Annotated in this window: 45 protein-coding genes, 1 rRNA gene, 1 pseudogene and 1 riboswitch (1 of these 48 running past the window's edge); of the genes and pseudogenes, 13 read left to right on the top strand and 34 right to left on the bottom strand. The window is 50.4% G+C overall.

Annotated features, from left to right (window positions below; translation table 11 throughout):
* Window positions 1-2,780: the 3' portion of an excinuclease ABC subunit UvrA gene (gene uvrA, locus BGE37_RS16845; RefSeq protein WP_032185682.1), read on the top strand. 43 nt of this gene lie to the left of the window's left edge; the window shows 2,780 of its 2,823 coding nt (coding positions 44-2,823); the start codon falls outside the window, past its left edge; its stop codon occupies window positions 2,778-2,780.
* 34 nt (window positions 2,781-2,814) lie between these two features.
* Here the strand turns inward: uvrA and BGE37_RS16840 are convergent, their stop codons facing one another.
* From BGE37_RS16840 to dnaB, 6 genes are all read right to left on the bottom strand, one after another.
* Window positions 2,815-3,171, bottom strand: a complete 357-nt coding sequence (locus tag BGE37_RS16840) for an MmcQ/YjbR family DNA-binding protein (RefSeq protein WP_000155657.1) — start codon at window positions 3,169-3,171, stop codon at window positions 2,815-2,817.
* A 3-nt stretch (window positions 3,172-3,174) separates the two neighbouring features.
* A complete protein-coding gene (locus tag BGE37_RS16835; protein WP_000270364.1) occupies window positions 3,175-3,591 on the bottom strand; it encodes a secondary thiamine-phosphate synthase enzyme YjbQ in 417 nt (138 codons plus the stop codon).
* A gap of 110 nt (window positions 3,592-3,701) precedes the next feature.
* A complete protein-coding gene (gene aphA / locus BGE37_RS16830) occupies window positions 3,702-4,415 on the bottom strand; it encodes an acid phosphatase AphA (protein ID WP_105288237.1) in 714 nt (237 codons plus the stop codon).
* A 336-nt stretch (window positions 4,416-4,751) separates the two neighbouring features.
* Complete coding sequence (gene tyrB, locus BGE37_RS16820) at window positions 4,752-5,945, bottom strand: aromatic amino acid transaminase (RefSeq protein ID WP_105288236.1); 1,194 nt, start codon at window positions 5,943-5,945, stop codon at window positions 4,752-4,754.
* A 251-nt stretch (window positions 5,946-6,196) separates the two neighbouring features.
* Window positions 6,197-7,276 carry an alanine racemase gene (gene alr, locus BGE37_RS16815; protein WP_001147343.1) on the bottom strand — a complete coding sequence of 360 codons (1,080 nt, stop codon included), beginning with the start codon at window positions 7,274-7,276 and terminating at the stop codon, window positions 6,197-6,199.
* Window positions 7,277-7,328: 52 nt separating this feature from the next.
* Window positions 7,329-8,744, bottom strand: a complete 1,416-nt coding sequence (dnaB, locus tag BGE37_RS16810) for a replicative DNA helicase (RefSeq protein WP_000918363.1) — start codon at window positions 8,742-8,744, stop codon at window positions 7,329-7,331.
* An 82-nt stretch (window positions 8,745-8,826) separates the two neighbouring features.
* Here dnaB and BGE37_RS16805 point away from each other — a divergent pair, with 82 nt between their 5' ends.
* Entirely contained in the window at window positions 8,827-9,810 is a 984-nt protein-coding gene (locus tag BGE37_RS16805; protein ID WP_001601108.1) for a quinone oxidoreductase, read from the top strand.
* 165 nt (window positions 9,811-9,975) lie between these two features.
* Here BGE37_RS16805 and pspG read toward each other — a convergent pair whose 3' ends face one another.
* The 3 genes from pspG to BGE37_RS16790 form a co-directional block, all read right to left on the bottom strand.
* A complete protein-coding gene (gene pspG / locus BGE37_RS16800; protein WP_000891404.1) occupies window positions 9,976-10,218 on the bottom strand; it encodes an envelope stress response protein PspG in 243 nt (80 codons plus the stop codon).
* Window positions 10,219-10,351: 133 nt separating this feature from the next.
* Window positions 10,352-11,389, bottom strand: coding sequence for a tRNA dihydrouridine(20/20a) synthase DusA (gene dusA, locus BGE37_RS16795; RefSeq protein WP_001355080.1), 1,038 nt, complete (start codon window positions 11,387-11,389; stop codon window positions 10,352-10,354).
* A 361-nt stretch (window positions 11,390-11,750) separates the two neighbouring features.
* A complete protein-coding gene (locus BGE37_RS16790) occupies window positions 11,751-12,755 on the bottom strand; it encodes a DUF2713 family protein (RefSeq protein WP_088541555.1) in 1,005 nt (334 codons plus the stop codon).
* 316 nt (window positions 12,756-13,071) lie between these two features.
* Here BGE37_RS16790 and zur point away from each other — a divergent pair, with 316 nt between their 5' ends.
* Window positions 13,072-13,587 (top strand): zinc uptake transcriptional repressor Zur, encoded by a 516-nt coding sequence (gene zur / locus BGE37_RS16785; protein WP_001353540.1) that lies wholly within the window; start codon window positions 13,072-13,074, stop codon window positions 13,585-13,587.
* 41 nt (window positions 13,588-13,628) lie between these two features.
* On the opposite strand, the gene BGE37_RS16780 is transcribed toward zur, so the two are convergent.
* The 4 genes from BGE37_RS16780 to dgkA form a co-directional block, all read right to left on the bottom strand.
* Window positions 13,629-13,838: a CsbD family protein gene (locus BGE37_RS16780; RefSeq protein ID WP_001030595.1), complete on the bottom strand. Its 210-nt coding sequence runs from the start codon at window positions 13,836-13,838 to the stop codon at window positions 13,629-13,631.
* Window positions 13,839-13,953: 115 nt separating this feature from the next.
* Window positions 13,954-15,279 carry an MATE family efflux transporter DinF gene (dinF, locus tag BGE37_RS16775; RefSeq protein ID WP_001353541.1) on the bottom strand — a complete coding sequence of 442 codons (1,326 nt, stop codon included), beginning with the start codon at window positions 15,277-15,279 and terminating at the stop codon, window positions 13,954-13,956.
* A gap of 72 nt (window positions 15,280-15,351) precedes the next feature.
* Window positions 15,352-15,960 (bottom strand): transcriptional repressor LexA, encoded by a 609-nt coding sequence (gene lexA, locus BGE37_RS16770; protein ID WP_000646078.1) that lies wholly within the window; start codon window positions 15,958-15,960, stop codon window positions 15,352-15,354.
* Window positions 15,961-16,069: 109 nt separating this feature from the next.
* On the bottom strand, window positions 16,070-16,438 hold the full coding sequence (gene dgkA / locus BGE37_RS16765) for a diacylglycerol kinase (protein ID WP_000002907.1): 369 nt from the start codon (window positions 16,436-16,438) through the stop codon (window positions 16,070-16,072).
* A gap of 170 nt (window positions 16,439-16,608) precedes the next feature.
* On the opposite strand from dgkA, the gene plsB reads away from it, so the two are divergent.
* On the top strand, window positions 16,609-19,032 hold the full coding sequence (gene plsB, locus BGE37_RS16760; protein WP_000017354.1) for a glycerol-3-phosphate 1-O-acyltransferase PlsB: 2,424 nt from the start codon (window positions 16,609-16,611) through the stop codon (window positions 19,030-19,032).
* 154 nt (window positions 19,033-19,186) lie between these two features.
* Here the strand turns inward: plsB and ubiA are convergent, their stop codons facing one another.
* The 6 genes from ubiA to malK all read right to left on the bottom strand — a co-directional run bounded on the left by ubiA (window position 19,187) and on the right by malK (window position 26,290).
* Entirely contained in the window at window positions 19,187-20,059 is an 873-nt protein-coding gene (ubiA, locus tag BGE37_RS16755; RefSeq protein WP_000455227.1) for a 4-hydroxybenzoate octaprenyltransferase, read from the bottom strand.
* A gap of 12 nt (window positions 20,060-20,071) precedes the next feature.
* A complete protein-coding gene (gene ubiC / locus BGE37_RS16750; RefSeq protein ID WP_001353542.1) occupies window positions 20,072-20,569 on the bottom strand; it encodes a chorismate lyase in 498 nt (165 codons plus the stop codon).
* Window positions 20,570-20,790: 221 nt separating this feature from the next.
* Complete coding sequence (locus BGE37_RS16745; RefSeq protein WP_105288235.1) at window positions 20,791-22,371, bottom strand: SopA family protein; 1,581 nt, start codon at window positions 22,369-22,371, stop codon at window positions 20,791-20,793.
* Between the two features lie 228 nt (window positions 22,372-22,599).
* Window positions 22,600-23,520: a maltose operon protein MalM gene (gene malM / locus BGE37_RS16740; RefSeq protein ID WP_032185672.1), complete on the bottom strand. Its 921-nt coding sequence runs from the start codon at window positions 23,518-23,520 to the stop codon at window positions 22,600-22,602.
* A gap of 242 nt (window positions 23,521-23,762) precedes the next feature.
* Window positions 23,763-25,103 (bottom strand): maltoporin LamB, encoded by a 1,341-nt coding sequence (gene lamB, locus BGE37_RS16735; protein WP_000973662.1) that lies wholly within the window; start codon window positions 25,101-25,103, stop codon window positions 23,763-23,765.
* Between the two features lie 71 nt (window positions 25,104-25,174).
* Window positions 25,175-26,290 carry a maltose/maltodextrin ABC transporter ATP-binding protein MalK gene (gene malK / locus BGE37_RS16730; RefSeq protein ID WP_000179165.1) on the bottom strand — a complete coding sequence of 372 codons (1,116 nt, stop codon included), beginning with the start codon at window positions 26,288-26,290 and terminating at the stop codon, window positions 25,175-25,177.
* Window positions 26,291-26,654: 364 nt separating this feature from the next.
* On the opposite strand from malK, the gene malE reads away from it, so the two are divergent.
* The 3 genes from malE (at window position 26,655) to malG (ending at window position 30,448) form a co-directional block, all read left to right on the top strand.
* Window positions 26,655-27,845, top strand: coding sequence for a maltose/maltodextrin ABC transporter substrate-binding protein MalE (malE, locus tag BGE37_RS16715; protein ID WP_000695398.1), 1,191 nt, complete (start codon window positions 26,655-26,657; stop codon window positions 27,843-27,845).
* A gap of 153 nt (window positions 27,846-27,998) precedes the next feature.
* Window positions 27,999-29,543, top strand: coding sequence for a maltose ABC transporter permease MalF (malF, locus tag BGE37_RS16710; RefSeq protein ID WP_001353545.1), 1,545 nt, complete (start codon window positions 27,999-28,001; stop codon window positions 29,541-29,543).
* Window positions 29,544-29,557: 14 nt separating this feature from the next.
* Window positions 29,558-30,448, top strand: coding sequence for a maltose ABC transporter permease MalG (gene malG / locus BGE37_RS16705; RefSeq protein WP_001252058.1), 891 nt, complete (start codon window positions 29,558-29,560; stop codon window positions 30,446-30,448).
* Window positions 30,449-30,541: 93 nt separating this feature from the next.
* Here the strand turns inward: malG and psiE are convergent, their stop codons facing one another.
* From psiE to pgi, 6 genes are all read right to left on the bottom strand, one after another.
* Window positions 30,542-30,952 carry a phosphate-starvation-inducible protein PsiE gene (psiE, locus tag BGE37_RS16700; protein WP_000202899.1) on the bottom strand — a complete coding sequence of 137 codons (411 nt, stop codon included), beginning with the start codon at window positions 30,950-30,952 and terminating at the stop codon, window positions 30,542-30,544.
* Window positions 30,953-31,072: 120 nt separating this feature from the next.
* Window positions 31,073-33,169, bottom strand: coding sequence for a YjbH domain-containing protein (locus BGE37_RS16695; RefSeq protein WP_105288234.1), 2,097 nt, complete (start codon window positions 33,167-33,169; stop codon window positions 31,073-31,075).
* Complete coding sequence (locus tag BGE37_RS16690) at window positions 33,169-33,906, bottom strand: capsule biosynthesis GfcC family protein (protein WP_105288233.1); 738 nt, start codon at window positions 33,904-33,906, stop codon at window positions 33,169-33,171. Before BGE37_RS16690 ends, BGE37_RS16695 begins: the two co-directional genes overlap by 1 nt.
* Window positions 33,903-34,541 carry a YjbF family lipoprotein gene (locus tag BGE37_RS16685; RefSeq protein ID WP_001296632.1) on the bottom strand — a complete coding sequence of 213 codons (639 nt, stop codon included), beginning with the start codon at window positions 34,539-34,541 and terminating at the stop codon, window positions 33,903-33,905. Before BGE37_RS16685 ends, BGE37_RS16690 begins: the two co-directional genes overlap by 4 nt.
* A gap of 114 nt (window positions 34,542-34,655) precedes the next feature.
* Entirely contained in the window at window positions 34,656-34,898 is a 243-nt protein-coding gene (yjbE, locus tag BGE37_RS16680) for an exopolysaccharide production protein YjbE (RefSeq protein ID WP_000757329.1), read from the bottom strand.
* Window positions 34,899-35,413: 515 nt separating this feature from the next.
* The gene (pgi, locus tag BGE37_RS16675; protein ID WP_105288232.1) at window positions 35,414-37,063 is read right to left on the bottom strand and encodes a glucose-6-phosphate isomerase; all 1,650 of its coding nucleotides are present in this window, start codon (window positions 37,061-37,063) and stop codon (window positions 35,414-35,416) included.
* A gap of 236 nt (window positions 37,064-37,299) precedes the next feature.
* Window positions 37,300-37,496: riboswitch (Lysine riboswitch) on the top strand.
* A 91-nt stretch (window positions 37,497-37,587) separates the two neighbouring features.
* Between pgi and lysC the strand changes: the two genes are divergently transcribed.
* Window positions 37,588-38,937, top strand: a complete 1,350-nt coding sequence (gene lysC, locus BGE37_RS16660; protein ID WP_105288231.1) for a lysine-sensitive aspartokinase 3 — start codon at window positions 37,588-37,590, stop codon at window positions 38,935-38,937.
* Between the two features lie 251 nt (window positions 38,938-39,188).
* Window positions 39,189-39,461 carry a DUF3811 domain-containing protein gene (locus tag BGE37_RS16655; RefSeq protein WP_001207638.1) on the top strand — a complete coding sequence of 91 codons (273 nt, stop codon included), beginning with the start codon at window positions 39,189-39,191 and terminating at the stop codon, window positions 39,459-39,461.
* Here the strand turns inward: BGE37_RS16655 and rluF are convergent, their stop codons facing one another.
* A complete protein-coding gene (gene rluF, locus BGE37_RS16650) occupies window positions 39,462-40,334 on the bottom strand; it encodes a 23S rRNA pseudouridine(2604) synthase RluF (protein ID WP_105288230.1) in 873 nt (290 codons plus the stop codon). It lies immediately after the preceding gene.
* Window positions 40,335-40,545: 211 nt separating this feature from the next.
* Between rluF and pepE the strand changes: the two genes are divergently transcribed.
* Window positions 40,546-41,235 (top strand): dipeptidase PepE, encoded by a 690-nt coding sequence (gene pepE, locus BGE37_RS16645; protein ID WP_000421763.1) that lies wholly within the window; start codon window positions 40,546-40,548, stop codon window positions 41,233-41,235.
* Between the two features lie 89 nt (window positions 41,236-41,324).
* On the opposite strand, the gene BGE37_RS16640 is transcribed toward pepE, so the two are convergent.
* Both BGE37_RS16640 and metH read right to left on the bottom strand, forming a co-directional pair.
* On the bottom strand, window positions 41,325-42,956 hold the full coding sequence (locus BGE37_RS16640) for a Na/Pi cotransporter family protein (RefSeq protein WP_088541561.1): 1,632 nt from the start codon (window positions 42,954-42,956) through the stop codon (window positions 41,325-41,327).
* Window positions 42,957-43,175: 219 nt separating this feature from the next.
* Window positions 43,176-46,859: a methionine synthase gene (metH, locus tag BGE37_RS16635; protein WP_105288229.1), complete on the bottom strand. Its 3,684-nt coding sequence runs from the start codon at window positions 46,857-46,859 to the stop codon at window positions 43,176-43,178.
* A gap of 199 nt (window positions 46,860-47,058) precedes the next feature.
* Between metH and iclR the strand changes: the two genes are divergently transcribed.
* Window positions 47,059-47,883 carry a glyoxylate bypass operon transcriptional repressor IclR gene (iclR, locus tag BGE37_RS16630; protein ID WP_000226403.1) on the top strand — a complete coding sequence of 275 codons (825 nt, stop codon included), beginning with the start codon at window positions 47,059-47,061 and terminating at the stop codon, window positions 47,881-47,883.
* Window positions 47,884-48,198: 315 nt separating this feature from the next.
* A pseudogene (locus tag BGE37_RS16625) lies at window positions 48,199-50,384 on the top strand (ShET2/EspL2 family type III secretion system effector toxin).
* Here BGE37_RS16625 and aceK read toward each other — a convergent pair.
* The 4 genes from aceK to metA form a co-directional block, all read right to left on the bottom strand.
* The gene (aceK, locus tag BGE37_RS16620; RefSeq protein WP_105288228.1) at window positions 50,353-52,089 is read right to left on the bottom strand and encodes a bifunctional isocitrate dehydrogenase kinase/phosphatase; all 1,737 of its coding nucleotides are present in this window, start codon (window positions 52,087-52,089) and stop codon (window positions 50,353-50,355) included. The pseudogene BGE37_RS16625 and the gene aceK overlap by 32 nt on opposite strands.
* A 48-nt stretch (window positions 52,090-52,137) precedes the next feature.
* Window positions 52,138-53,442 (bottom strand): isocitrate lyase, encoded by a 1,305-nt coding sequence (gene aceA / locus BGE37_RS16615; protein ID WP_000857853.1) that lies wholly within the window; start codon window positions 53,440-53,442, stop codon window positions 52,138-52,140.
* A gap of 29 nt (window positions 53,443-53,471) precedes the next feature.
* Window positions 53,472-55,073, bottom strand: coding sequence for a malate synthase A (gene aceB, locus BGE37_RS16610; RefSeq protein WP_105288227.1), 1,602 nt, complete (start codon window positions 55,071-55,073; stop codon window positions 53,472-53,474).
* A 268-nt stretch (window positions 55,074-55,341) separates the two neighbouring features.
* Complete coding sequence (metA, locus tag BGE37_RS16605; RefSeq protein ID WP_001122781.1) at window positions 55,342-56,271, bottom strand: homoserine O-acetyltransferase MetA; 930 nt, start codon at window positions 56,269-56,271, stop codon at window positions 55,342-55,344.
* Window positions 56,272-56,427: 156 nt separating this feature from the next.
* Between metA and BGE37_RS16600 the strand changes: the two genes are divergently transcribed.
* Complete coding sequence (locus BGE37_RS16600; RefSeq protein ID WP_088541567.1) at window positions 56,428-56,871, top strand: acetyltransferase; 444 nt, start codon at window positions 56,428-56,430, stop codon at window positions 56,869-56,871.
* A 63-nt stretch (window positions 56,872-56,934) separates the two neighbouring features.
* On the opposite strand, the gene BGE37_RS16595 is transcribed toward BGE37_RS16600, so the two are convergent.
* Both BGE37_RS16595 and rrf read right to left on the bottom strand, forming a co-directional pair.
* Window positions 56,935-57,318: a YjaA family stress response protein gene (locus BGE37_RS16595; protein WP_001353546.1), complete on the bottom strand. Its 384-nt coding sequence runs from the start codon at window positions 57,316-57,318 to the stop codon at window positions 56,935-56,937.
* Window positions 57,319-57,395: 77 nt separating this feature from the next.
* A 5S ribosomal RNA gene (gene rrf / locus BGE37_RS16590) occupies window positions 57,396-57,511 on the bottom strand.
* Window positions 57,512-57,671 lie beyond the last annotated feature (160 nt).

Here is a 57,671-nt window from a genome sequence, read left to right as displayed (position 1 = left end):
AAAACATCAACCTCGTTATCCCCCGCGACAAGCTCATTGTCGTGACCGGGCTTTCGGGTTCTGGCAAATCCTCGCTCGCTTTCGACACCTTATATGCCGAAGGGCAGCGCCGTTACGTTGAATCCCTTTCCGCCTACGCGCGGCAGTTTCTGTCACTGATGGAAAAGCCGGACGTCGATCATATTGAAGGGCTTTCTCCTGCCATCTCGATTGAGCAGAAATCGACGTCTCATAACCCGCGTTCTACGGTGGGGACAATCACCGAAATCCACGACTATTTGCGTTTGTTGTTCGCCCGCGTCGGTGAGCCGCGCTGCCCGGACCACGATGTACCGCTGGCGGCGCAAACCGTCAGCCAGATGGTGGATAACGTGCTGTCGCAGCCGGAAGGCAAGCGTCTGATGCTGCTCGCGCCAATCATTAAAGAGCGCAAAGGCGAACACACCAAAACGCTGGAGAACCTGGCAAGCCAGGGTTACATCCGTGCTCGTATTGATGGCGAAGTCTGCGATCTTTCCGATCCGCCGAAACTGGAACTGCAAAAGAAACATACCATTGAAGTGGTGGTTGATCGCTTCAAGGTGCGTGACGATCTCACCCAACGTCTGGCAGAGTCGTTTGAAACCGCGCTGGAGCTTTCCGGTGGTACCGCGGTAGTTGCCGATATGGACGATCCAAAAGCGGAAGAGCTGCTATTTTCCGCCAACTTCGCCTGCCCAATTTGCGGCTACAGTATGCGTGAACTGGAACCACGCCTGTTTTCGTTTAACAACCCGGCGGGTGCCTGCCCGACCTGTGACGGCCTTGGCGTACAGCAATATTTCGATCCTGATCGCGTGATCCAAAACCCGGAACTGTCGCTGGCTGGCGGTGCGATCCGAGGCTGGGATCGCCGCAACTTCTATTATTTCCAGATGCTGAAATCGCTGGCAGATCACTATAAGTTCGACGTCGAAGCGCCGTGGGGCAGCCTTAGCGCGAACGTGCATAAAGTGGTGCTGTACGGTTCAGGCAAAGAAAACATTGAATTCAAATACATGAACGATCGCGGCGATACCTCCATTCGTCGTCATCCGTTTGAAGGCGTGCTGCACAATATGGAGCGCCGTTATAAAGAGACGGAATCCAGTGCGGTACGCGAAGAATTAGCCAAGTTTATCAGCAATCGCCCGTGCGCCAGCTGCGAAGGAACGCGTCTGCGTCGGGAAGCGCGCCATGTGTATGTCGAGAATACGCCGCTGCCTGCTATCTCCGACATGAGCATCGGTCATGCGATGGAATTCTTCAACAATCTCAAACTCGCAGGTCAACGAGCGAAGATTGCGGAAAAAATTCTTAAGGAGATTGGCGATCGCCTGAAATTCCTCGTTAACGTCGGCCTGAATTACCTGACACTTTCCCGCTCGGCAGAAACGCTTTCTGGCGGTGAAGCCCAGCGTATCCGTCTGGCGAGCCAGATTGGTGCGGGCCTGGTTGGCGTGATGTACGTGCTGGATGAGCCGTCTATCGGCCTGCACCAGCGCGATAACGAGCGCCTGCTGGGTACGCTTATCCATCTGCGCGATCTCGGTAATACCGTGATTGTGGTGGAGCACGACGAAGACGCGATTCGCGCCGCTGACCATGTGATCGACATTGGCCCGGGCGCAGGTGTACACGGCGGTGAAGTAGTCGCGGAAGGTCCCCTGGAAGCGATTATGGCGGTGCCTGAGTCGTTAACCGGGCAGTACATGAGCGGCAAACGCAAGATTGAAGTGCCGAAGAAACGCGTTCCGGCGAATCCGGAAAAAGTGCTGAAGCTGACAGGCGCACGTGGTAATAACCTGAAAGACGTGACGCTGACGCTGCCAGTCGGTCTGTTTACCTGCATCACAGGGGTTTCAGGTTCCGGTAAATCGACGCTGATTAACGACACACTGTTCCCGATTGCCCAACGCCAGTTGAATGGTGCGACCATCGCCGAACCGGCACCTTATCGCGATATTCAGGGGCTGGAGCATTTCGATAAAGTGATCGATATCGACCAAAGCCCAATTGGTCGTACTCCGCGTTCTAACCCGGCGACTTATACTGGCGTGTTTACGCCTGTACGTGAACTGTTTGCGGGCGTACCGGAATCCCGTGCGCGTGGTTATACGCCAGGACGTTTCAGCTTTAACGTCCGTGGCGGACGCTGCGAAGCCTGTCAGGGCGACGGCGTGATCAAAGTGGAGATGCACTTCCTGCCGGACATTTACGTACCGTGCGACCAGTGCAAAGGTAAACGCTATAACCGTGAAACGCTGGAGATTAAGTACAAAGGCAAAACCATCCACGAAGTGCTGGATATGACCATCGAAGAGGCGCGTGAGTTCTTTGATGCGGTGCCAGCTCTGGCGCGTAAGCTGCAAACGTTGATGGACGTTGGCCTGACGTACATTCGCCTCGGGCAGTCCGCAACCACGCTTTCTGGTGGTGAAGCCCAGCGCGTGAAGCTGGCGCGTGAGCTGTCAAAACGCGGCACCGGGCAGACACTGTATATTCTCGACGAGCCGACCACCGGTCTGCACTTCGCCGATATTCAGCAACTGCTCGACGTACTGCATAAACTGCGCGATCAGGGCAATACCATCGTGGTGATTGAGCACAATCTCGACGTGATCAAAACCGCTGACTGGATTGTCGACCTGGGACCGGAAGGCGGCAGTGGCGGCGGCGAGATCCTCGTCTCCGGTACACCAGAAACCGTCGCGGAGTGCGCAGCATCACACACGGCACGCTTCCTTAAGCCGATGCTGTAATCGCAAAGGCCGCTTTCTGAGCGGCCTTTTCCTTTCAGAGTTGCACCAGCAATTTACGTTTTTCTTCCGGCAGTAAATTCACCGCCTGCTGATAAGACGCATCCACCAGATAATAGATTTGCGAATCTGGCAGCGAACCGTCGAGATACACGGTGCTCCAGTGCGCTTTATTCAGATGGCGGCTTGGACGCACATCGCTGTGCTGCTGACGTAGCAGCTCCGCCAGCTCCGGGCTGGTTTTCAGCGAAACAGCTGGGCGATTTTCTACTTCTTTCACCATCGCAAACAGTACATCTTCCACTTTGATCTGCGTCGCTTTCCAGTCGTTATGCACGCTCTGTTCTGCGCCTGGTTTTGCCATGCAATATTGTAGCAACTCCGAAATGGTCATTTTTTACTCCCCTTGTAGTGTCGCGATGATGCGACGCGATCCGCCGTGGATGCGATGTTCCCCCAGCCAGATGCCTTGCCAGGTGCCGGTCTGAATACGCCCTTTATGCACCGGCAATACAAGCGATGTTCCCAGCATTGAGGATTTGATATGAGAAGGCATATCGTCTGCTCCCTCATAGTCATGCTCATAATTTCCGTTATCGGGAACGGTGCGGAGGAAAAAACGCTCCATGTCGTGGCGTACGGTGGGATCGCAGTTCTCATTAAGTGTCAGAGAGGCGGAGGTATGTTGCAGCAACAGATGCAGTAAACCGATGTTAACGCGCGGCATATCAGCCAGCTGATGCAGTATTTCATCCGTTACCAGATGAAATCCACGAGATTTGGCGCTAAGCGTGAGCGTCTTTTGATACCACATGTGCTGCTCCTTGATAAAACTCTCTTAATCAGTTTGCAGCAAGACAGCGAAAGGATAAAGGTGTGATTAAAAAAACAGCATTCGGGAGAGTGTCACGCTCTCCCGCTCTGTCAGTATTCTGAATTGACGATCACCTCTTCACCAAACGCACCCGCTTGTGGCAAGGGTTTGTAGGTAGAGTTGGAGGCGCGCAGAATGCGGATACCACGAGCACCGACTTCGCGTGCGGCGGTAATATCGTTATCGGAATCGCCATAAAAAATTCGGATATTTTTATCCTGTAGCCATTGCGATTTTGTATTTTGACCTGGTTTATCGCCTGCAAAAATTACCGGATTCATGTTGGTGGCAGGAATATGAAAATTATCCGCCAGCGTTTTTGAAACCGTTTCTGTTTTCGTCGGGCTACGACCAGTCACAAAGAAGATCGCGTCACCGCGGCGTACATGCATATCAATCAGCTGGCGAGCGACCTCTTTTGGAATGCTGAATTCATCCCAGCCATTGTTCATTTTTTCCCAGAACACAGGATTTTTCAGATAATCTTCGCTTTCTGGCGAGAAGGTTTTTTTGCCGCGCCAGAAGCCCGGACTGGAAAAAAGTACCGTGTCATCGATATCAAACCCCACCGCCATTGGCGGACGCCCTGCGAGGCTATTTTCAATTTGTGCGACCGAAACCCAATGAATTGGTGCCTGTTCAGCAAGCCTGGCAACGTTAGTACCAGGGTTAAGCGGTGAAGGAGATGAGGCCAGGGCAACAGCGGAACTGTTTAGAGCGAACAATAAGCAAACGGCACTCAAAGCCTGTGTGATCTTGCGCATATTTTTCCCTAAATAGTCAGTCTATTGAAACGTTTTATTATGAGATTTGTTGCAAAAACCATCTGACCATAACGCCAGCTGCCAGGGAATAAAAGGGTTATCTACGGCTTTTGTTAAGAAAGGGAGCAGGATCACATGCGATCAGACTATGTTTGTTGTATTTAATAACTTAATGGCTCTCTATCGTGTAAAAATATTCGGATATAAAAACTTCTATTTTCTCAGTAGGAAATATCGATTATCAGAACCCATTCCTTTGTACGATTAGCCGAAAAAATACGTATACCCACTTATTGATGATTGAGCAGGCGGCTGTTCATCCGCCTGCCAACGACATTACATCACCGCAGCAAACGCCTTTGCCACACGTTGTACATTTGCCGTATTTAACCCGGCGACACACATGCGACCGCTGGCGATGAGATAGACACCAAATTCTTCACGTAGTCGGTCAACCTGAGCGGCACTTAAACCGGTATAACTGAACATACCGCGCTGATTAAGCAGATAATCGAAATTGCGTTCTGGCATTTCTGTGCTCAATACCTTCACCAGTTCCTGACGCATCGCCAGAATGCGAGTACGCATCTCTTCTACTTCCGCCAGCCAGCTGGCTTTCAATGCCTCGTCATTCAGCACCGCAGCCACCACCTGCGCACCAAAATTCGGCGGGCTGGAGTAGTTGCGGCGAACTGTTGCTTTCAATTGCCCCAGTACGCGGCCTGCGGCTTCGGCATCTTCACACAGCACAGAAAGTCCGCCGACGCGCTCGCCGTAAAGGGAGAAAATTTTCGAGAACGAATTGCTCACCAGAGCGGGTAATCCAGCGCTGGCAATGGCGCGAATGGCGTAGGCATCCTCTTCCATACCGGCACCAAATCCTTGATAGGCAATATCAAGAAATGGGATAAGCTCGCGGGCTTTGAGAATTTCAATCACCGCATCCCACTGGTCATTGGTGAGATCGGCACCGGTTGGGTTGTGGCAGCATGGATGCAGCAACACAATACTGCGGGCAGGTAATGTTTCCAGCGTCGCTAACAGGTCATTAAAACGCACGCCGTTGGTTGCTTTGTCGTACCAGGGGTAAGTACTCACTTCGAAACCAGCCCCGGCGAATATTGCTACGTGGTTTTCCCAGGTGGGATCGCTGACCCATACACCTGATTCCGGGAAGTAGCGTTTCAGGAAATCTGCGCCCACTTTCAATGCCCCTGAGCCGCCAAGGGTTTGAATGGTTGCTACGCGCTGTTGTTGCAGTACCGGATGGTCCGCACCAAACAGCAGCGGCGCAATGGCATGGCGATAGCTATTAAGCCCTTCCATCGGTAAATAAAGCGAAGCGCCATGAGGCTGCGCATTCAGGCGCGCTTCCGCATCCGCCACGGCTTTCAGTTGGGGAATAATTCCGTCTTCGTTGTAGTACAGACCGATACTTAAATTCACTTTGTCGCTGCGAGGGTCTTCTTTGAAACGCTCCATAAGCGTAAGAATCGGGTCGCCAGCGTAGGCGTCAACTTTTTGAAACACGCGATGGTTCTCCAGGTTTACGGGCAGGTGGTTAAACCACAATAAACCGGAAGGTGGGGAAGATCGAGAGGATGTTCAGGGGTGAACGACAATTAGCAACAAAAAGTGACCAATGACAAACGCACATTCGCCAGAGGCACGACCTTTATAACAGCATGAAATAATATCAATTTATTGAATTAGTAAGATTTTATTAGCCGGATAGGCATTCATACCACATCCGGCACAGATAATCAGATATTACAGAACGATTAATCCACGTATTTCATCGCGACCCTTGAAGTCAGGCGCGTGATAAGTTCGTAAGCGCTCACTTTCGTCATTTCAGCGATACGTTCTACGGGCAAACCTTCGCCCCATAAAATGACCGGGTCCCCGGCTTTATCCTGCGCCTGTGGACCTAAGTCGACGCAGATCATATCCATCGCGACTCGCCCGACAATCGGCACTTCGCGACCGTTCACCAGCACTGGCGTACCGGACGGCGCGGCGCGCGGATAACCATCGCCATAACCCATAGCGACTACGCCAAGACGGGTATTACGTTCGCTTACCCAGGTTCCACCATAACCGACAGGCTCTCCGGCTTTATGCTCACGCACAGCAATCAGGCTGGAGGTCAATGACATTACCGGCTGACAGCCAAAATCGGCACCGGTGGAGCGATCTTCCAGCGGCGAGACACCGTAAAGAATGATGCCCGGGCGCACCCAGTCAAAATGTGACTGTGGCCACAGCAGAATGCCCCCCGACGCGGCAATGGAACGTTGACCAGGTTTGCCTTCACAAAAGGTATTAAAGATATCGAGTTGTTTCTCGGTTGCACCGCATTTTGGCTCATCCGCGCGCGCAAAATGGCTGACAATATTCACCGGCTGACGAACGTTTTTGCACTGGGTCAGGCGATGATAAAACGTCTCAGCCTGTTCCGGCCTTACACCCAGACGGTGCATACCAGTATCGAGTTTCATCCAGACGGTAACCGGCTCGTCCAGGCTAGCCTCTTCCAGCGCAGCAAGCTGTTCTTCGTTATGCACGGCGGTATGAAAATGCTGCGCAGAAATCGTCGGTAAATCTCTGGCATCAAAAAAGCCTTCGAGTAACAGTACAGGTTTGGTGATTCCCCCCGCACGCAGTCGCAGAGCTTCTTCGAGACGGGCTACGCCAAAGGCGTCAGCATCGGGGAGCGTTCGCGCGGTCTCAAGAAGACCGTGACCATAAGCGTTCGCTTTCACCACCGCAACCATTTTACTGGCAGGAGCCAGTTCACGAAGACGTTGCAGGTTGTGTCGCAGAGCGCGGCGGTTAATCACAACAGTTGCCGCTTGCATTTGTGTTCCTTGATAAGTGTTTGCTTTAATTACCTAATTCATAAAATAATTATTATTCGTCGTCGTACTGCGGCCCCGCATAGTTGTCGAAGCGCGACCATTGACCGTTAAAGGTCAGGCGTACCGTCCCGATTGGGCCGTTACGTTGTTTACCGATAATAATTTCCGCGATGCCTTTTAAATCACTGTTTTCGTGATACACCTCATCACGATAGATAAACATGATCAAGTCCGCATCCTGCTCGATAGAGCCAGATTCACGCAGGTCGGAGTTGACCGGGCGTTTGTCGGCACGTTGTTCCAGAGAACGGTTCAACTGGGACAGCGCCACCACCGGCACGTTCAGTTCTTTCGCCAGTGCTTTCAGCGAGCGGGAGATTTCTGCAATTTCCAGGGTACGGTTATCGGAAAGTGCCGGTACACGCATCAATTGCAAGTAGTCGATCATGATAAGCCCGATGCCGCCGTGTTCACGGGCAATGCGGCGGGCGCGAGAGCGCACTTCTGTGGGCGTCAGACCGGAGGAATCATCAATATAGATATTACGTTTTTCCAGCAAAATGCCCATCGTGCCGGAAATGCGCGCCCAGTCTTCATCATCCAGTTGCCCGGTACGAATTTTAGTCTGGTCAACGCGCGACAGCGACGCCAGAGAACGCATCATAATCTGTTCTGATGGCATCTCAAGAGAGAAGATAAGTACCGGTTTATCTTGCAACATCGCCGCGTTTTCGACGAGGTTCATCGCAAATGTCGTTTTACCCATCGACGGACGCGCTGCGACGATGATCAAATCCGACGGCTGCAAACCAGCGGTTTTTTTGTTGAGATCGTCATAACCGGTGTTTACCCCGGTAACGCCATCGTGTGGCTGCTGAAACAGCTGCTCAATACGCGCCACGGTTGCGTCGAGCACATCGGCGATGTTCTTCGGCCCTTCGTCTTTGTTTGCACGACTTTCGGCAATTTTAAAGACGCGGGATTCAGCCAGGTCCAACAGGTCTTCGCTGGTTCGCCCCTGCGGATCAAAACCGGCTTCGGCAATCTCATTCGCGACAGAGATCATTTCACGGACAACGGCACGTTCACGCACGATGTCCGCATAGGCACTGATGTTCGCCGCACTTGGCGTATTTTTTGACAACTCTGCCAGGTAAGCAAAACCACCAACGCTGTCGAGTTGTCCCTGACGTTCCAGCGATTCCGCAAGGGTAATCAGATCGATAGGACTACCGCTTTCCTGCAAACGCGCCATTTCGGTAAAGATATGACGGTGTGGTCGGGTGTAAAAATCGTCTGCCACCACACGCTCGGCTACATCGTCCCAGCGTTCGTTATCCAGCATTAAACCGCCCAACACCGACTGCTCCGCTTCGATCGAGTGCGGAGGCACTTTCAGCCCGGCAACTTGTGGATCGCGTTCGCGGGGTTCAGCCTGCTGTTTGTTGAAGGGTTTATTTCCTGCCATAGTGAATGGAGTTACCGAGATAAAGAATGGGTCGAAACTTTACCATATGAAGCAGACCCTGACGATACGTTCTGGAGGACACATGGCAACACGAATTGAATTTCACAAGCACGGTGGCCCGGAAGTACTTCAAGCCGTAGAGTTCACTCCTGCCGATCCGGCGGAGAATGAAATCCAGGTCGAAAATAAAGCCATCGGCATCAATTTTATCGACACGTATATCCGCAGCGGCCTTTATCCGCCGCCATCGCTACCCAGCGGATTAGGTACCGAAGCGGCAGGCATCGTGAGTAAAGTCGGCAGTGGTGTAAAGCATATTAAGGCAGGCGATCGCGTAGTCTATGCACAGTCGGCATTAGGCGCTTACAGCTCTGTGCATAACGTCAATGCCGATAAAGCGGCGATTCTGCCCGCGGCAATTTCTTTTGAGCAAGCGGCGGCATCATTCCTGAAAGGCTTAACGGTTTATTATCTGCTGCGCAAAACCTATGAAATTAAACCTGATGAGCAGTTCCTGTTCCACGCAGCGGCTGGCGGCGTTGGCTTAATTGCCTGCCAGTGGGCAAAAGCCCTTGGGGCGAAACTTATCGGCACCGTGGGAACCGCGCAAAAAGCGCAGAGTGCGCTAAAAGCGGGCGCATGGCAGGTTATTAACTATCGCGAAGAGAATCTGGTCGAGCGGTTAAAAGAGATCACCGGTGGCAAGAAAGTGCGCGTGGTGTACGATTCCGTGGGCAGAGACACCTGGGAACGGTCGCTGGATTGCCTGCAACGCCGCGGCTTAATGGTCAGTTTTGGCAACTCATCAGGTGCGGTTACCGGTGTGAACTTAGGCATTCTCAATCAGAAAGGCTCGTTGTATGTGACACGCCCTTCCCTGCAAGGCTATATCACCACGCGGGAGGAATTAACCGAGGCCAGTAATGAACTATTCTCTTTGATTGCCAGCGGTGTGATTAAGGTCGATGTCGCCGAACAACAGAAATATCCGCTGAAGGATGCGCAGCGTGCGCATGAGATTCTGGAAAGCCGGGCGACGCAAGGCTCCAGCCTGTTGATTCCATAAAAGAAATAGGGCTTCCACCTGGGAAGCCCTTTCTTTTTATAGTTCGGCTGTATGTAGGGTACAGCACGATGAATCTGTTAGAGGCGCAATAGTGACAGATTTGATTATCAATTCCTATTTTGTTCTAAGGATAAAACCTTAGGTTGTGATCGTCCGCACAATCCCTTAGTAACGCCAACGGTCATAGCGCTGATATTTCGGCACTTTTGGTGCTTTAATCGCCTTAATAACCCACACTACCGCAATCGCCAATAACAGCCACGGCAGCAACTTAATCATCAATGCCAGCATACCGCCGAGGAACATAATGGCCGTCGCCACAACCAGCGCAGCGATAATACCCAGCAACGAAACGCCGGTGACCATCAGCATGACAAAAAAGCCAATCACAAAAAGTAGTTCCAGCATGATGCTCTCCCAAATATGAAATCTCTTGCTGGCATTACAAGAATCATGCCAAAACTAATTTATTGATTTAACAGCAAAACGCCCCGCGACGGTGCGCAGGGCGCGGTGAATTTGACTACTTTTTGGTGAAAAGTTAACGCTTATCTGCCACCAGTTTGAGCGCGTGTTCCAGCACGTTAATGTCAGCACCCGCTTTATGGGCATTTTCACTTAAATAACGCCGCCACTGCCGCGCGCCAGGAATACCCTGGAACAGCCCCAGCATATGCCGGGTAATATGGCCCAGATAAGTTCCCTGGCTGAGTTCACGCTCAATATACGGATACATGGCACGCACCACCGCCACCGGATCGGCATCGGTATCCGAGGAACCAAAAATCTCTCGGTCTACCGCCGCCAGAATACCCGGATTCTGATACGCCTCGCGCCCTACCATCACGCCATCCATATGTTGCAAATGCGCTTTAGCCTCTTCCAGCGACTTGATACCACCGTTAATCGACATCGTCAGATGCGGAAAGTCGCGCTTCAGTTGATAAACGCGCGGGTAATCAAGCGGCGGGATTTCACGGTTTTCTTTCGGGCTTAACCCAGAAAGCCAGGCTTTACGTGCGTGGATGATGAACATCTCACACTCGCCTTTGCCGGAAACGGTGTTGATGAAATCGCAGAGAAATTCATAGCTGTCCTGGTCATCGATGCCAATACGCGTTTTCACCGTCACCGGAATCGATACGACATCGCGCATCGCTTTCACGCAGTCGGCAACCAGCTGCGCATTGCCCATCAGGCACGCACCAAACATGCCGTTCTGTACCCGGTCAGACGGGCAGCCGACATTCAGGTTGATCTCATCATATCCGCGCGTTTCTGCCAGCTTCGCACACTGCGCCAGCGCCGCCGGATCGCTACCGCCCAGTTGCAACGCTACCGGATGTTCTTCTTCACTGTACGCCAGGTAATCACCTTTACCGTGAATAATCGCCCCTGTGGTCACCATTTCTGTATACAGCAACGTATTGCGGGAAAGCAGACGCAGGAAATAACGGCAGTGTCTGTCCGTCCAGTCGAGCATTGGTGCAACGCTAAACCGACCACTCCAGTGAACGTCAGTTTTTTCAGGCATTGCGCTGGTTTGGTTGATTTTTTGCATTTCAGAATTACCGTGCATTTTCAAATGTAGAGATTATTTTAACGATATATCATGGAGTTATGTTATTCAGCATCACTGTTCAGGAGGCTCAATAGCGGGGTACTATACCATAACAACAGGAAGCGCCTGGCTCTTTGAAAAAGAAAAATGAGATCCCTTCAAAGCGTGACGCTCTCGCGAATTGAAGAAATAATCTTATTAGATGTTAGCGTTGTGAAAAGCAATGATAAACAATTCAGTTTCGACGATAAATAAAAAATCATACATAAAAGCGTGTTGAACTATCTCGCGGCGAATGGCAATGATAGATAAAAAAGAACCCAAGCAATGTTGGGTTCTTTTATGTAAAAAATTCCATACTACAGAGAAAATTCATATTTTATTTTTTTAACACAATACCGAATAGGTCATAAATGAACTTAATAATATCTTCGTTAATGAGATCGTTGTCATTTATATCTTTGTCATTCATATCTTTGCCAATTACAATGGGTCCCGTTGAGTCTGGGTCAAATGATTGAACGAATTTAATTAACGTCTCACCTGCAGCCTGCATTTTTGTAATGTCTGTGATGTCTTTATTGTCTTCTTCAGCCTTCTTTTTCCTCTCATTCAGAATTAAATTAAAATCCAGTTCATTTTTATCTACTAATTCTTTCATATCCATCAGGCTTTTTTTCATCACTTGACGAGATAATATTTTTATCTTACTTGTTATGTAGTTTTCACAATAATCATTAACTCTTCGTGCTGTTGCTATGATATCAGCTGATGCACTACCATATGAGAATGAAAGTAAAAGGGAAGCCAAGGGTTTTAAGCGAGCATCGTTCTTTGCTTTATATGCATTTTCCAAATTTAAAAAACCTTCGCTTACAGTTTTTAGATGTAATGACGCTACAGGTACTTTACCATAGGGTTTATCATAAAATAGCTGAATTGCGGAGGGAAGGTCATTCTGATTTATTACATCGAAAGTACACCTGTCTATTAGAGTTGCATCGCTATTTTCCATTGGATTACAAACAAAATCCATCGCATAATGAAAAATCGCCCGTTCTACAAATGCAGAAATATAGTCACGATCACCTAATTGCTCATTAGTGCACTGTACAATACACTCGTCAACCCAATCTTTGAGAGCATTTATTCGTCCAATTAAGGAAACATTCTTTTCACTTGCAGTCCATAAATTATGGGTAATACTCTGAATAAACAAATCTATTTTTGCAATAATCGCAGCGCGATTACTCATCGTTGCATAATCAACCGATTTATTATACATATCCTTAAGTTTTTCCGAGCTTACATTTTTATTATCGTATTGATTTGAGTTGAGGCTTTTATTAAAGTAATCTCTTGAACTTCCTATTATACTTGACATAATTTATCCACCTTTTTACCGAGCTGTATCATTCTTATAATTCATTTGACAAAAAGTCACTATCAAAAACCGCTCATAATTTCTGATCTGTAGGCATACTTTCAAACGCATTTAAATAAATAGCGAGTTAACTTCAAGCAATGTATTTAAAAATGGAGTAATAATTATTGTCATGTTGATAATGGTGTCACCTGGCTATACAACACCTTACCTATGAAACAGAAAATCAACATTACAACAACAATAAGGGTTCTCGGTGTTTTTCCTGGAACATGGTAAAGTAAGGACATTCTTAACCCACACCTTGAGGTGCCCGATGGAAAAGACCACAACGCAGGAATTATTAGCGCAGGCTGAAAAACTCTGTGCGCAGCGTAATGTGCGCCTGACCCCGCAGCGCCTGGAAGTGTTACGCCTGATGAGTCTGCAGGATGGCGCTATCAGCGCTTATGATCTGCTTGATTTGTTGCGCGAAGCTGAACCGCAAGCCAAGCCGCCAACGGTTTACCGCGCGCTAGACTTTCTCCTTGAGCAAGGGTTTGTGCATAAAGTTGAGTCCACCAACAGCTATGTGCTCTGTCATCTGTTCGACCAGCCAACGCATACTTCAGCTATGTTTATTTGCGATCGCTGCGGTGCGGTGAAAGAAGAGTGTGCGGAAGGTGTGGAGGACATCATGCATACGCTGGCGGCAAAAATGGGTTTTGCCCTGCGGCATAATGTGATTGAAGCACATGGATTATGTTCAGCATGTGTAGAAATAGAAGCGTGTCGTCATCCTGAACAGTGCCACCATGACCACTCTATTCAGGTGAAAAAGAAATCTCGCTAACAGGGCGTACATCCTTGTACACGTCGGGCAGAAGGGATTAATTACCAGCGATATTCATTGCGGGTTTCCCAATCCACGACCTCTTTTTCTGCCTGATCTTTCTGATAACCATAACGTTCCTGGATTTTACCGACCAGTTGATCACGTTTACCTTCAATGACCGTCATATCATCATCGGTCAGTTTGCCCCATTGCTCTTTCACTTTACCTTTAAACTGTTTCCAGTTACCGCCGGCTTCATCTTTATTCATAATCAAGACCTCATCGTTAGGTTGTGAATGAGAGTACGCTCACTTTTCTTCTGAACGTGAGATTAAGTGTAGTCAGGAATTTTACCCAGGATTATTTATTCAGAATTTTTAACCGTCACGTTGCTGCAAACCAGGTACCGTTGCGCCAGTGACGCTGCCAGATAGCTGCCAGAGAAAGCCCGCGCAGCGCCAGAAAGACAGTTAACGCCAACCACAAACCATGATTGCCCAGCCACGGCAGCGTAAGGAGCGTCAGGGCAAAACCTGCTGCTGCTACCGCCATACTGTTACGCATTTCAGCCGCACGCGTTGCGCCTATAAACATGCCGTCCAGTAGATAACACCAGACACCGACCAATGGCAAAATCACCTGCCAGATAAGATAGCGGTCGGCCAGCTGTTGAATCTGGGTTAACGACGTCAACAACGCAATGATGTGTTCCCCTGCCAGTAAATAAATCACCGAAAACAGCAGTGCAACGATCCCCGACTGGCGGCACGCTGCGCGCCAGACCTCCAATAGCTGGCTCCCGTCGCGCGCACCGTACGCCTGACCTGAATGCGCTTCAACCGCGTAGGCAAAACCATCAAGCGCATAGGCGGTAAAGGTGAGTAGCGTCATCAGAACCGCGTTTACCGCGATGATGTCACTTCCAAGTCGTGCGCCAAGTACGGTGATCGCACCAAAACAGAGTTGCAGCAACAGCGAGCGCAGCATGATATCGCGGTTAAGCGCCAGCAAACGGCGGAAATTACCTCGCCAGGCTTTTTTCAGCATTTCGCCGGAGATACCGCGTGTTTTGATGATTTTACGCACTAGTAGCAGACCAATCAGCAATGTTGCATATTCCGCAATAACCGTCGCCAGCGCAGCGCCCTGCACGTTCATATGCAGCCCCATCACCAGCCAGACATCCAGCACTATGTTGAGAATATTGCCGACTACTAACAAAATTACTGGCGCACGGGCATATTGCACGCCGAGTAGCCAGCCAAGTAACACCAGATTCGCCAGCGACGCCGGTGCGCTTAACCAGCGGATTTCAAGAAAGCGCCGCGCCTGTTCCAGCACTGCTTCGCTACCGCCAACAATATGCAGCGCCAGATCGATAATCGGCGTACGCAGTAGCGCAATTAACGCCCCAGCCCCCAGAGCCAACAGCAACGGCTGTACCAGCGCACGGGCTAATGCCTGGGGATTTTGGGCACCATAAGCCTGCGCAGTAAGCCCGGTGGTGCTCATGCGCAAAAACAGCAACAGCATAAAGAGAAAGCTGGTCGCCGTTGCACCAACCGCCACACCGCCCAGATAAACCGGACTATCAAGATGACCAATAACCGCCGTATCGACCAGCCCAAGCAACGGGACGGTGATATTGGAGAAAATCATGGGTAAGGCGAGATGCCAGAGTGCTTTATCAGATGAAGTGAGGAATGCCATGCAGACAAGCCTGATGAAGAGAGATGAAAAACAAACCGCGACGCCAGGCGGCATCGCGGTCTCAGAGATATGTCACAGCCAGTCGCCGTTGCGAATAACCCCAACCGCCAGCCCTTCAATCGTGAAGCTTTGCTGACGAAGGTCAACGACAATCGGTTTAAACTCACTGTTTTCTGGCAACAGTTCGACTTTATTGCCCTGTTTTTTCAGACGCTTAACGGTAACTTCGTCATCAATACGAGCGACGACGACCTGACCATTACGTACGTCCTGAGTTTTATGCACAGCCAGCAAGTCGCCATCCATAATGCCGATATCTTTCATCGACATCCCGCTGACGCGCAGCAGGAAATCCGCATTCGGCTTGAACAAGGAAGGATCAACCTGATAATGACCTTCAATGTGCTGCTGCGCCAGAAGCGGTTCACCGGCAGCCACACGACCTACCAGTGGCAACCCCTCTTCCTCTTCCTGTAACAGACGAATCCCGCGTGATGCGCCGGAAACAATTTCAATAACGCCTTTGCGTGCCAGCGCTTTCAGATGTTCTTCAGCCGCGTTTGGGGAACGGAACCCCAAACGCTGCGCGATTTCCGCACGCGTCGGCGGCATACCTGTCTGGCTGATGTGATCACGGATGAGATCAAACACCTCTTGCTGCCTGGCCGTTAACGCTTTCATTCCGCCCCCTGGGTGTATATACAGTTATGCTGTGAGTATATACAGCAAAAGGCGATTTTGGAACCATAAACTGCACAATAAACCAGAGATTTATCGAATTCTGGAAGGGTTATCCAAAATGCGACCATAACAGGATGCACCAGGTAATCACGGCGACGATAATCGCGATCAGTACCGCAGCGGACCCCATATCTTTAGCGCGTCCGGAAAGCTCATGGTATTCAGAGCCAATTCGGTCAACCACGGCTTCAATGGCACTATTGAGAATTTCCACAATCATCACCAGCATGACGGAGCTGATAAGCAGCACGCGAGTAATCGCGTCCACATCCAGCCAACAGGCGATGACCACCGCCAACAATACCGCTACGCCTTCCTGACGGAATGCCGCTTCGTTGATCCATGCCGCGCGTAACCCCTTCCAGGAATAGCCAGCAGCTTTGATAATTCGAGTGAATCCAGTGGTATTATTGGCCATTGAAAGAACCTTTTTACATTATGAGCGTCAATATCAGTGTACCGTTAAATCCGATGATTCGGGTTTGCGTAACGCCGCGCGAAACATGAGCGGATACCACAGAATTTCCCATGAGTTTCTGCTATCCTTGCCGCGCATTTGCATTATTAACCAGAGGCTTTACATCGTTTATGTCCGGCTGGCCACGAATTTACTACAAATTACTGAATTTACCATTAAGCATCCTGGTAAAAAGCAAGTCTATTCCGGCAGATCCTGCCCCGGAACTGGGACTGGATACCTCTCGTCCAATTATGTACGTTTTACCGTACAACTCGAAAGCAGATTTGCTGACGTTGCGCGCCCAGTGTCTGGCACATGACCTGCCTGACCCCTTAGAGCCGCTGGAGATTGACGGCACGCTACTGCCGCGCTATGTGTTCATTCACGGCGGGCCGCGTGTGTTCACCTATTACACGCCGAAAGAAGAGTCCATTAAGCTGTTCCACGACTATCTTGATTTGCATCGTAGCAATCCAAATCTGGATGTGCAGATGGTGCCAGTATCGGTGATGTTCGGTCGCGCGCCTGGGCGGGAAAAAGGTGAAGTGAACCCACCGCTGCGTATGCTAAATGGCGTGCAGAAATTTTTCGCCGTACTGTGGCTCGGTCGCGACAGTTTTGTGCGTTTCTCACCGTCAGTTTCTCTGCGCCGCATGGCCGATGAACACGGCACGGATAAAACTATCGCCCAGAAACTAGCGCGCGTGGCACGTATGCACTTTGCTCGTCAGCGTCTGGCTGCCGTAGGTCCACGTCTTCCTGCCCGTCAGGATCTGTTTAATAAGCTGCTCGCCTCCCGCGCCATTGCCAAAGCGGTAGAAGATGAAGCGCGCAGCAAAAAAATCTCCCATGAAAAAGCGCAGCAGAACGCCATTGCACTGATGGAAGAGATTGCGGCGAATTTCTCTTACGAGATGATTCGCCTGACTGACCGTATTCTGGGCTTCACCTGGAACCGACTTTATCAGGGCATTAACGTCCATAACGCTGAGCGCGTTCGCCAGCTGGCTCATGACGGTCATGAGCTGGTATATGTGCCTTGCCACCGCAGTCACATGGACTACCTGCTGCTTTCTTACGTGCTCTATCACCAGGGGCTGGTGCCACCGCATATCGCCGCCGGGATCAACCTGAACTTCTGGCCTGCCGGGCCGATTTTCCGCCGTCTGGGTGCGTTCTTCATTCGCCGTACTTTTAAAGGCAATAAACTCTACTCCACCGTTTTCCGTGAGTATCTCGGCGAACTGTTCAGCCGTGGTTATTCCGTCGAGTACTTTGTAGAAGGCGGTCGTTCCCGTACGGGGCGTTTGCTTGACCCGAAAACCGGTACACTGTCGATGACCATTCAGGCGATGCTGCGTGGCGGTACGCGTCCGATTACGCTGATTCCGATCTATATCGGGTATGAGCATGTCATGGAAGTGGGTACTTACGCCAAAGAACTGCGCGGTGCGACGAAAGAGAAAGAGAGTTTGCCGCAGATGCTGCGCGGGTTAAGCAAGCTACGTAATCTCGGTCAGGGTTACGTCAACTTCGGTGAACCAATGCCGTTGATGACCTACCTTAACCAGCATGTACCTGACTGGCGTGAATCTATCGATCCCATCGAAGCGGTGCGTCCGGCCTGGTTAACGCCGACGGTCAATAATATTGCTGCCGATCTGATGGTACGCATTAACAACGCAGGCGCGGCAAACGCCATGAACCTGTGCTGTACTGCGCTTCTGGCGTCACGTCAGCGCTCACTCACCCGCGAGCAGTTAACCGAGCAACTCAACTGCTACCTGGATCTGATGCGCAATGTACCTTACTCCACGGACTCTACCGTTCCTTCAGCCAGCGCCAGCGAGCTTATCGATCACGCGCTGCAAATGAACAAGTTTGAAGTCGAGAAAGACACTATCGGCGACATCATCATTCTGCCGCGCGAGCAAGCGGTGTTGATGACCTACTATCGCAACAACATTGCGCATATGTTGGTGCTGCCTTCGCTGATGGCGGCAATTGTCACTCAGCATCGCCACATCTCCCGCGACGTATTGATGGAGCACGTCAATGTGCTTTACCCAATGCTGAAAGCGGAGCTGTTCCTGCGCTGGGATCGCGACGAATTGCCAGACGTTATTGATGCGCTGGCAAATGAGATGCAACGTCAGGGTCTGATTACCCTGCAAGATGATGAGTTGCATATCAACCCGGCGCATTCTCGCACGCTACAGCTGCTGGCCGCAGGCGCGCGCGAAACGCTGCAACGTTATGCCATCACCTTCTGGCTGTTGAGCGCCAACCCGTCGATCAACCGCGGTACGCTGGAAAAAGAGAGCCGCACCGTCGCGCAACGTCTCTCCGTGCTGCACGGTATCAACGCGCCAGAGTTCTTCGACAAGGCGGTGTTCAGTTCTCTGGTGCTAACACTGCGTGATGAAGGGTATATCAGCGATAGCGGCGACGCCGAACCGGCAGAAACGATGAAAGTCTATCAGTTGCTGGCGGAGTTGATTACATCAGACGTGCGTTTGACGATTGAGAGTGCGACGCAGGGCGAAGGGTAATCAGTGAGAATTGCCGGATGCGGCGCAAACGCCTTATTCGGCCTACCATGATCTGCAAATTCAATAAATTGCGATATGTTGTGTAGGCCTGAGAAGCGCAGCGCATCAGGCAGCCCAGAAGAAAGCCGGATGATCATCCGGCTTTTTTACATCATCAGAAATGCCAGTAACTCATTGCCAGCCCTAAAAACAGTACCAGACCAACATAGTTATTATTCATAAATGCCTTAAAGCAGGCTTCTCGCTCGCGGTTGGCAATCAGTTTTTGTTGATAAACAAACAGCGCGCCAGCCACCAAAATTGACCAGTAATATCCCCAGCCTAAGCCATTTAACTCACCGATGATCGCCATCAGCGCCAGTACGCCAATCTGCAAAATACCAATAATCAATTTATCGTATTGGCCGAACAGGATTGCGGTGGATTTAATGCCAATCTTCACATCATCATCACGATCAACCATCGCATACTGCGTGTCGTAAGCCACTGCCCACAGAATATTGGCAAGAAACATTAACCAACAACTCAACGGCACCGACTCACTCACAGCGGCAAAAGCCATTGGAATCGACCAGCCAAACGCCGCCCCCAGCACCACTTGCGGTAGATGGGTATACCGCTTCATAAACGGGTACACCCACGCCAGCGCCAGCGCGGCAATCGACAACAGAATGGTCATCGTATTCAGCGTCAGCACCAGTAAAAACGAAATCAGTACCAGCACGACAAACAGCGCACGCGCCTCTTTCTCCGTTACCGCGCCGCTGGGAAGTGGTCGGTTCGCCGTACGCTTAACATGACCATCAAACTTGCGGTCAGCATAATCATTCACCACACAACCAGCAGCGCGCATCAGCCAGACACCCGCGACAAACACCGCCAGGATCCAGAGCTGGGGAACGCCCGGTGTCGCTACCCACAGTGCCCATAATGTTGGCCAGAGCAGCAGTAACGCGCCAATTGGCTTATCCGTACGCATTAAGCGATGAAACGCCAGCAGCTTATTCTGCGTCAGACTCCACTCCATATTTTTTTCCTCTTAGTACAACGGTGACGCCGGTAAAAACAGTTCGGTTAGCAACAGCGGTTTACCGCTTAATCGCAGGCGGGAACGTCGCCCCCACAGTCCGGCATCACGGCCTATCTCAATAAAGTCCCGGGTTAATGTCGATGATGTGAACAGATAGCGTCCTAACGGCGTTTTACCCAATTTTTGTAACGCCAGCTCTGGCCCGCTTAACGTTGACTCAGGAACGACGGTACGACCGGCAAGCCACGGTTCACCATCGGCACATAACAAAATTTCACGTAACCAGTAACGGGACTCTTTCGGCAACAATGGCAGTTCTTCGTGGATTTCATTCTGCCCGACAAACCCTTCGCGGATCATCGTCACGCTCACTGTTTTTCCCTGCTGCTCAAAACGTTTCGTCATGGAATCTTCCAGCAACAACCAGTCGAGCAGTTGCGGATCCAGGGAAGGGATCTCTGTAAAATAGCGCAGCGCACGCAGTTGCGTTAACGCGGGGTGTGACATGCCGAACTCTCCGTTACATAACGTAAAGGCATTGTATCGCAGAAAAGTGTTTACGGGAGATGTATAGCAAATTAAGTGATCTAATGCGCAACAAAAACGCAACAATCGCATGAAGTGATAAAACGCTGTTGAACCTTACGCTTGCCGATGCCCGTGCTGGCAAGAGCAACCATAGGGGCATCACCGCCCGGGATGCCAGGAATGGTGATGTTTTCCTTTACTTACACACCTTTATTCTTTTTATGGATAGCTCGCCAACTTGCAGTAAAAATTGGGAAAAGCGCATGTTCATCATGAGATGTGGAGCCAAAAAGTGTTTCCGGAGTAATATTAACAGGCAGCATTTCATGTCTGGATTTAAAGATATAGGGGGAATTCCAATGGGTATCTTTTGTAGGATTCAACATATCATGTAAGCGCTGGGAGCTTACCACCATAACTGGCCCATCATCGACAGAGGAAAACAAGATAAAGATATTGTCGTTTTGTGTTAATTGCTTGGCGTTAAATGTTCTTAAATAATCGTCAACTTCTTTAAATATAGGTGATATATTATCACTGCGTATCCACTCTTTATAAAGATACCAGGCATTTTCTCTGATAAACTCATCCGATGATCGTAGAGCCTGATCGATAAGTTGGATAAAAAAATTATTATTTTGATCAATCAACCATTTATTCACACGAAATCTATTAATGAAAGTATTCATCTGTGTGACATCAAATTTCACCTTACTAAAACGATGTTGACGCATAAAAATATCGAACTTATCATCTTCATCATGATATAAATAGCTACGTATAATTGGATTGCTCACATAAGGATAATGACTAAATGTGTTTTTCATATTCTCAATAAAGTTTTTATTAACAATATTAAGAATTTTTAATTGTATCACCAGTTTGACTGCCAGAACGGATTTTAATTTCACTGCATTATCAGGCAACGTATTAATCATTTGGATAATGCCATTGATATAACCATCAAGATCTTCATTACCAAATATATCTGAGTAATCAATCGTTAATGCCAATTGCTCTGTAATGCAGTCTTTAAAATTCCCTGTCGACATTCGCACATGATCAAACATAACAGCTGTCAGATTCGATTTAATAAATGATATTTCTTTGGTAGAAAGAAATTCTGCTCTGGTGAAGTGCGAAGCATAAAGATAACAATTATCGAAGTTTGAATTTTTAATCTGACATTCGCGAAAATTACTATGACCAAGTTGACTCTGCGAGAAGTCAACTGTATCAAGAATATTTTGGCTAAAATCAACACATTCGCCACTCGTTTTGAGAAAAATCACATTGTGTAAACGTCGACATTTAAATATGACATTATTAACTGTTGCCTTAGTAAAATTGCAATTCTCAATTTCTTTACATTCGAAAGTTGCATGTTGTAGATTTGACGATAAAAAAGATACCTCCGAAATAACGTCACCTTTAAAATGGCAACTTGTTAAATCCAAATCAGACAGGTCGATATACCCCTGCGCATCTTTATCCATCAGAAAATCACAAGCACACTCTATTTTTTCATTTCTATAAAATTTTACGCTTATAATATCATTACTGATTGAGACTTCACGAAACATATTTATTGAATGATTTTTTTCGTTCCGTTGTTTTATATTTAAAAATATATTGCTGATATAAATAAAATTTTCTCGATTTAACCTTGGTACCCCATTGAAATTACGTAGTAAATCAAGATCTAATTTATTATTTCCTTGCACCACATCATGTTTCATCAAAGAGTTATTGCCGCCAGAATTTGTGATATGACCTATCATAAAACCTCTGTATTACAGAAATAAAATAACCTGGAAAAGTAGCCTGAGCGTCCAGACACTACCGGGGATAGGAAAAGAATCTCTGATATGGCATTGAGATAATGCACATTCTTAGTGAAGAAGAAGCGAAGTACTATAAAAAATCGCTCATATCCCAGGAAATAAGCATAAAAAAAGGTGCGTCAGGAGACGCACCAGTTGTTGCAAAATCAGCACTGTGGGGCGTAATTACCCCTTGCCTTTTACACTGCTGATAAAGGTGGAACGGGCAGATGTCGACCCCAGGCGTTCAGCTTCATCAAGCAGTTTTAACGCCTTATCAACATCACCTTTCGCGACAGCGTTTTTGATCGCGGTATTAAAATAACTTTCCGTGTCGTTGAGCATCGGCTCGCTTTTCTTCACCGGTGCCGGAGCGGGTGCAGCCACAGCTGGTGCCGCCGTGTTGCCTACCGTAACCGGAGCTGGAGCGGAAGAACCAAATAGAGGCCCCACCAACACGCTGGAACTGGAGTTCGTTTTCACTTTCAGTTTCAGTAAGCCATCGGTGGTATGACGAGCAACCGGGTCAGGAATATCCGGGATCGAGTTACCGACGCCTTTGGCATAGGCTTTTGCCGGGTCGAGCAGTTGGGTCGTCTGCTGGAGATCTTTTTCCGTGGTAAAGACCAGTACATAAAGTTTCTGCTGCCCCAACGCCGGTGTCAGGCGCATAACGCCTTCCAGACGGTCTGCGCTCATCACGCCAGGTTCCTGGTAGGTGAAATAACTGCTGGGGAAGAAGGCTGATGGGGTCATATTCTGATCAAGAATCAGCACGTTCGGCGCAAATACGCTAGTTTGTTTGTTCACTTCGCTGGTCAGCGTTAGGGTCAGTTCGCCAATGTTTGCCGGGACGCTGTACGCAGCAACCGGACCACTGATGCCGGGAACGTTCAGTTGTTGGCCACCGGTCGCCAGTTGGGTGGTCTGGGTTTTCGATTGATCGACCGGTGTCCAGGTGAGTTGTTGCAGCGCGGCAGATGGAATGGCTGGCGCGTCACTGGTGTTTTGCGGTACGTAGTTAACTTCGGCAAGGCTGACTCCAGGCACGCTTGCCAGCAACCCTGCTGATAAACAGAGGGCGATGAGACTTTTATTCATTTTCATTGTTTTCACCTCAAAATCTGGAGTTCAGCGGTAGCCAGGCAATAGCGCGCCAAACCCGATAATCAGAGGGGCTTTCGCCCCTTTCAGATAATGACAACCTGTTTTTATGCCGGATGCGGCGTAAACGCCTTATCCGGCCTACATTTGACAGCCGTTGTAGGCCTGATAAGACGCGCAAGCGTCGCATCAGGCGCTGATTGCCGGAAGCGGCGCGAACGCCTTATCCGGCCCAGGTTTTGCTATTACCACCAGATTTCCATCTGAGCACCGAAGGTCCACTCGTCGCTGTCGCCACGTCCGAAGCTGCCGCCGTTGAAATCAGCTGGAACAGCTTTGCCGTAGTATGGGTTGGTTGAAGAGCTACCGTTGTAGTCATAACCCCATTTCTCATCCCACTTGGCGTAGGTTGCGAAGACACGAATAGCCGGGCGTGACCAGATGCTGTCGCCAGCTTGCCATTGTTGTGCGAGGGTAATTTTGTACTGATTGTTCTTGTCACCAGTGCGCTGGGATTCGACGTTGTCGTAGCCGATTTCCATCACGGTGCTCATGATTGGCGTCCACTTATACATCGGGCGAATACCGACGGTCCACCATTTGGTGCCGTTGTCGTTATCCCAGTTGATATCCTGGTACATACCCACGTACATCATGTCCCAGTTGTCGCCCATGGAGATCGCACCATGGTCGAGGATACGAAGCATGTGACCGTTGTTATTGATATTGTAGGCAAATTTTTCGTTATCAAACGCAACGCCAGAACCCTGCGACAGACCTTTACCCTGTGAGGTCATCGAGTCAGTAGCGTACTGAACAACAAACTTGTTAAAGCCCTTCAGGACACTCTGAGTATGTTCTGCAGTGAATAACCAGCCATCTTTCGATGCACCATCAACCAGACGATAGTTATCACGCAGATTGGCACGACCGTAGTCGACACCCAGCTCTAACGTGCCGCCCGGGTTGATTTCCATCTGCGCTAAACGTACGTCGAATACGTCGTTCGCGGTTTCGTTGGTATAGTCATAAATATTATTGCTGGCGAAAGAGGAAGAACCACCAGCTTCAGAGGAACGGGTTGCTGCCAGAGAGAGTTTACCAAAGCCAACATCGATGTTTTCCAGACCGGCACCAGGACCAGAAATATCCCAGTAGTAGAAGTCGATCATATGAACGTCATGACGTTGGTAGAAACGCTTACCTGCCCAGATGGTGGAGCCTGGCAGCCATTCAATCAGGTTTTTACCCTGCACGTTTGCTTCACGGAAGGCTGGATCGGTAGCTTCCCAGTCATTTTGTTGCGCGACGGAATAGGCCACGTTAGTGTCGAAATAGAAGCTCTTATCGCCTTCTTTCCACACTTCCTGACCCAATTTTAATTCAGCATAAGTTTCACATTCGTTGCCAAGACGGTATTTACTTTGAGCACCGGTAGTCTGGAAACACTGTTGTTCGCCGCCGCTACCTGTCCAGCCAATACCGGAACGTGCATAGCCGTGGAAATCAACAGCCATTGCCTGAGCAGACATTACGCCCGCTGCGACGGCAACCGCCAGAGGAAGTTTGCGCAGAGTAATCATCATTCTATCTCCTGAGTCATTGCTTTTCTTTTTTCACATCACCTGTGACAGGCTTTGTGTGTTTTGTGGGGTGCTTAAACGCCCGGCTCCTTATGCAGTCGACGACATGCAGTGCCATCCTCACGGAACAGATGGCAACGCTCTGGCGGCAGGCCGATAGCGAATGTGGCACCTTCTTCTACCAACACCACGTCGTTCTGGCGGTACACCAGGTTTTGACGAATGGAAGGGATCTGGATATGGATTTGAGTTTCGTTGCCGAGCTGCTCGACGACCTGAACTTCACCCTCAAGGATGACGTCAGCGATATCACTCGGCAGTAGATGTTCCGGGCGAATACCCAGCGACATATTGGCTCCAACCTGGACATCACGGCTTTCAACCGGCAGCCAGACTTGCTGACGATTCGGCATCGGCAGTTCCACCTGCACTTGATCGATTGCGGTGGCGGTCACTTTTACCGGCAGGAAGTTCATCTTTGGCGAACCGATGAATCCGGCGACAAAGCGGTCTGCCGGATAGTGGTACAGCTCCAGCGGTTTCCCAACCTGCGCCACGCGACCGGCGTCCAGCACCACGATTTTGTCGGCCAGCGTCATCGCTTCGACCTGATCGTGGGTGACGTAAATCATCGTGCGGCCCAGGCGTTTATGCAGGCGGGAGATTTCGATACGCATTTGCACACGCAGTGCGGCATCAAGGTTGGAGAGCGGTTCATCGAGCAAAAATACGCTTGGCTCGGCCACCAGCGTACGGCCAATCGCCACACGCTGACGCTGACCACCGGAGAGCGCTTTCGGTTTGCGATCCAGCAAATGCGCCAGTTGCAGCACTTCCGCCACCTGGTTAACGCGTTGGTTAATCACCTCTTTTTTCGCGCCTGCCAGTTTCAGGCCAAATGACATGTTTTCTGCTACTGACAGGTGGGGATAGAGCGCGTAAGACTGGAACACCATACCAACGCCGCGTTCTGCTGGCGGAGTGTCATTCATCCGTTTCTCACCGATGAACAGGTCGCCGCTGGTGATCGTCTCAAGCCCGGCAATCATGCGCAGTAAAGTCGATTTTCCGCAGCCAGACGGCCCGACAAACACCACGAATTCACCTTCATGGATGTCGAGATTGATATCTTTCGATACCACGACCTCGCCCCAGGCTTTCGTTACATTTTGCAGCTGTACGCTCGCCATGCCCTTCTCCCTTTGTTACAACCTGTCATCGACAGCAACATTCATGATGGGCTGACTATGCGTCATCAGAAGATGGCTTAAATCCTCCACCCCCTGGCTTTTTTATGGGGGAGGAGGCGGGAGGATGAGAACGCGGCTTCTGTGAACTAAACCGAGACCATGTAAGGAATTTCGTGAAGTTGCTTGCAAAAATCGTGGCGATTTTATGTGCGCATCTCCACATTACCGCCAATTCTGTAACAGAGATCACACAAAGCAACGGAGGGGCGTAGGGGCAAGGAGGATGGAAAGAGGTTGCCGTATAAAGAAACTAGAGTCCGTTTAGGTGTTTTCACGAGCACTTCACCAACAAGGACCATAGATTATGAAAATAAAAACAGGTGCACGCATCCTCGCATTATCCGCATTAACGACGATGATGTTTTCCGCCTCGGCTCTCGCCAAAATCGAAGAAGGTAAACTGGTAATCTGGATTAACGGCGACAAAGGCTACAACGGCCTCGCTGAAGTCGGTAAGAAATTCGAGAAAGATACCGGAATTAAAGTCACCGTTGAGCATCCGGATAAACTGGAAGAGAAATTCCCTCAGGTTGCGGCAACTGGCGATGGCCCTGACATTATCTTCTGGGCGCACGACCGCTTTGGTGGCTATGCTCAATCTGGCCTGTTGGCTGAAATCACCCCAGACAAAGCGTTCCAGGACAAGCTGTATCCGTTTACCTGGGATGCCGTACGTTACAACGGCAAGCTGATTGCTTACCCAATTTCTGTCGAAGCGTTATCGCTGATTTATAACAAAGATCTGCTGCCGAACCCGCCAAAAACATGGGAAGAGATCCCAGCGCTGGATAAAGAACTGAAAGCGAAAGGTAAGAGCGCGCTAATGTTCAACCTGCAAGAACCGTACTTCACCTGGCCGCTGATTGCTGCTGACGGGGGTTATGCGTTCAAGTACGAAAACGGCAAGTACGACATTAAAGACGTGGGCGTGGATAACGCTGGCGCGAAAGCGGGTCTGACCTTCCTGGTTGACCTGATTAAAAACAAACACATGAATGCGGACACCGATTACTCCATCGCAGAAGCCGCCTTTAATAAAGGCGAAACAGCGATGACCATCAACGGCCCGTGGGCATGGTCCAACATCGACACCAGCAAAGTGAATTATGGTGTAACGGTACTGCCGACCTTTAAGGGCCAGCCATCCAAACCGTTCGTGGGCGTACTGAGCGCGGGTATTAACGCCGCCAGTCCGAACAAAGAGCTGGCGAAAGAGTTCCTCGAAAACTATCTGCTGACTGACGAAGGCCTGGAAGCGGTTAATAAAGATAAACCGCTGGGTGCAGTAGCGCTGAAGTCCTATCAGGATGAACTTGCGAAAGATCCTCGTATTGCCGCCACCATGGATAACGCTCAGAAAGGTGAAATTATGCCGAATATCCCGCAGATGTCCGCTTTCTGGTATGCCGTGCGTACTGCCGTGATCAACGCCGCCAGCGGTCGTCAGACTGTGGATGCAGCGCTGAAAGATGCACAGACTCGTATCACCAAGTAATGCAGTGAAATGCCGGATGCGGCGTAAACGCCTTATCCGGCCTACAAAACCGAAACGTATGTAGGCCTGATAAGACGCGTCAGCGTCGCATCAGGCAGTTGTTGTCGGATAAGGCGTAAATGCTTTATCTGTCCTGGAATGAGGAAGAACCCCATGGATGTCATTAAAAAGAAACATTGGTGGCAAAGCGACGCGCTGAAATGGTCAGTGTTAGGTCTGCTCGGCCTGCTGGTGGGTTACCTTGTTGTTTTAATGTACGCACAAGGGGAATACCTGTTCGCCATTACCACGCTGATATTGAGTTCAGCGGGGCTCTATATTTTCGCCAATCGTAAAGCCTACGCCTGGCGCTATGTCTATCCGGGAATGGCTGGGATGGGGCTATTCGTCCTTTTCCCTCTGGTCTGCACCATCGCCATTGCCTTCACCAACTACAGCAGCACTAACCAGCTGACTTTTGAACGTGCGCAGGAAGTGTTGTTAGATCGCTCCTGGCAAGCAGGCAAAACCTATAACTTTGGTCTTTACCCGGCGGGCGATGAGTGGCAACTGGCGCTCAGCGACGGCGAAACTGGCAAAAATTACCTCTCCGACGCGTTTAAATTTGGCGGCGAGCAAAAACTGCAACTAAAAGAAACAGCCGCCCAGCCTGAAGGCGAGCGCGCGAATCTGCGTGTGATTACCCAGAATCGTCAGGCGCTGAGTGACATTACTGCCATTCTGCCGGATGGTAACAAAGTGATGATGAGCTCCTTGCGCCAGTTTTCTGGCACGCAGCCGCTCTACACACTCGACGGTGACGGCACGCTGACGAATAACCAGAGCGGTGTGAAATATCGGCCGAATAACCAAATTGGTTTTTACCAGTCCATTACCGCCGACGGCAACTGGGGCGATGAAAAGTTAAGCCCCGGTTACACCGTGACCACCGGCTGGAAAAACTTTACCCGCGTCTTCACCGACGAAGGCATTCAGAAACCGTTCCTCGCCATTTTCGTCTGGACCGTGGTGTTCTCGCTAATCACCGTCTTTTTAACAGTGGCGGTCGGCATGGTTCTGGCGTGTCTGGTGCAGTGGGAAGCGTTGCGCGGCAAAGCGGTCTATCGTGTCCTGCTGATTCTGCCCTACGCGGTGCCATCGTTTATTTCAATCTTGATTTTCAAAGGGTTGTTTAACCAGAGCTTCGGTGAAATCAACATGATGTTGAGCGCGCTATTTGGCGTGAAGCCTGCCTGGTTTAGCGATCCGACCACTGCCCGCACGATGCTGATTATCGTCAACACCTGGCTGGGTTATCCGTACATGATGATCCTCTGCATGGGCTTGTTGAAAGCGATTCCGGACGATCTGTATGAAGCCTCAGCAATGGATGGCGCAGGTCCATTCCAGAACTTCTTTAAAATTACGCTGCCGCTGCTGATTAAGCCGCTCACACCGCTAATGATCGCCAGCTTCGCCTTTAACTTTAACAACTTCGTGCTGATTCAACTGTTAACTAACGGCGGCCCGGATCGTCTTGGCACTACCACGCCAGCCGGTTATACCGACCTGCTCGTTAACTACACCTACCGCATCGCCTTTGAAGGCGGCGGTGGTCAGGACTTCGGTCTGGCGGCGGCAATTGCCACGCTGATCTTCCTGCTGGTGGGTGCGCTGGCGATCGTCAACCTGAAAGCCACGCGAATGAAGTTTGATTAAGGGAGATAACAAAAATGGCAATGGTCCAACCGAAATCGCAAAAAGCACGTTTGTTTATTACTCATCTGCTACTGCTACTTTTTATCGCGGCGATTATGTTCCCGCTGCTGATGGTCGTCGCTATCTCTCTGCGTCAGGGGAACTTCGCGACTGGTAGCCTGATCCCGGAACAAATCTCCTGGGATCACTGGAAACTGGCGTTAGGTTTTAGCGTTGAACAGGCTGATGGGCGCATTACGCCACCGCCGTTCCCGGTACTGCTGTGGCTGTGGAACTCAGTAAAGGTCGCCGGAATTTCCGCGATTGGCATTGTTGCGCTCTCCACCACCTGCGCCTACGCTTTCGCCCGTATGCGCTTTCCTGGTAAAGCGACACTGCTGAAAGGCATGCTGATTTTCCAGATGTTCCCGGCGGTGCTTTCACTGGTAGCGTTGTATGCGTTATTTGATCGTTTGGGTGAGTACATTCCATTCATCGGCCTGAATACTCACGGCGGCGTAATCTTCGCGTACCTGGGGGGGATTGCGCTGCATGTCTGGACCATCAAAGGCTATTTCGAAACCATCGACAGTTCGCTGGAAGAAGCGGCGGCGCTGGATGGTGCAACACCGTGGCAGGCCTTCCGCCTTGTCCTGTTGCCGCTGTCAGTGCCGATTCTGGCGGTGGTGTTCATCCTGTCGTTTATCGCTGCCATTACTGAAGTTCCGGTCGCGTCGTTGTTACTGCGTGACGTAAACAGCTACACCCTGGCCGTGGGAATGCAGCAATACCTCAACCCGCAAAACTACCTGTGGGGTGACTTTGCCGCCGCTGCCGTGATGTCTGCATTACCGATCACCATCGTCTTCTTGCTGGCTCAACGCTGGCTGGTCAACGGACTGACGGCAGGTGGTGTGAAAGGTTAAAGATGTTGTTCTGCCAATGTTATGCCGCTACACCCTCAACTTACGTTATCCCAACTTGTGACTGTTATTCGGCGCTCTATGGAGCGCCTTTTTTTACTCCCGCTTCAGCCGTTTCGAATTACACAGCCATAAGGTGATCACCAGTAGCAGGATCGCTGCCGAGTAGATCAACACATCCAGTGGTGATTTATGATCGACGATGATCAAGCGCACAATGGCGGTGATCCCGATATAGACAAAGTAACGCAAGGGAAAGTGAAAACCGGACTGAAAGTACTTCACAATCAGCGCGATAAATTCGAAATAGAGAAAGTAAACCACCAGCCCTTCCACCAGCTCATATTTGCTGGCTTGTTCTGGCGCGAACAGCACATCAGCCAGATGCACCGTTTCTTTGCCGAGGAAGACAACCAAAATCAGGCCGAGACACAACAGGCCAAGATTGAGAACGGTCTGCAAAATGGTGGAGATAAACTCCACGCGCGGACGAGAGAGTGACGTCATAGCAGTACCTCCTTCACAATGGCGAGCTTCCTGTATAACGCAAAAATGTGACGGAGATCTATATTTTTTGTGTATGTTTTGTTCAACGCCGAATACGATTCCTGTATTCGGCGCTGCTTGTTAGCGGAAATTGACGCTTCGGTCGCTGGTCATGTCGTACAACTGGAACTTACGCCCAAGTTGCTGACCACCGTCACGCGTCAGCGGCGTCCAGCCAATCGCCGCACGGCTGCGTGTCGGGCCAGACGAGAAGAGATCCAACGGTACAGAGACATACACGCCTTTGGTGAAGTCCCCTTCGCCGTACTCCTCTTTCGAAACATTCGTGATCGTGGCATACCCACCCACTACCACGCCGCTGTCAAAGCGTTTGGCGATTTCCAGCGTGCCGCCTTTATCCCCTGCCAGATACTGCCCGACGCTGGCTTTCACTAACACATCCTGAGCGAAAGATGGCGTCCAGTAGGCGGTCAAATGACCAGTTTTCACGCTGTAATCGGTGAATTTCATCATATCTTTCGCACTACGCCAGTCGCGCTGTTTAACGTAGTTAGCATCCAGACCAAACGCCCAGTTGCTATCCAGCGGGCGATACAATACTTCTGCCCCCGCGCCGCCAAACATGGTTTCGAGATAACCACCGTAGACCTGACCGTAGAAGCCGTTGCCCAGATGCTGGAAATAGTTGGCTTGCAGGTTATTCACATAGACATCATTCTGCACATACTCACGCACATGGGTACGCACGCGCGGTAAGTGCGAGTCCTGCGGCGGATTGGTGTAGTTAAACTTGTCGTAGTTGTTGGCAAGGTTAGCAAACAGGCTGCCGGTGGTCAGCAGATGGTCCGTCAGCCACAAATCTGCCGTTCCCATCACGCCCAGCTGATACATGTAAAAGTTTTCCGGGCCACCGACCGACTGGTTTAGCACCGGATCGATATGAAAATCAAAGCGTGATTTGTCGATATACCAGCCCTGCTCGGTGGACTTCGGAACCACTGGCTCGACGCGTTTTTGCGCCAGCTTCGTTTCGTGGCCCAACGGCTCTCCGGCAAGATGATTTTTCAGGCTGGCGACATCGGTTTCCGTCGTCACCTGCGGCATGTTAAGGCGATTTTCTGTAACGCGGATCGTCTTGATCCCATCCGGCAGATCGTTCATCACGATCCGATTAGCACGGATGATCCCTTCGCGCGAATCACGATATTTCACCTGCTCACCGGTGACGTACAGCGTATCGCCTTTCGTCTGGATCTGCGGATCGGCCAGTCCGGCGTTGTATTTCAACAGCGTTAACTGATTCGCCACCACCGAATGCTGCAAAATGGCATCCTGCGGCTGCGGTTGATATTGCGGACGGGCGTTATCGTTGTAGGACGGGCGTAGATCGTTAAAGTTGGTACGCAGCGTGACGCCAAACATAAAGGTGTTACCGCGTTCATAGCTAAGGTTAACGTCGGCCCAATCGGTAACGCGATAAATCGCCCCGACGTTAAACTTACTTTTTTGCTCCAGCTTCCCGGCAAAATCCTGCTGATAATTATTACCTTCATACTCCAGTTTCAGACGCAGCGGCTGCCAGGGCGTCTGGTATTCCACGCCGCCAAACAGTGAGGCCGGACCGTGGAACATCTGGCTGCCGTCGATAGATCCCGCTTGTTTGTAGCTGTTATCGCGATAGCAATATTTGTCACTGGCCGAACAGAGCGGATTTTTCACGTTACCGCTGGTGCCCAGATATCCCCAGCCCAGGCCGAGCGTAAAATCGAATGGCCCCCAGGCTTTGCTGGCGACAAGATATTCCGCATCGAACAGCCCCGTACCGCCGATATCCCGCGCACCAACCGCCACCTGTGGCAGCCAGTAACTCTCTTCCCATAAACGCAGTTTGAGATCGAAGGCTTTATCTTTATACGTTTGATCACCAGAGAACGCTTCGACGCTGCTGTACTGCCGAGTGCGCACGTCGGTGTAGCGTAGCGTTGTTTCCAACCACGGGAAGAGTTGCACTGAAGCTGAGTAATAACGGTACTGATCGTTATCGCGATAGTTCAGACTCAACTCCCCTTCCCGCGCCATGCGCGCAGTAGGTGTTTGTAATAATCCTACGCCACCGAAATCCGATTGCGACGGACCAATGGGCGCAGGATATGTTTCGCCGTAGCAAGCCGTGCTAATGCCCAGCGCCAGTAAACTAAGCAGATGTCTTTTTTTCATTATTGCGGTATCCGCTGCGTCAGAGTCTGAAGAATGTCAGCGTTAAGGGCATCAGGCGTCTCACTCCAGACGGAGTCCGCGAGGCCAACATAAATAATGCTGCCGGGCATCGGCTCTACGTGACGCTTGTTCCAGTAAGCCACCGGAGTTTTTTGCGTGCGTCCATCCGGATAAACGACCCACGCGTAGCTGCGATCCGCACCGCTGAGCAGGCTCTGGTCAGAGAGATAGCTCGCCACGTCGCGACCGGGAGTGAATGGCTGATTGCCAGGACGGCTGATAAGCCCGAACAACGTGACCGTGGACGGTGGTGGTCCGACCCACAGCGTGTAGTTGCCCTGCAACGGCGGGTTACCGCGTTCGGCAACGCGCACGATATCAGGATCAAGATTGATTTTTTGTCTGCCCGTCACCTTCAACGCCTGAATTTGCTGGCGTAAGGCGTTAATGGCGGCGGCATCGTCGGTGCTGGATTCTGAGGCCAGTTCTGCCAGCCTTGTCAGCAACGCCTGCTGCTGCCGTAATGCCGCCGCCGTTGCCAGCTCTTCGCTAATCACCGCTCCGGGCCACCAACTGTTTGCCAGCCGCGGTTGGCCTACCAGATCGATTAAATGCTCTGCGCCCGTTAGCGTTTTGGCCTCATTGCTGCCATTACTGAACACTTTGACGGTGCCTGCCGCAAAGACCGATGACGCTCCCACGCTCATAATCAACGCAGCAATAGTTTGTTTAATCATTGTTTTGCCGCCTTGATGAGAGTGGTTTTCACCGGGAAATAATCCGCGCCGAGATACTGTTCCGACTGGCGAATTTGCCCTTCGCTGTCGATCCAATAGCGGTTATGCCAGCGAGCCTGGTCGGTGGAGACTTCTTCGTCCAGCACACGAACCGGAGTTTCATCGCTACCGACTTTGACAGTATCGGTGCCATCCCATTTGAAAACCGAGCGTGCGGTGGCGTAGCGCACCTGCTGGTACTCGGTCCAGCCCATCGTGCGCGTCCAGGTTGCGCCATCAACAATTTGTGCGGGTTTTATCAGCGGGTCGGCGGCAAGGTTATTCACTTCAATCAGGTTGTCGCCGCCAAGCAAAGTCTTCACCAGACGACCATGTTGTGTGACGAGAGTGGCTTGATCCTGAGTAACCCATTTTTGTTGTCCGTCTTCAGCGAAGGCCAGCACCACAAACAACTGCGGCCCGCCATTAAGCTGCATGTACTGGCTGGCGTAGGGCATATTTTGAATATCATCGTCCGTCAGCTGTACGCCTGGCGTACCGAACAGACTGTCCCACAGTGAATTGCCCAGCTCTTTAGTCGTGGCTGAACAAGCCTGTAATAGCAGGCAGATAAGAATGAGTGCAGGTCGCTTCACGACTCTTCTCCAGAGGGGCAGAATAACCACACCGGAGTGTGGTTATGGTTAATCCCCGTCATACTTCAAGCCACAGATGCGATGACTCGAATTATTTTAGGGATACATACTTTATTACTGAGTACTGGTGGTCGTGGTTGTGGTGGTCCCGGTATTAGAACCATCACCGCCACCGGTTGCCGCGAGCGCGACACCCACCGCCGAGCTTACGGTGCTAACGCTGGTTGCGGAGGAGCTACCCGCCGAAACCGACGTTGCTGCCGCCCCTGCCGCTTCGCCCACCTGTACAGGTGCAGCCCACGCAGAAGTCGCCGCAAGCGCAGATATGGCAAAAATGCCATACAGAACTTTTTTCATAACAATTTCCCTTCATTGAATGAATGGAGATTTACCCAAAAACATTTCGGGCGGGATCGAGTATACACAACTAAAGCATGCGAATTACGGCGTGGGGAATTAGTGATGGGGTTTTAAGATAATTGGAATGAATATCAAATATAAGTTTCAACTTATATATAAATAATATTTAAAATCAAAAATTTAAAACAAAATCAAAAATAATTAACCTACGTATTTTCCGAAATCAATCATGATTAAAAATCTATTTTAGGATTAACCTCACGGTATGATTTTCGTTAAATCACAGACAAGGGGATTTATCTGATAAAACAATGCCGACTTATAGTCGGCATTGTTATTAAGGTTATTTAATCAATCCTGCTATGTATTAATTGCCGAATATGATGTACATATCGGCATCGACCTGTAGGCCTGATAAGACGCGTAACGCGTCGCATCAGGCACCAGTTGCCGGATGCGGCGTAAACGCCTTATCCGGCCTACATATCATCGGCATCAGGCTCGCTCGATGATTAACCGCGCCACGCTTTATAGCGGTTAATCAGACCATTGGTCGAGCTATCGTGGCTGCTGATTTCTTTATCATCTTTCAGCTCTGGCAGAATACGGTTCGCCAGCTGTTTACCCAGCTCCACGCCCCACTGGTCGAAGGTGAAGATGTTCAGGATCACGCCCTGAGTAAAGATTTTGTGCTCATACAGCGCAATCAACGCCCCCAGGCTGAACGGAGTGATTTCACGCAGCAGGATGGAGTTGGTTGGGCGATTACCTTCGAACACTTTGAACGGTACCACGTAGTCAAGCGTTGCCGGATCTTTACCCTGATCGCGATATTCCTGCTCAACCACTTCGCGGGATTTACCAAACGCCAGCGCTTCGGTCTGAGCGAAGAAGTTAGACAGCAGTTTCTGGTGATGATCAGAGAGCGGGTTATGGGTGATAGCCGGGGCGATGAAATCGCATGGCACCATCTTCGTACCCTGGTGGATCAGCTGGTAGAACGCGTGCTGACCGTTAGTGCCTGGTTCACCCCAGATAATCGGGCCAGTCTGGTAATCCACAACGTTACCGTTACGGTCTACATACTTACCATTGGACTCCATATTGCCCTGCTGGAAGTACGCTGCGAAACGGTGCATATACTGGTCGTACGGCAGAATCGCTTCAGTTTCCGCGCCAAAGAAATTGTTGTACCAGATGCCGATCAGCGCCAGCAGTACAGGCAGGTTTTTCTCTGCAGGTGTGGTGGAGAAATGCTTGTCCATCGCGTGTGCGCCGGAAAGCAGTTCAACGAAGTTATCAAAGCCGATGGAGAGAACAATCGACAGGCCAATCGCTGACCACAAAGAGTAACGACCGCCGACCCAGTCCCAAAACTCGAACATGTTAGCGGTATCAATACCAAACTCACCAACGGCTTTGGCATTGGTTGAGAGCGCAGCAAAGTGTTTCGCAACGTGTTGTTCATCACCTGCCGCTTTCAGGAACCAGTCACGCGCGCTATGGGCGTTGGTCATGGTTTCCTGAGTGGTGAAGGTTTTAGATGCTACCAGGAACAGCGTGGTTTCCGGGTTCACTTTTTTCAGCACTTCCGCGATGTGAGTTCCATCGACGTTAGAAACAAAGTGCATGTTCAGGTGATTTTTGTACGGACGCAGTGCTTCGGTCACCATGTACGGGCCGAGGTCAGAACCGCCGATACCGATGTTCACCACGTCGGTGATTGCTTTGCCGGTATAACCCTTCCACTCACCGGAAATAATCGCTTCCGAGAAGGTTTTCATCTTCTCCAGCACGGCGTTAACATCCGGCATGACATCTTTGCCATCAACCAGAATCGGGGTATTGCTACGGTTACGCAACGCTACGTGCAGTACGGCGCGGTTTTCAGTGCGGTTGATCTTCTCGCCAGAGAACATCGACTTAATCGCGCCCGCCAGATCGCACTCTTTCGCCAGATCTTGTAATTTCGCCAGCGTCTCTTCAGTGATGCGGTTTTTGGAGTAATCCACCAGCATCTGATCGTCGAAGGTTGCGGAGAACTTAGAAAAACGATCGCCGTCTTTAGCAAAAAGATCGGCGATCGTAACGTCTTTCATTTCATCGAAGTGTTTCTGTAGTGCCTGCCAGGCCGCGGTCTGCGTTGGATTGATGTTTTTCATTAGCAATACTCTTCTGATTTTGAGAATTGTGACTTTGGAAGATTGTAGCGCCAGTCACAGAAAAATGTGATGGTTTTAGTGCCGTTAGCGTAATGTTGAGTGTAAACCCTTAGCGCAGTGAAGCATTTATTAGCTGAACTACTGACCGCCAGGAGTGGATGAAAAATCCGCATGACCCCATCGTTGACAACCGCCCCGCTCACCCTTTATTTATAAATGTACTACCTGCGCTAGCGCAGGCCAGAAGAGGCGCGTTGCCCAAGTAACGGTGTTGGAGGAGCCAGTCCTGTGATAACACCTGAGGGGGTGCATCGCCGAGGTGATTGAACGGCTGGCCACGTTCATCATCGGCTACAGGGGCTGAATCCCCTGGGTTGTCACCAGAAGCGTTCGCAGTCGGGCGTTTCGCAAGTGGTGGAGCACTTCTGGGTGAAAATAGTAGCGAAGTATCGCTCTGCGCCCACCCGTCTTCCGCTCTTCCCTTGTGCCAAGGCTGAAAATGGATCCCCTGACACGAGGTAGTTATGTCTGAAATTGTTGTCTCCAAATTTGGCGGTACCAGCGTAGCTGATTTTGACGCGATGAACCGCAGTGCTGATATTGTGCTTTCTGATGCCAACGTACGTTTAGTTGTCCTCTCGGCTTCTGCTGGTATCACTAATCTGCTGGTCGCTTTAGCTGAAGGACTGGAACCTGGCGAGCGATTCGAAAAACTCGACGCAATCCGCAATATCCAGTTTGCCATTCTGGAACGTCTGCGTTACCCGAACGTTATCCGTGAAGAGATTGAACGTCTGCTGGAGAACATTACTGTTCTGGCAGAAGCGGCGGCGCTGGCAACGTCTCCGGCGCTGACAGATGAACTGGTCAGCCACGGCGAGCTGATGTCGACCCTGCTGTTTGTTGAGATCCTGCGCGAACGCGATATTCAGGCACAGTGGTTTGATGTACGTAAAGTGATGCGTACTAATGACCGATTTGGTCGTGCAGAGCCAGACGTAGCCGCGCTGGCGGAACTGGCTGCGCTGCAGCTGCTCCCGCGCCTCAATGAAGGCTTAGTGATCACCCAAGGATTTATCGGCAGCGAAAGTAAAGGTCGTACAACGACGCTTGGCCGTGGAGGCAGCGATTATACGGCAGCCTTGCTGGCGGAGGCCTTACACGCATCTCGTGTTGATATCTGGACCGACGTCCCGGGCATCTACACCACCGATCCACGCGTGGTTTCCGCAGCAAAACGCATTGATGAAATCGCGTTTGCCGAAGCGGCAGAGATGGCAACTTTTGGTGCAAAAGTACTGCATCCGGCAACATTGCTACCCGCAGTACGCAGCGATATTCCGGTGTTTGTCGGCTCCAGCAAAGCCCCACGCGCAGGTGGTACGCTGGTGTGCAATAAAACTGAAAATCCGCCGCTGTTCCGTGCCCTGGCGCTTCGTCGTAATCAGACTCTGCTCACTTTGCACAGCCTGAATATGCTGCATTCTCGCGGTTTCCTCGCGGAAGTTTTCGGCATTCTCGCGCGGCATAATATCTCGGTGGATTTAATCACCACATCAGAAGTGAGCGTGGCATTAACCCTTGATACCACCGGTTCCACCTCCACTGGCGATACATTGCTGACGCAATCTCTGCTGATGGAGCTTTCCGCACTGTGCCGGGTAGAAGTGGAAGAAGGCCTGGCGCTGGTCGCGTTGATTGGCAATGACCTGTCAAAAGCCTGCGGCGTAGGCAAAGAGGTATTCGGCGTACTGGAACCGTTCAACATTCGCATGATTTGTTACGGCGCATCCAGCCATAACCTGTGCTTCCTGGTGCCCGGCGAAGATGCCGAGCAGGTGGTGCAGAAGCTGCATTTTAATTTGTTTGAGTAAACACAGTATGGTCCGAAAGACATTATTTCGGGCCGTATGTTTTTCTTGTCATTATGCCCATCAATAAACGAGTCTATTCCCTGTTAACCAGCATCTTTATCTAAGAATAATTACCTTTAATTTTTTATCTGCATCTCTAGCTAATTATCGAGAGAGATAAATATTTAAGAGAAGGCAAAATGAATATTATCAGTTCTGCTCGCAAAGGAATTCCCGTACACTGAACTCTCCGGCTCACTGAGGGCACCATCATGGCACTCCCCCGTATTACCCAAAAAGAGATGACTGAACGCGAGCAGCGTGAACTTAAAACACTGCTGGATCGGGCGCGTATTGCGCATGGTCGCGTGCTGACCAACTCCGAAACCAACAGCATCAAGAAAGAGTACATCGATAAATTAATGGTTGAGCGTGAGGCTGAAGCAAAAAAAGCCCGCCAGTTGAAGAAAAAGCAGGCTTATAAACCAGATCCTGAAGCGTCGTTTAGCTGGTCGGCAAATACGTCGACGCGTGGTAGGCGCTGATTAGCGCCCCTTCTTTTTGCGCCCCGGCGAGGTGAAACGTTTACCGTTGGACGCCGGGCGACCACCTTTTTCCGCCGTTTTTTCCATCTTAACGACCGGGCGTTTGATGCCCGCCATTTTCGGTTTGGCCTTCGCTTTAGGTTTTACCTCAGAAGTGGAATTCTCAATTAATTTAAAGAGATCAATTAGCTCATCGTCGGTTAAATCGCGCCACTCACCCAGCGGAATGCCGCTTAAACTGACGTTCATAATGCGCGTACGCTCCAGCTTTTTCACTTCGTAACCAAAGTGCTCGCACATGCGACGGATCTGACGGTTCAGTCCCTGCACCAGGGTAATGCGAAAAACAAACGGCGCTTCTTTTTTGACTTTGCACTTTTTCGTCACCGTCCCGAGGATCGGCACCCCCGCCCCCATACCACGAATAAATTCATCGGTAATCGGTTTATCGACCGTAACCAGATACTCTTTCTCATGATCGTTACCCGCACGGAGGATCTTATTCACCAGGTCGCCGTGATTGGTGAGGAAAATCAGCCCCTGGGAATCTTTATCCAGGCGGCCAATCGGGAACACGCGTTTGCTGTGGTTAACAAAATCGACAATGTTATCGCGCTCGCCATCTTCGGTGGTGCTGACAATACCGACGGGCTTGTTCAGGGCGATAAGTACCAAATCTTCGGCTTCCCGAGGCTCAATCAACTGACCATTTACTTTCACAACGTCGCCGGGTTTCACCTGATCGCCAATGGTGGCTCGCTTGCCATTAAGGAACACATTGCCTTGCTCGATATAGCGATCCGCTTCGCGGCGTGAGCAAATTCCGCTTTCGCTGATGTATTTATTTAAACGGACTGATGAGTCGGGCAGCATAAATTCTCCTGTAAAAAACGGAATATACCGTACCTTTGGGTTGATAAAAAATAGTCATGAGCGAACTATTTGTTATTTCCATTGGCTTGAATTCGTTACCTGCTCAAATCACTTTCCAGAAGCAATGTGCGACATCGTGAGCCATGTCAGTAAGCGATTAAAATCACAGTGATAGCATGCCTCCCGTGATTTCTTACTAACCGGAGAAGTAATGGAACTGCTTTTATTGAGTAACTCGACGCTGCCGGGTAAAGCCTGGCTGGAACACGCGCTGCCGCTGATTGCTGAACAGTTGCAGGGTCGCCGTTCTGCGGTATTTATTCCTTTCGCTGGCGTAACGCAGACCTGGGATGATTACACAGCGAAAACGGCTGCGGTTCTCGCTCCGCTGGGTGTTTCTGTCACCGGTATTCATAGCGTTGTCGATCCCGTTGCCGCGATTGAAAATGCTGAGATCGTGATTGTCGGCGGCGGTAATACTTTCCAGTTGCTGAAACAGTGCCGCGAGCGCGGGCTGCTGGCACCAATTACTGACGTGGTGAAACGTGGCGCGCTGTATATTGGCTGGAGCGCAGGCGCTAACCTTGCTTGCCCAACCATTCGTACCACCAACGATATGCCGATTGTCGATCCGCAAGGTTTCGATGCGCTAAATCTGTTCCCGCTGCAAATCAACCCGCACTTCACCAACGCGCTGCCGGAAGGCCATAAAGGTGAAACCCGTGAGCAGCGTATTCGCGAACTGCTGGTCGTCGCGCCAGAACTGACGATTATTGGTCTGCCGGAAGGTAACTGGATCACAGTAAGTAAAGGTCACGCTACGCTGGGTGGCCCGAACACCACTTATGTGTTTAAGGCTGGTGAAGAAGCGGTGCCGCTGGAAGCGGGTCACCGTTTTTAAGTGAATTGCCGGATGCATGATCCGGCATCTTGTACATAGTGCCTGATGCGACGCTTTACGCGTCTTATCAGGCCTATAGGGTCACGGTATTAATACTCGTCCCGCCCCTCATCTTCATCCGGCTGTTCCAGCACACTGTAAGCAACTGAACAAAACAGCGAGTTCAAACGCTGCATATCGCCCAGTAAGCCTAAATGTAGCGAACTGGTTTCAATGCTCTGCACGTTTTGCTGATGCAGGCGATCAACGTGGGCGTGAGAATAGCGGCGATTAAGAATGCGAAAACGATGCTTGCTGCGGCGTAAACGACGGGCGCTGGCAACATCGCCAGAGAAGAAAACCGACATTGCCAGTTTTAAATTACTGAGCAATTGCTCATAGAGCGCATCCAGTTCCTTCAAGCCATCAAGCGAAAATGCTCGCCTTGCAGCCAGCGATTTGTCGGCAATTTCACTACCCATGCGCTCGACGATATCGGAGGCCTGTTCAAGGTTAAGCGACATTTCGATGATCTCCGCCCAGCGACGCGACTCTTCCTCCGCCAGCTCTTCTTTTGGCATTCGCGCCAGATACAGCTTAATGGCGGTGTAGAGAACGTTGATGTCATCAGCCAGCTTACGCAGCTCTTTCTCCTGCCGTGGCTCGCCGTGCATCACTTTATTCAACCCTTCCATCATCTGTTCCATGGCGTCGCCAATGCGCAGGGTTTCGCGGGCAGCGTTCGCCAGAGCAAGCGTGGGCGTATCCAGCGCGCTGACATCCAGATGTTTAGGCCGTAGCTGGGTATCCAGTTCCGGTTCATCGCGAATAATCGTTTTGCAAAACCGTGCCATCGGGTCAACGAATGGCAACATGACCAGGCAGCGTACAAGGTTGTAGAAGACGTGGAAATAGATCACCAATTCCGCTTTTGGCAATGGCAACTTCCCCATTGTCTCTGCCAGCAAATGAACAAACGGCAGGATAATCAGGCTACCCACCAGCTTAAACAGCAGACTACCCAGCGCGACACGGCGGGCTGCGGCATTGGCGGCACTGTTGTTGAGCATCGCCAGCAAGCCGGAGCCGAGGTTAGCACCAATCACCAGACAAAGTGCCACGGGGAAGGAGATGATGCCTGCGGCGGTCAGAGTCGCGGTCAGCAGTACAGCAGCAAGGCTGGAGTAGCTGATAATGGCGAACATCGCGCCAATCAGCGCATCCAGCAGAATATCGCCGGTTAGCGAGGCAAAAATCACCTGAACGCCGTTTGCTTGGGTGATCGGCGTTACGGCCTGCACAATCAATTCCAGCGCCAGCAAAATCAGCCCAAGACCAATACCGACGCGGCCCAGTTGCCCGGCGCGTGATTGTTTGCGTCCGAGGAAAAAAATCACGCCGATAAAAATAAGTAGCGGTGACAACCAGGATAAATCGAAGGTGAGAATACGCGCCATTAGCGCGGTCCCGACATCTGCACCCAGCACAATGACCAAAGCCGGTGCGAGGGCAACCAGATCCTGAGCGACGAACGAAGTCACCAGCATGGTGGTAGCATTACTGCTCTGCACCAGTGCGGTAACGCCGATCCCCGCACAAAAGGCGAGCGGCTTTTTTTCGACGCTCCGGCTCAGAACAGTACGCAGACGTGCGCCGAAGACGCGCATTACGCCTGTTCGAACAATATGTGTCCCCCAGACCAGCAGGGCGACGGCAGAAAGCAGGTGAAGCAGCGTTAACACGAGTTCAGGTTCTCCTTATCGTTATATGTTCCTGAAGCAATTGAATGACCAAAGGACCGGAAACACGCTGACTGACATCTTTATTGTGACTTTTGACATTCGTTTTTCCGGCTAAGATTATTCCAGCCTGATTCCAGTATAAGAGTTTCATATTAATAAAGAGACAGGGCACTCATTGAGCGCCCTGTTTGTTGTAAGGAAAAGTGACAGATTTGTGAATCAGTCTGCGTCATACCCCAGATTCGGTGCCAGCCAGCGTTCAACATCTGAGACGCTCATACCTTTACGGCGGGCATAGTCTTCAACCTGATCGCGCTGAATTTGCGCTACCGCGTAATACTTGCTGTCCGGGTGGCTGAAGTACCAACCCGAAACCGATGCACCGGGCCACATGGCGAAAGATTCTGTGAGTTTCATGCCGGTATGTTTTTCCACTTCCAGCAGCTCCCAGATGGTGGCTTTTTCCGTATGTTCCGGGCAGGCCGGGTAGCCCGGTGCCGGACGGATGCCCTGGTAGTTTTCGCGGATCAGTTCTTCGTTGCTGAGGTTCTCGTTCGGCGCATAGCCCCAGTAGACTTTACGCACACGCTCATGGAGATACTCCGCAAACGCTTCGGCTAAACGGTCGGCAAGCGCTTTCACCATGATTTTGTTGTAATCATCGTGCTGCGCTTCGAAAGCATCAGCCAGTGCGTCCTCTTCCAGCCCGCCGGTCACAGCAAATGCGCCAATGTAATCTGCTTTACCAGAAAGCTTCGGCGCAACGAAGTCAGCGAGACAGTAGTTAGCGAAGCCCGTTTTTTCGGTCTGTTGACGCAGATGGTGGCTGACGTTTATTACATGGGTACGCGTTTCGTCACGGTAGATTTCAATGTCATCGCCCACACGGTTTGCCGGGAACAGGCCCACCACGCCACGTGGATTCAGCGTTTTTTCGGCGCTTAATTTATCCAGCATGTCATTGGCGTCTTTAAACAGGCGCTTCGCCTCTTCACCCACCACTTCATCTTCCAGAATGCGCGGATACTTCCCAGCCAGTGACCAGGTCATAAAGAACGGCGTCCAGTCGATGTAATTACGCAGCGTTTCGATGCTGGCTTCGACTTCCTGCACGCCGAGACGGTGCGCCACCGGCGGCGTGTAAGCCTGCCAGTCAAAAGCGAAATCGTTATCACGCGCCGCTTCCAGCGTGACCGGTGGTGTGCGCGGTTTCTTGCGCCCGTGCTGAATACGTACGGTTTCGTACTCTTTACGGGTACGAGCGACAAAGTCATCACGCTGAGTATCGGAAAGCAGCGCCGCCACCACACCAACAGTGCGCGAGGCGTTCTGTACATACACCGTCGGGCCGCTGTAGTTCTGCTCGATTTTCACCGCCGTGTGCGCTTTTGAGGTGGTCGCGCCGCCAATCAATAGCGGAATGGTGAAGCCCTGACGCTCCATCTCCTTCGCCACGTTAACCATTTCGTCCAGCGACGGCGTGATCAATCCTGAAAGGCCAATCAAATCAGCATTCACTTCTTTGGCGGTACGGAGAATTTTTTCCGCAGGCACCATCACGCCGAGATCAACAATTTCGTAGTTGTTACATTGCAGCACCACGCCAACGATATTTTTACCGATATCGTGGACGTCGCCCTTCACTGTAGCGATCACCATCTTGCCGTTGGTTTTGCCCTGCTCTTTGCTGGCTTCAATAAACGGTTCGAGATACGCCACCGCCTGTTTCATGACGCGCGCCGATTTCACCACCTGCGGCAGGAACATTTTCCCTTCGCCAAACAGATCGCCGACCACGTTCATGCCGTCCATCAACGGGCCTTCAATCACTTCAATCGGGCGCGTAGCCTGCTGGCGGGCTTCTTCGGTATCCTGCTCGATAAACTCGGTAATGCCTTTGACCAACGAGTATTCCAGACGTTTATTCACTTCCCACGAGCGCCACTCCGCCTGCTGGGCGTTAGCGGTGTCGTCGGTTTTGCTGCCGCGATATTTCTCGGCAAGCTCCAGTAAACGCTCGGTGCCATCGTCGCGACGATTAAGAATCACATCTTCCACCGCGTCGCGCAGTTCAGCGGGTAGGTCGTCGTAAATCGCCAGTTGCCCGGCGTTGACGATCCCCATATCCATGCCATTGCGAATAGCGTAGTAGAGGAACACCGCGTGAATGGCTTCGCGCACCGGATCGTTGCCACGGAATGAGAACGAAACGTTAGAAACGCCGCCGGAAATCAGCGCGTGCGGCAGTTCACGTTTGATGTCTTCACACGCGCCGATAAAGTCCTGCGCGTAGTTGTTGTGCTCTTCAATGCCAGTTGCGACCGCGAAGATGTTCGGGTCAAAGATGATATCTTCTGGCGGGAAGCCAACCTCTTCGGTGAGGATTTTGTACGCCCGACGGCAAATCTCGATTTTCCGTGCGCGGGTATCGGCCTGGCCCTGTTCGTCAAAGGCCATCACCACGACTGCCGCACCGTAGCGACGCAACAGTTTCGCGTGATGGATAAAGGCGTCGACGCCCTCTTTCATTGAGATCGAGTTAACAATGCCTTTGCCCTGGATACACTTCAGACCTTTTTCAATGACCTCCCATTTTGAGGAGTCGACCATAATCGGCACGCGAGCGATATCCGGTTCACCGGCAATCAGATTGAGAAAACGCACCATCGCCGCTTCGGCGTCGAGCATCCCTTCATCCATGTTGATATCGATAATCTGCGCGCCGTTTTCCACCTGCTGACGCGCCACATCCAGCGCCTCGCTGTATTTCTCTTCTTTGATCAGGCGCTTGAACTTAGCGGAACCGGTGACGTTGGTGCGTTCACCCACGTTCACAAACAGGCTATCTTCGCCAATGTTCAGCGGCTCCAGGCCGGACAAACGGCAGGCTACGGGAATATCCGGTAGTTTGCGCGGCGCTAATCCTTCTACTGCACGACTCATCGCTGCAATATGTTGTGGCGTGGTGCCGCAGCAGCCGCCGACGATATTGAGAAAGCCTGCTTCTGCCCATTCACGTATCTGTTTTGCCATCGTGTCGGCGTCGAGATCGTATTCACCAAAGGCGTTGGGCAGCCCGGCGTTCGGGTGGGCGGTGACGTAGCATTCCGCAATACGCGACAGTTCCTGTACGTACTGGCGCAGTTCGTCTGGCCCCAGCGCACAGTTCAGGCCAAAGGTTAGCGCTTCGGCGTGGCGCAATGAGTTGTAAAATGCTTCAGTAGTCTGCCCGGAGAGCGTGCGCCCGGAAGCGTCGGTGATGGTGCCGGAGATCATAATCGGCAGCTCAACGCCCAGCGCTTCAAACTCCGTTTTCACCGCAAAGACCGCCGCTTTGGCGTTAAGGGTGTCGAAAACGGTTTCAATCAGGATCAGGTCCGCACCACCTTCCACCAGCGCTTTGGTGGATTCACGATAGGCCGCCACCAGCTGGTCAAAAGTGATGTTGCGGAATGCTGGATCGTTCACGTCCGGAGAAATAGACGCCGTGCGGTTGGTCGGGCCGAGAACACCGGCAACGTAGCGCGGTTTCTCCGGAGTGCGCGCGGTCCACTCGTCAGCACAGGCACGCGCCAGCTTCGCCGCCGCAAAGTTGATTTCCGCCGACAGGGATTCCATCTGGTAATCCGCCATCGCAATAGTCGTGGAGTTGAAGGTGTTGGTTTCGATGATATCCGCGCCCGCTTCAAAGTAGGCGTTGTGGATAGCGGCGATCACTTCCGGTTTGCTGAGTACCAGCAGGTCGTTGTTGCCTTTGAGATCGCATGGCCAGTCGGCAAAGCGTTCACCACGAAAATCGGCTTCGTTCAGTCGATAGCTCTGGATCATAGTGCCCATACCGCCATCCAGCACCAGAATACGTTCATTTAACTGCGCACGCAGTTGTTCCACTTTGCTGCTCACACTTGCTCCCGACACGCTCAACCCAGATTTAATAAAAATTCAACAAACCATACTGGCATAAACGCATCTGTGGTAAAAGCGAGCACCACGCAACATGAGATTTGTTCAACATTAACTCATCGGATCAGTTCAGCAACTATTGCATTAGCTAACAATAAAAATGAAAATGATTTCCACGATACAGAAAAAGGAGACTGTCATGGTCGCACCCATTCCCGCGAAACGCGGCAGAAAACCCGCCGTTGCCACCGCACCAGCGACTGGGCAGGTTCAGTCTTTAACGCGTGGTCTGAAATTACTGGAGTGGATTGCCGAATCCAATGGCAGTGTGGCACTCACGGAACTGGCGCAACAAGCCGGGTTACCCAATTCCACAACCCACCGCCTGCTAACCACGATGCAACAGCAGGGTTTCGTGCGTCAAGTCGGCGAACTGGGACACTGGGCAATCGGCGCACATGCCTTTATGGTCGGCAGCAGCTTTCTCCAGAGCCGTAATTTGTTAGCCATTGTTCACCCTATCCTGCGCAATCTAATGGAAGAGTCTGGCGAAACGGTAAATATGGCGGTGCTTGATCAAAGCGATCACGAAGCGATTATTATCGACCAGGTACAGTGTACGCACCTGATGCGTATGTCCGCCCCTATTGGCGGTAAATTACCGATGCACGCTTCCGGTGCGGGTAAAGCCTTTTTAGCCCAACTGAGCGAAGAACAGGTGACGAAGCTGCTGCACCGCAAAGGGTTACATGCCTATACCCACGCAACACTGGTGTCTCCTGTACATTTAAAAGAAGATCTCGCCCAAACGCGAAAACGGGGTTATTCATTTGACGATGAGGAACATGCGCTGGGGCTGCGTTGCCTCGCAGCGTGTATTTTCGACGAGCACCGCGAACCATTTGCGGCAATTTCGATTTCCGGGCCGATTTCACGTATTACCGATGATCGCGTAACCGAGTTTGGTGCGATGGTGATTAAAGCTGCGAAGGAAGTGACGCTGGCGTACGGTGGAATGCGCTGACTTTTTCTGGCGGGTAGAGGTAATATTCTGCCCGTCATACCTGAGTAGCAATAGAATAAGGGTATCTGTTAATCGCATTGACGCAAAAATAACTTAATATCATACACTTCACACACTTTTATTAACTCAGCATTATTTTTAAACATCAAACCACTTAATTATTAACAAAATCGCAAGAACTCATTGCGCCGAAACTTTTGCGGTTTCATTATGAGATTGAGCGATTTATGATATTTCTTTACTTGTAATCATATTAAATTTTTCACTGTTCTGATAGTTAAAATTCCAGACATCAATAAACAATGAGATATTTAAATGATTACTCGTATTCATCGCAATTCTTTCTCTTTAAATATTAATAATACAGCCCAGACAAATGAACACCAAAACCTGAGTGAATTGTTTTATAAAGAACTCGAGAATAAATTTTCTGGCAAGGAGCTGGGGACACCTCTATTAAAAAGCTTCTCAGAAAACTGTAGACAAAACGGCCGTCATATCTTTAGCAATAAGGATTTTGTCATTAAATTTTCCACGTCTGTCTTACAGACTGATAAAAAAGAAATTACGATAATTAATAAAAATGAAAACACGACACTCACTCAAACCATTGCTCCAATATTTGAAGAATACCTAATGGAAATTTTACCTCAACGCTTAGACACTCTTGATAAACAAGAATTAAACCTAACCTCAGATAGAAAATAAAAAGAATTTCCAAGAGTTAAACTTAATGGTCAATGTTATTTCCCGGGGCGCCACCAAAACCGTATAGTATGCCGACACATTGCTGCACAATATATTAATGACATTTATCAGAATGTTGATTACAAACCCCATCAAGATGATTATTCCTCAGCTGAAAATTTTCTCGCTCACTTCAACAAAAAATGCAAAAACCAGACTTTGGCGTTAATTTCCAGCCGTCCTGAGGGGCGTTGTGTTGCTGCCTGCGGTGATTTCGGTCTAGTTATGAAGGCATATTTTGACAAGATGGAATCAAATGGTATCAGTGTTATGGCGGCCATATTATTGGTGGATAACCATGCTTTGACGGCCCGGCTAAGAATAAAAAATACAACTGAAGGATGTACCCATTACGTGGTTTCGGTTTATGATCCTAATGTAACTAACGATAAAATAAGAATCATGAGCGAAAGTAAAGAGGATATTAAACACTATTCTCTGATGGATTTTATGAATGTAGATTATAGCCTCCTGAAATGGTCAAATGATCATGTTATTAACCAATCTGTTGCAATAATTCCAGCACTTCCGAAAGAACAGCTATTGATGTTAAAAGGATCTGTGGATGAAATAACCCCTCCATTATCACCTGCAACGATGAATTTGCTCATGGCAATTGGTCAGAATCACAAACTTACGCAGCTGATGATTCAGCTCCAGAAAATGCCAGAACTACATAGAACAGAAATGTTGACTGCCTATAATAGTATTAACCTGCCAGGTTTATATTTGGCTATAAATTATGGTAATGCGGATATCGTTGAGACTATTTTCAATTCACTGTCAGCTCCTGGATATGAAGGATTACTCTCGAAAAAAACCTCATTAATATTGTGGAGGCAAAAGATAAAAATGGTTGTTCTGGATTATTTTTAGCGATATCACGTAAGGATAAAAATGTCGTAACCTCGATTCTGAACGCCTTACCTAAACTTGCTGCCACACATCATTTAGATAACAAACAGGTGTATAAAATCCTGAGTGCCAAAAGTAGATCGTCCAGCCATGTTTTATACTATATTATGGCGAATGGTGATGCCGACATGCTGAAAGTTTTTTTGGATGCATTACCTTTGTTAATTCGCACATGTCATTTGACTAAAGAGCAGGTACTCGATCTCCTGAAGGCAAAGGATTTTTATGGTTACCCGGGGCTATACCTGGCGATGCAAAATGGGCATAGCGATATCGTGAGAGTTATACTCGAAGCATTGCCCTGTCTGGCCCAGGAAATTAACATTTCCGCTTCTGATATTGTAGATCTTCTGACCGCCAAAAATCTTGCGCGCGACACGGGTTTGTTTATAGCCATGCAGCGCGGACATATGAACGTTATTAAGACTATTTTTAACGCATTCCCCACTCTATTTAATACGTTTAAATTCGATAAAAAAAATATGAAGACCCTCCTCCTGGCACATAATTCTAATGAATATCCCGGTTTGTTTTCAGCGATACAGCATAAACAACAAAACGTTGTAGAGACGGTTTATCTTGCTTTATCTGACCATGCACGCCTTTTTGGATTTACCGCTGAAGATATTATGGATTTTTGGCAACATAAAGCGCCACAAAAATACTCTGCCTTTGAGTTGGCTTTTGAATTGGGTCACCGGGTTATTGCTGAATTAATCCTTAATACGTTAAATAAGATGGCTGAAAGCTATGGCTTTACGGATAACCCTCGATACATCGCGGAGAAAAATAAGATGGAAGCTTTACTCAAAAAAGCATCTCCCCATACCGTACGCTAAATCTTTGCCTGCGCCGATACGCATAAACATCTTCCACATGTCCTTCACGAATGCGGTTTTGTAGTGCGCGCCAGTAATCAGCGCGGAACAGGTCGGCGTGCATCTCTTCAAACAGCGGACCAATACGCGGGTCGGCACATAGCCAGTGGCGAAACTCTTCCGGGAAAACATCGCCCGGCGAGACGCTGTACCACGGTTCGCTGGCAAGTTCGTCCTCCGGGTAGCGCGGCGGCGGGATGTCGCGGAAGTTCACTTCCGTCATGTAGCAAATTTCATCGTAATCATAAAACACCACACGCCCGTGACGGGTGACACCGAAGTTTTTAAACAGCATGTCGCCGGGGAAGATGTTGGCGGCAGCAAGCTGGCGAATGGCGTTGCCGTATTCTTCAATGGCGTCGCGCAACTGCTGACCTTCCACTTGTTCCAGCCAGATATTGAGCGGCACCATCCGCCGCTCAATATAAAGATGGCGAATCACAATTTGTTCGCCGAGATCGGTGATTTTTTCCGCTGCTTCCTGGAGCAGTAATGCCATTAATGCCGGGGAAATATGCCGCTTCTCCAGCACAAAGTTTTCAAACTCCTGGGTGTCCGCCATTCGGCCCACGCGATCGTGCTCTTTCACCAGTTGGTAGCAGGCACGAACGTGAGCTGCAGACATCTCTTTCTGCGGCGCGAACTTGTCTTTAATCACTTTGAACACCCGATCAAAACCCGGCAGCGTAAACACCAACATCACCATGCCACGAATACCCGGCGCTTCAATGAACTGCTCATTACAGCCCTGTAGATAAACGAGATATTCGCGGTAGCTCTCGGTTTTAGCGTGCTTCTGGCAGCCGATAGCCATATACAATTCTGCGGTGGTTTTACCTGGCAGAATTTCCCGTAGCCACTCGACCAGTGCTGCGGGCAGCGGTGCATAAACCATAAAATAGGAGCGTGCGAAGCCAAAGACGATGCTCGCTTCGGCGGTCGTCGTCAGGCAAGTATCAATAAATAACTCGCCGTCGTCCGTCTGGTGGATCGGCAGCAAAAATGGCAATGTGCCGGAAGGCGTGATCAGTTTGCCCACCAGCCAGGCGGCTTTATTGCGGTAAAACAGTTCGTTCGCCACCTGTAAATGACTTTCCGCGAGGTTGTCTGTCCCCAACATTTCTGTCAGATGGCGAACGATGTAATGAATGTCACGGCTTTTATTCTGCCAGCGCAGACGCAACGGCAGATCGCTGATAACGCGCATCAGCAGAGATTCCCAGCCGTGATCGGGGTGAAAGTCTTTCGCCAGCGGGCGGGGAATGGTACGAAAACGGCGCTCTGGCTGGGAGCTAAAGATAAAAAGCCGCTCGGGAGTAAGCGAGCGGTGGTCAAATAACCGACAGTACACGGAGTTAAAAAAGCTCTCCGCAATCTCGAAACGCGGGTAGTCCGGCAACAGCCGGGTGTAATGCTCTTTAACGCGCAGTAAAAATGCCGCGTCCGTGCTTTGGCCGTTGGTAATGCAGCGCAGTTGCTCCACCACCAGACCCACGTGATGATCGTAAAGATGGATACGGTTTTTCATCGCCTGCTGGACAGCGTGCCAGTCGGCTTGTTCGAAACGCTGCTGCGCCCCGGAAGTCACTTCGAGGAATCGACCATACTGAGCGTCGAAGCCTTGCAGAATGGTTTGTGCAATCAGTAATTCCAGGCCACGCGGCATCGCCTCTCCTTAATTCGCCCCTCGCCTTACGGAAAGGGGCGTTGGTTATTAGAACTGCGATTCTTCGGTGGAGCCGGTCAGCGCGGTGACTGAAGACGTGCCGCCCTGAATAATGGTCGTCACTTTATCGAAATAACCTGTACCCACTTCCTGCTGGTGAGATACGAAGGTATAGCCATCTTTCGCGGCGGCAAATTCCGGCTGCTGCACTTTCTCAACATAGTGCTTCATACCCTCGCCCTGGGCGTAGGCGTTTGCCAGGTCAAACATGTTGAACCACATGCTGTGGATGCCTGCCAGGGTGATGAACTGGAACTTGTAGCCCATATCCGACAGCTGCTGCTGGAAGCTGGCAATAGTTTTGTCGTCGAGGTTTTTCTGCCAGTTGAAGGACGGCGAGCAGTTATAAGCCAGCAGTTTGCCTGGATATTTCGCGTGGATAGCTTCCGCAAAGCGACGCGCCAGTTCCAGGTCTGGCGTGGAGGTTTCACACCATACCAGGTCAGCATATGGCGCATACGCCAGGCCACGGCTGATCGCTTGTTCAATACCTGCATGAGTACGGAAGAAGCCTTCGCTGGTACGCTCGCCGGTAATAAATTCGCTGTCATACGGGTCGCAATCGGAGGTGATCAGATCCGCCGCATCGGCATCGGTACGTGCAACCAGCAGGGTTGGAACGCCCGTCACGTCAGCTGCCAGACGCGCCGCGACCAGTTTCTGAATAGCTTCCTGAGTTGGCACCAAAACTTTGCCGCCCATGTGACCGCATTTCTTCACTGATGCCAGCTGATCTTCGAAGTGAACTGCCGCTGCACCGGCTTCAATCATCGCTTTCATCAGTTCAAAGGCATTCAGGACACCGCCAAAACCGGCTTCCGCATCGGCAACGATCGGCAGGAAGTAATCGACATAGCGCGGATCGCCCGGCTCAATGCCCGCGGACCATTGGATCTGATCCGCACGGCGGAAGGTGTTGTTGATCCGCTCCACCACAGCTGGCACCGAGTTTGCCGGATAGAGCGACTGATCCGGATACATGCTGGCCGCCAGGTTAGCGTCCGCCGCTACCTGCCATCCCGACAGATAGACTGCTTCAATACCCGCTTTCGCCTGTTGCAGCGCCTGACCGCCAGTCAGTGCACCGAGGCTGTTGATGTAGCCTTTTTTCGACTCGCCATGCAGCAGACGCCACATTTTCGCCGCGCCCAGTTGCGCCAGCGTGCATTCAGGATTGACTGAACCGCGTAATTTCACCACATCTTCCGCGCTGTATGGGCGAGTAATGCCTTCCCAACGCGGTTGAGTCCACTCTTTCTGTAATTCTTCAATTTGTTGTGTACGGGTTTTCATGTGCAGATGCTCCATAGTTATATGGTGGTTTACGCTAACAGGCGGTAGCCTGGCAGGGTCAGGAAATCTATTAACTCATCGGAAGTGGTGATCTGTTCCATCAAGCGTGCGGCATCGTCAAAACGCCCCTGGGAGAAACGTTCTTCGCCCAGTTCGCTGGCAATGACTTTCATCTCTTCGCCCAGCATCTGGCGGAACAAGGCTTTGGTCACCGGTTTGCCATTGCTCAACGTTTTTTGATGATGGATCCACTGCCAGATTGAGGTACGGGAAATTTCAGCCGTCGCCGCATCTTCCATCAGGCCATAAATCGGCACACAGCCGTTGCCAGAGATCCACGCTTCGATGTACTGCACAGCCACGCGAATGTTGGCGCGCATACCTTCTTCGGTGCGTTCACCATCACAAGGTGCCAGCAGCTGATCGGCAGTAATCGGCGCGTCTTGTTCGCGCATCACTTCAAGCTGATTTTTACGGGAGCCGAGAATGTCGTTGAATACCGCCATTGCCGTATCCGCAAGGCCTGGGTGGGCAATCCATGTGCCATCGTGACCGTTGTTGGCTTCCAGCGCTTTATCCGCTTTTACTTTGTTCAGCACCTGGTTATTGCGCTCTTCATCTTTGCTCGGAATAAACGCTGCCATGCCGCCCATCGCAAATGCGCCGCGTTTATGGCAGGTTTTGATTAACAGGCGTGAATAGGCATTAAGGAACGGTTTATCCATCGTCACAGCCTGTCTGTCTGGCAGGACGCGATCGGGATAGTTTTTCAACGTTTTGATATAGCTGAAGATGTAATCCCAACGACCGCAGTTCAGACCAACAATATGGTCACGCAGCGCGTGAAGGATTTCATCCATCTGGAACACGGCGGGCAGCGTTTCAATCAGCAACGTCGCCTTGATGGTGCCGCGCGCCAGATTAAAGCGATCTTCTGCATAGCTGAAGACTTCGCTCCACCAGGCCGCTTCCTGCCAGGACTGGGTTTTTGGCAGATAGAAATAGGGGCCACTGCCTTTTGCCAGTAAGGCCTGGTAGTTGTGAAAGAAGTAGAGCGCAAAATCAAACAGGCTGCCAGGGATTGCCTCACCACGCCAGGTGACATGTTTTTCCGGCAAGTGCAGACCGCGTACCCGACAAATCAACACCGCTGGATTGGGCTTGAGCTGGTAAATTTTGCCTGCTTCATTGGTGTAACTGATGGTGCCATTAACTGCATCGCGCAGGTTAATTTGCCCATCGATCACTTTGTTCCAGTCCGGGGCCAGTGAATCCTCAAAATCGGCCATAAAGACTTTCACATTGGCGTTGAGCGCGTTGATCACCATCTTGCGCTCTACGGGTCCGGTAATCTCTACCCGACGATCTTCTAAGTCCGCAGGAATACCACGAATTTTCCAGTCAACATCACGAATGGAAGCTGTTTCCGAAATAAAATCAGGCAATGTTCCGTTATCGATATCCTGCTGCTGCTGAATGCGCGCTGCCAGAAGTTTATTGCGTTGTGGCGTAAAATGCGTCACCAGCTCAGTCAGAAACTCTACCGCTTCGGCAGTAAGAATTTGCTTCTCCTGCTCGCCATACGGCCTTGTGAAAACCAGTTCATCGGTTGTTGTTGCCTGTTCAGTCATCGTGCTGCTCCTCGTCATGGATCCGAAAACTTCCCCACTGTGAACGAAGGATCGTTGTGTGCTTTTCGTTCAGCACAACTAAGACTACTCATTTAAAATGCAAAATCAAAAACAATTTCCATTTTAAATAAAAATACATGTTAACCTATTGATAACAATATGAATAAAATTTATTCACCTCTTGAGGTGTGTTTCGGAAATAAAAAAGGCACCCGAAGGTGCCTGAGGTAAGGTGCTGAATCGCTTAACGATCGACTATCATAGAAGATTAATCCAACGTTGGATTCATGTGCCGTAGATCGTATGGCGTGATCTGGTAGACGTAATAGTTGAGCCAGTTGGTAAACAGCAAATTACCGTGACTACGCCAGCTCGCTCGCGGTGTATTTTGCGGATCATTATGCGGGAAATAGTTATACGGTACATCCGGGTCTAGTCCGGCTTCCACATCGCGGAAAAATTCCTGCGCCAGCGTATGTGCGTCGTATTCCGGATGCCCCGTCACAAAGGCAATGCGCTTATCTTTGCTGGCAAACAGATATGCATCCCCTTCTTCTGTCTCCGCCAGAATTTCCAGATCGGTATAATCACGAATCAACGCTGCCGGAAAGTCAGCATAGCGCGAATGCGGTGCCAGGAATGAATCATCAAAGCCACGCGTCAGAAGCGCATGAGGATGGAGAATATGATGCTCGTAAACGCCAGATAGTTTGTCGGTGCGGGTTTGCTTAGGAATGCCGTAGAGGATATTGAGCGCGGCCTGGACCGCCCAACAGACAAACAGCGTCGAGGTGACGTGATCTTTCGACCACTCCAGCACCTGTTTGATCTGCGGCCAGTAAGCGACATCATTAAACTCCACCAGGCCCAGCGGCGCGCCGGTAACTATCAGACCGTCAAAGTTTTGTTCCTGAATATCTTCAAAGTTACAGTAGAAGTTATTCAGATGCTCTGCGGGCGTGTTGCGCGATTCACGGGAATCGATGCGCAACAGCTGAATATCGACCTGCAAAGGTGAGTTTGAAAGCAGGCGCAAAAACTGATTTTCAGTTTCGATCTTCTTCGGCATCAGGTTAAGGATAAGCACCTTTAGCGGACGAATTTCCTGACCAGACGCGCGAGAAGTTGTCATCACAAAGACGTTTTCTTCACGCAAGAAATTGACGGCGGGTAGCTCGTCCGGCACACGAATCGGCATAACCTGATTACCTCACTACATACGCTTATACGTTTAGACATCCAGATAGCTGAAGATAACCAGAAAATTTGCCAATGTCGAGCCTGCATGTTGAAGGTGAGAAAGTTTCAAGGAAAAGGCTACGTTAGAATATAAGAATGACGAAAAGGAGAGAAAATGGTTATTAGTATTCGCCGCTCACGGCATGAGGAAGGGGAAGAACTGGTTGCGATTTGGTGCCGTTCTGTCGATGCCACTCACGATTTTTTATCAGCAGAGTATCGGGCCGAGCTGGAAGAGCTGGTGCGTTCCTTCCTGCCGGAAGCGCCGTTGTGGGTCGCGGTTAATGAGCGGGATCGGCCGGTTGGGTTTATGTTGTTAAGTGGGCAGCATATGGATGCGCTGTTTATCGATCCTGATGTGCGCGGCTGCGGCGTGGGTCGGATGCTGGTGGAACATGCGCTCTCGATAGCACCGGAACTGACAACCAATGTTAATGAGCAAAATGCCCGGGCGGTAGGGTTCTATAAGAAGTTGGGATTTAAGGTTACGGGACGCTCTGAGGTGGACGATTTGGGGAAACCGTATCCGTTGCTGAATCTGGCGTATGTGGAGGCGTAGGCAATTTTTTTCTCATCCCGGTGAGCTGAACTTCAGGTTTCGTACCCACCAATGGTGACATGATTATTTCTGCTTAAGCATTGCCATGACCGCACTATCACTGAGCACCACTGATTGCGCATGGATGTGGAAATGGCGATATTTCATTAACGTTGCACCAGCGACCACTTCATGAAGAATGCGTTCCTCAACCTGTGACAAACCGCCCTCATTCATTTCCAGCGCGCTCACAACAATATCCATACGTTTTGCTGGCAAAAAAGAGTACCAGGGTGAACGTGGGTGGAGTTGCAAAACAAGATCTTGCAGAACTTTTTCTGCAACAAAGAAATTGGCGATTAACAGGCGCTGGTTACTGAAGGCAGCCTCTCCTGACACTTCACGTTTGCTTTCAAGATCGCGAACAGTAATTTGATTACGACGAATTTGGATATACAGAACTGACATGAGATTCCCTTCATCATGCAAATAATTGATATGCAAAAAGGCCCAGTCTTCCGACTGGGCCTTCTGCTTAATTTGATGCCTGGCAGTTCCCTACTCTCGCATGGGGAGACCCCACACTACCATCGGCGCTACGGCGTTTCACTTCTGAGTTCGGCATGGGGTCAGGTGGGACCACCGCGCTAAGGCCGCCAGGCAAATTCTGTTTCATCAGACCGCTTCTGCGTTCTGATTTAATCTGTATCAGGCTGAAAATCTTCTCTCAATCCGCCAAAACATCTTCGGCGTTGTAAGGTTAAGCCTCACGGTTCATTAGTACCGGTTAGCTCAACGCATCGCTGCGCTTACACACCCGG

Origin of the sequence: Escherichia sp. MOD1-EC6300, from assembly GCF_002965045.1 — a bacterium.
In the GTDB taxonomy this organism is placed as follows: domain Bacteria; phylum Pseudomonadota; class Gammaproteobacteria; order Enterobacterales; family Enterobacteriaceae; genus Escherichia; species Escherichia coli_F.
Note: the sequence above shows the minus strand (reverse complement) of the source record. Positions and strands in the feature narration are given on the sequence as shown.

Coding starts and splice junctions, on each gene's coding strand:
- BGE37_RS16840 (WP_000155657.1), bottom strand. CDS start 3,171: ATGACCATTTCGGAGTTGCTACAATATTGCATGGCAAAACCAGGCGCA.
- BGE37_RS16835 (WP_000270364.1), bottom strand. CDS start 3,591: ATGTGGTATCAAAAGACGCTCACGCTTAGCGCCAAATCTCGTGGATTT.
- aphA (WP_105288237.1), bottom strand. CDS start 4,415: ATGCGCAAGATCACACAGGCTTTGAGTGCCGTTTGCTTATTGTTCGCT.
- alr (WP_001147343.1), bottom strand. CDS start 7,276: ATGCAAGCGGCAACTGTTGTGATTAACCGCCGCGCTCTGCGACACAAC.
- dnaB (WP_000918363.1), bottom strand. CDS start 8,744: ATGGCAGGAAATAAACCCTTCAACAAACAGCAGGCTGAACCCCGCGAA.
- BGE37_RS16805 (WP_001601108.1), top strand. CDS start 8,827: ATGGCAACACGAATTGAATTTCACAAGCACGGTGGCCCGGAAGTACTT.
- pspG (WP_000891404.1), bottom strand. CDS start 10,218: ATGCTGGAACTACTTTTTGTGATTGGCTTTTTTGTCATGCTGATGGTC.
- dusA (WP_001355080.1), bottom strand. CDS start 11,389: ATGCACGGTAATTCTGAAATGCAAAAAATCAACCAAACCAGCGCAATG.
- BGE37_RS16790 (WP_088541555.1), bottom strand. CDS start 12,755: ATGTCAAGTATAATAGGAAGTTCAAGAGATTACTTTAATAAAAGCCTC.
- zur (WP_001353540.1), top strand. CDS start 13,072: ATGGAAAAGACCACAACGCAGGAATTATTAGCGCAGGCTGAAAAACTC.
- BGE37_RS16780 (WP_001030595.1), bottom strand. CDS start 13,838: ATGAATAAAGATGAAGCCGGCGGTAACTGGAAACAGTTTAAAGGTAAA.
- dinF (WP_001353541.1), bottom strand. CDS start 15,279: ATGGCATTCCTCACTTCATCTGATAAAGCACTCTGGCATCTCGCCTTA.
- lexA (WP_000646078.1), bottom strand. CDS start 15,960: ATGAAAGCGTTAACGGCCAGGCAGCAAGAGGTGTTTGATCTCATCCGT.
- dgkA (WP_000002907.1), bottom strand. CDS start 16,438: ATGGCCAATAATACCACTGGATTCACTCGAATTATCAAAGCTGCTGGC.
- plsB (WP_000017354.1), top strand. CDS start 16,609: ATGTCCGGCTGGCCACGAATTTACTACAAATTACTGAATTTACCATTA.
- ubiA (WP_000455227.1), bottom strand. CDS start 20,059: ATGGAGTGGAGTCTGACGCAGAATAAGCTGCTGGCGTTTCATCGCTTA.
- ubiC (WP_001353542.1), bottom strand. CDS start 20,569: ATGTCACACCCCGCGTTAACGCAACTGCGTGCGCTGCGCTATTTTACA.
- BGE37_RS16745 (WP_105288235.1), bottom strand. CDS start 22,371: ATGATAGGTCATATCACAAATTCTGGCGGCAATAACTCTTTGATGAAA.
- malM (WP_032185672.1), bottom strand. CDS start 23,520: ATGAAAATGAATAAAAGTCTCATCGCCCTCTGTTTATCAGCAGGGTTG.
- lamB (WP_000973662.1), bottom strand. CDS start 25,103: ATGATGATTACTCTGCGCAAACTTCCTCTGGCGGTTGCCGTCGCAGCG.
- malK (WP_000179165.1), bottom strand. CDS start 26,290: ATGGCGAGCGTACAGCTGCAAAATGTAACGAAAGCCTGGGGCGAGGTC.
- malE (WP_000695398.1), top strand. CDS start 26,655: ATGAAAATAAAAACAGGTGCACGCATCCTCGCATTATCCGCATTAACG.
- malF (WP_001353545.1), top strand. CDS start 27,999: ATGGATGTCATTAAAAAGAAACATTGGTGGCAAAGCGACGCGCTGAAA.
- malG (WP_001252058.1), top strand. CDS start 29,558: ATGGCAATGGTCCAACCGAAATCGCAAAAAGCACGTTTGTTTATTACT.
- psiE (WP_000202899.1), bottom strand. CDS start 30,952: ATGACGTCACTCTCTCGTCCGCGCGTGGAGTTTATCTCCACCATTTTG.
- BGE37_RS16695 (WP_105288234.1), bottom strand. CDS start 33,169: ATGAAAAAAAGACATCTGCTTAGTTTACTGGCGCTGGGCATTAGCACG.
- BGE37_RS16690 (WP_105288233.1), bottom strand. CDS start 33,906: ATGATTAAACAAACTATTGCTGCGTTGATTATGAGCGTGGGAGCGTCA.
- yjbE (WP_000757329.1), bottom strand. CDS start 34,898: ATGAAAAAAGTTCTGTATGGCATTTTTGCCATATCTGCGCTTGCGGCG.
- pgi (WP_105288232.1), bottom strand. CDS start 37,063: ATGAAAAACATCAATCCAACGCAGACCGCGGCCTGGCAGGCACTACAG.
- lysC (WP_105288231.1), top strand. CDS start 37,588: ATGTCTGAAATTGTTGTCTCCAAATTTGGCGGTACCAGCGTAGCTGAT.
- BGE37_RS16655 (WP_001207638.1), top strand. CDS start 39,189: ATGGCACTCCCCCGTATTACCCAAAAAGAGATGACTGAACGCGAGCAG.
- rluF (WP_105288230.1), bottom strand. CDS start 40,334: ATGCTGCCCGACTCATCAGTCCGTTTAAATAAATACATCAGCGAAAGC.
- pepE (WP_000421763.1), top strand. CDS start 40,546: ATGGAACTGCTTTTATTGAGTAACTCGACGCTGCCGGGTAAAGCCTGG.
- iclR (WP_000226403.1), top strand. CDS start 47,059: ATGGTCGCACCCATTCCCGCGAAACGCGGCAGAAAACCCGCCGTTGCC.
- aceK (WP_105288228.1), bottom strand. CDS start 52,089: ATGCCGCGTGGCCTGGAATTACTGATTGCACAAACCATTCTGCAAGGC.
- aceA (WP_000857853.1), bottom strand. CDS start 53,442: ATGAAAACCCGTACACAACAAATTGAAGAATTACAGAAAGAGTGGACT.
- aceB (WP_105288227.1), bottom strand. CDS start 55,073: ATGACTGAACAGGCAACAACAACCGATGAACTGGTTTTCACAAGGCCG.
- metA (WP_001122781.1), bottom strand. CDS start 56,271: ATGCCGATTCGTGTGCCGGACGAGCTACCCGCCGTCAATTTCTTGCGT.
- BGE37_RS16600 (WP_088541567.1), top strand. CDS start 56,428: ATGGTTATTAGTATTCGCCGCTCACGGCATGAGGAAGGGGAAGAACTG.
- BGE37_RS16595 (WP_001353546.1), bottom strand. CDS start 57,318: ATGTCAGTTCTGTATATCCAAATTCGTCGTAATCAAATTACTGTTCGC.